The organism is Ruicaihuangia caeni (assembly GCF_040536845.1).
GTDB classification, from domain to species: domain Bacteria; phylum Actinomycetota; class Actinomycetes; order Actinomycetales; family Microbacteriaceae; genus Ruicaihuangia; species Ruicaihuangia caeni.
The window spans coordinates 285324-342465 of sequence record NZ_CP159582.1; the positions used below are offsets into that span (position 1 = coordinate 285324).

Genomic DNA, 57142 nt, shown 5'->3' on the forward strand with positions numbered 1-57142 from the left:
GCCGGCGCTGTTCGTGCTCGTGCTCGCCCCCGAGGTGTTCCTTCCGGTTCGCAACGTCGGTGCGCAATTCCACGCATCGGCCGACGGCATGGCGGCAGCCGAGAGCGCGTTCGCCATCATCGAAGAAGCAGCGGATCACAGAGCGCAGTCGGAGCCGGGCGACACGGATGCTGCGAGAGTCGATTCGCTCTCTGCAGCGGCGCCCGCTGCCGCGGGACTGCACGTGCGCGGTCTCACCGTGCAGCGCGGCGACCAGCGCATCGTCGACGCGTTCGACATGGATGCGGCAAGGGGCCAGGTCTCCTTGATCGCCGGCGAGAGCGGCGCTGGCAAGAGCACGGTGCTGGACGCGCTGCTCGGCTTCGCCCCGGCATCCGGCCTCGTACTGCTCGACGGTGCGCCGTTGACCCTCGATCGCATCGCATGGGCGGGTCAGCGCCCACAACTGGTCGCCGGCCCCATCATCGACAACGTCACGCTCGGTGCGAGGCGCATCGACACCTCGCTCGTTCAGCGCTGCTTGGCGCTCACAGGCCTCGCAGGGCTGCCCCTGGAGCGCACTCTGGGTCCCGGAGGCTCTGGGCTCTCTGGAGGGCAGGCGCAGCGCCTCGCGGTGGCCCGCGCCTGCTATCGCCTGCTCGAACGGGATCTGCCGTTGCTGCTCCTCGACGAGCCGAGCTCGGCGCTCGACGAAGCCGCCGAGACCGCGCTGATCTCCTCTCTCCGTGAGCTCGCGGCAGAGGGTCGCATCGTGGTCGTCGTCGCCCACCGGGAGTCGGTGTTGCGGCGCGCCGACGCGGTCGTGCGGGTAGGAGCGCTCGAACATGTCTGAACCACGCTTGTCGCCGGCAGCTCGCGCGGTGCTCGGACTCGCTCGCCCCCCGCTTCACCGCCTGCTACCGGCGATCGCGGCCGGAGCGCTCTCCGCCGCGAGCACGGTCGCGCTGCTCGCCTGCTCGGCGTGGCTCATCACGCGCGCCGCTGAGCAGCCGCCCATTCTCTTCCTTTCGCTCGCGGTCGTCGGGGTCCGCGCATTCGCGCTCTCTCGTGCGGTGTTCCGCTACCTCGAGCGCCTGCTCGGGCATGATGCCGCGTTCCGTGAACTCGCCGAACTGCGCACCGGCATCCTTTCTCGGCTCATTCCGATCGCGCCTGACGGCACCCGAGCGCTGCGTCGCGGAGAGCTGTTGAGCCGGCTCGTGCACGATGTCGACGACCTGCAGGAGCTTCCGCTGCGTGTGATCCAGCCGCTCGCCAGCACCCTGGTCGTGCTGACCGCTGCGGTCACCGGCATCGCAATGCTCGACGCCTCGGCGGCCGGAGTGCTGCTGCCGTGCCTGATCGTGGGTGTGGTGCTCGCCGTCACGACGCAGTCACTCGCGGCCGCACGCGCCGAGCGCACGATCGGCCCGCTGCGCGGTGCCCTCGCCGATGCGCTGCTCGATCACTTCGGCGCCTTCGAGACCCTCCGGGCGTTCGACGCTGAGGGAGCCAGTCGCGAACGCGTGCTCGCACTCGGGAACGCACTGCAGCGGGCGAGCGCGCGTGCCGCTGCGGGCGCTGGTCTCACCGCAGCCGTCATGGCGCTCGCGAGCGGGGCGGCAGTACTGGGATCGGTGCTCGTGGCTGTGCCGTCCCTTTTCGCGGGTGACATCGGCGCACCAGCGTTCGCGGTCGTCGCCATGGTGCCTCTCGCGGTGTTCGAGGTCGCCGGTGCGGTGCCCCTCGTGATGCAGGCGAGGCGGATCGCACACGCCGGGGCCGAGCGCGTGGCCGGCGCCGTGCCGGCGGAGGCTCCAGCGGGCGTCCCAGTCGCACCCGCTCGACCGGCATCCGTGCCGGCCGGAGCGCCGCACATCGCCCTGCGGTCGCTCAGCGCGCGCTGGCCCGGGTCGGATCGGCCGGCGATCAAGGACGTCGACCTGACCCTTGCACCAGGAGAGCGTGTGCTGCTGCAGGGTCCGAGCGGGTCGGGCAAGACGACGCTCGCGCATGTACTGGTCCGCTTCATCGACTATCAGGGCTCGTACCGGATCGGCGGCATCGAGGCGCGCGAGCTGCATCCCGATTCCGTGCGCCGCATCGTGGGGCTCTGCGAGCAGACCCCGTGGCTGTTCGACATCGATCTCAGGCAGAATCTGGTGTTCGCGAAGCCGGAGGCCGACGACGAGGAGCTTCTGGCAGTGCTCGAACGCGTCGGTCTCGGCGACTGGGTGCGGGCGCGGGGTGGGCTCGACGCTCCTGTCGGAGAGCGTGGCGCACTCGTCTCCGGTGGTCAGGCCCAGCGCATCGCCCTGGCGCGAGCGCTGCTCGCCGACGCCCCGGTGCTGGTGCTCGACGAGCCGACGGCGAATGTCGACGGCGCGCGCGCCGAGACGCTGCTGCGGGACCTGCTGGCGGCATCCGGCGATCGGACGGTGCTCCTCATCTCCCACACCGGCGCTCCCACGGAACTCATTGATCGGATCGTCGACCTCGAGCCCACGAGGGAGACGGACGACACGCCCGCCTCAGCTTGACCCGTTCCGCGAGCGCGCGATCCCGGGCGTTCGCTAGGTTGTCTGCACGGATGCCGGTGAGGCGGGTCGCTCTCAGCACACCCCGGCCGAGCGTCCGCGCCGCGATGGAGCGGAGCGAGGGAGGCGCGCGATGGGGCGACACACGGGATCGTCCGAGCAGCCCGATGCGATCGTGATCGGCTCCGGCCTGTCGGGGCTCGTCGCCGCGTGCGAACTGCTCGAACGAGGCAGACAGGTGCTCCTGCTCGACCAGGAGTCGGAGGCGAACTTCGGCGGTCAGGCCTGGTGGTCGTTCGGCGGGCTGTTCCTCGTCGATTCGCCGGAGCAGCGCCGAATGGGCGTGCGTGACAGCCATGCGCTCGCGCACACGGACTGGCACGACACTGCCGGCTTCGACCGCGCAGAGGACTCGTGGGCGCGCGATTGGGCCGAGGCGTATCTTCGATTCGCGGCGAGCGAGAAGCGCGAGTGGTTGCGAGACCACGGCATCCGTTTCTTCCCAGTGGTCGGCTGGGCCGAGCGCGGAGGCCACGGTGCCGCGGGCCCCGGTAATTCTGTACCGCGATTCCACATCGTCTGGGGCACGGGCCCGGGCCTGCTCGAACCGTTCGCTCGCAAGTTCTGGGCGGCTGTTCGGAAGGGTCGCGCCCAAGTGCGCTTCCGGCACCGCGTCGACGGATTGCTCATCACCGATGGTCGGGTCGGCGGCGTGCACGGCACCGTGCTGCGCGACGACGAAGCCCTGCGCGGTCGGGCAACGAACCGAGACCCGGTGGGCGTCTTCGAAGCCCACGCGAGGGCCGTGGTCATCGCCAGCGGCGGTATCGGCGGCAACCACGGAATGGTGCGGGCGCAATGGCCGCCCCGCCTCGGCCGACCGCCGGAGCGCATGCTCACCGGTGTCCCCGCATTCGTGGACGGGCGGATGCTGGGCGCTGCCGCCACGGCAGGCGCGCGGTTGGTGAACGGCGACCGCATGTGGCACTACGTCGAGGGAATCGAGAACTGGCATCCCGAGTGGCCGGGGCACGGCATCCGCATCCTCCCCGGCCCTTCATCGTTGTGGTTCGACGCGACCGGGAAGCGCTTGCCGGCGCCGCTATTCCCGGGCGCCGATACGCTCGGTACGCTCGCGCACCTGCGCGCCACGGGGCACGACCACAGCTGGTTCGTGCTGACGCAGCGGATCATCGAGAAGGAGTTCGCGCTGTCGGGGAGCGAGCAGAACCCCGACCTCACCGGCAAGAGCGTGCTCAGCCTGCTGCGGCAGCGGCTCGGACGCGGCGCGCCCATCCCGGTCGAGCAGTTCAAGCGGCAGGGCGCAGACTTCGTCGCCGCCGACACCCTCGATGATCTCTTGGCGGGCATGCTGCGGCATTCGCCGGAGGCGCCGCTCGACACCGCCAACATCCGCCGGGAAGTGGAGCTGCGCGACGCCCAACTCGAGAACTCGTTCGGAAAGGACCCTCAACTCGCTGCGATCCGGGCTGCGCGCGCATACCGCGGTGACCGACTGGTGCGTGCTGCCCGCCCGCACCGGTTCTCGGACCCGGCGAACGGCCCTCTGATCGCGGTCAAGCTGCACGTGCTCACTCGGAAGAGCCTCGGCGGCATCCAGACCGACTTGTCGGCTCGGGCGCTCCGAGACGACGGCACGCCACTGCCCGGCCTCTACGCGGTCGGCGAGGCGAGCGGATTCGGCGGTGGCGGCATGCACGGGTACCGCGCGTTGGAGGGCACGTTCCTCGGCGGATGCCTCTTCACCGGGCGCACCGCGGGAAGGGCGATCGCCGACGAGCTCGATCTGGCCGAGCAGACTGGGGCGCCGCTCAGCGCACCGTCGGACCGCGCCCCCGGCGCCGAACCAGAACGTGGCCGCGCGTGGTCGTGAGGCGCGTCCACGGCGCGGCCTCGAGCACGCGCACAGGGTCATCGCCGAGGAAGCCCAGACTGTATGCCGCGAACGCGGCGCCGGCGGGGATCTCCGGAGTTTCGGGCATGGGTTTCCCCCACACCTCACTGCGCACACGGTGCACGAGCGATTCGCCGAGCGATCCGGGAACGGCCGAGGCGACTTCGTCGATTCCCGTCTTGGCGCGCTCTTCGAGGGTCTGCGGTGCGAGCGTCGCAAGGCTGTGCCAGCCGCCGCGCGGCGGTGAGATCGCAGCCCACGTGACGCTGTGGACCTCGTGGGGAACACTCACCTCGACTACGGCCTCGGCATCCGCCGAGTCATCACCACGCAGCCATTCCAGCCGCTGGATCAACGACCGCACCGGCACCACGACGTCGAAGTCGGCGTGCTCAGCGAGCGCGAAGGTGCGGAGGCCGAGCACTGTGGGCGTCTCATCGAGCAGCCCCACCGGGTAGAGCACCGCAGCGTAAACGGCGAGCACACGGCCCGAGGCGATGAGCCGGATCGACCCCTCTTCGACGCGGGCGGCTCGACCCGCGAACACGAGGAGGTCGGCCAGCGACTGGCGGTCGACGAGAGAAAACGTGGGGCTCATTCGGCTCTAAACTACCTGAATGGCGCCTGAGCATCGTTCACGGATCGACGGTCTGCTCCGAACCCTCGAATTGACCGACACCGGCGCGCGCACGAGCGCCGACATCTTCACCGGGCCGAGCCACTGGATGCCAAACGGACGCGTCTTCGGTGGGCAGGTGCTTGCGCAGGCGATTCGCGCAGCCTCGTACACGGTCGCCGAGGGCCGCGAGATCCACTCGCTGCACGGATACTTCGTGCGGCCGGGCGACGCTGCGCTGCCGATCACGTTCAGCGTCGACCGCACGCACGACGGGCGCTCGTTCAGCACCCGCCGGGTGCAGGCCTATCAGCACGGGTTGCCGATCCTGTCGACCCTTTGCTCATTCCAAGACGATGACCCGGGGCTCGAGCACCAGGCCGAGATGCCGGCCGACCTTCCCGAGCCGGAGACGCTCCAGAGCGCCCATGAGTTCCTCGGTGCGAGCGACTTCGAGGCCATGCGCCGTCTCGCCTCGGAGTTCCCCTTCGACCTCCGACACGTGCCGAACAGCATCTACTTCACGGTCGACGATGAACAGGTGGCCCACCAGGCGGTCTGGACGCGCGCACTCGGCGAGATGCCCGACGACCAGGCGATCCATCGGGCCGCCCTGGCCTACGCGAGTGATATCGGCATCCTCGAGCCGATCTTCCGTCGCCATGGCATCGCGCTCACGACGCCGGGCGTGAAGACGGCGAGCCTCGATCACGCGATGTGGTGGCATCGCCCGTTCCGCGTCGACGAGTGGCTGCTCTTCGTCACAGAGTCGCCCAGCGCGAGCGGCGGGCGCGGACTCAGCCTCGGGCACTACTTCACGCGCGACGGCGTGCTCGTCGCCACGGTCGCTCAAGAAGGCATGGTGCGACACCCCCGGTTCGCTCCCCCGCGCTCCTGAGCAGCTGCTCGGGGGCGCTCCTAAGGCGCTTCCCTGCAGCAGGGCTCAGGAAACCGAGTCTTCGCTAGGCGCGGCTGAAGGCGACGGGCTCACCGACGTACGGCTCCCAAGCGGCCCGCTCGTAGTCCCGCAGGCGGCGCGGCCGGCCGGTCGGGCCGTGCACGACGACGAGCGTCGAACTGGCTCGCGTCGTGAGACCCGCTGAGCTGAACACTTCGTACGCGATCTCGAAGCTCGCCCCGCCGATGCGCTGCAGCCACAGTTGCACGTCCAGCGGCTCGCGCTGGTAGTCGATGGGCTTCAGGTACTCGACCCGGTGCGACGCGATGAACGTCTGCGAGTCGTCTCCCGGCTGGAACACGGCTGTCGGCAGACGAGGTTCGTCTGCCGCGGCCGGAGCCCAGAATGCGCGCACGCGAGCCTCTTCCAGGATCCGCATGAGCGCCACGTTGTTGACGTGGTTGTACGGGTCGAGGTCGCCCCAGCGCACCTGCACGGGGATGCGCACACGAGCGGATGCCGCAGCATCCGCCCGCGCAGGCACGCCGGCCGGGTCAGTCACGCGTGAGCTTGCGGTACGTCGAGCGGTGGGGCTTCGCCGCATCCGGGCCCAGTCGCTCGATCTTGTTCTGCTCGTAGGCCTCGAAGTTGCCCTCGAACCAGTGCCAGTTCGCCGGGTTCTCCTCGGTGCCCTCGTAGGCGAGGATGTGCGTGGCGATGCGGTCGAGGAACCACCGGTCGTGAGTGATCACGACGGCGCAGCCCGGGAACTCCAGCAGCGCGTTCTCAAGGCTCGACAGCGTCTCGACGTCGAGGTCGTTGGTGGGCTCGTCGAGCAGCAGGAGGTTGCCACCCTGCTTGAGCGTCAGCGCAAGGTTGAGGCGGTTCCGCTCGCCGCCCGAGAGCACACCGGCGCGCTTCTGCTGGTCCGGTCCCTTGAACCCGAACTTCGAAACGTATGCGCGCGAGGGGATCTCGGTCTTGCCGACGGTGATGATGTCGAGGCCATCGGAGACGACCTCCCACAGCGTCTTGTTCGGGTCGATGCCCGCGCGGCTCTGGTCGACGTACGAGATCTTGACCGTTTCGCCGACCTTGAGATCGCCGCCGTCGAGGGGCTCGAGGCCCACGATCGTCTTGAACAGCGTGGTCTTTCCGACACCGTTCGGGCCGATGATGCCCACGATGCCGTTGCGCGGCAGACTGAAGCTCAATCCGTCGATGAGCACGCGCTCACCGAAGCCCTTGTTGAGGTTCTTGGCCTCGATGACCACGTCACCCAGGCGAGGACCGGGCGGGATCACGATGTCTTCGAAGTCGAGCTTTCTCGTGCGCTCGGCCTCGGCCGCCATCTCCTCGTAGCGAGCGAGACGGGCCTTCGACTTCGCCTGGCGTCCCTTCGCGTTCGAGCGCACCCACTCGAGTTCATCAGCGAGGCGCTTGGCGAGCTTGGCGTCCTTCTTGCCCTGCACCTCGAGGCGCTCGGCCTTCTTCTCGAGGTAGGTGGAGTAGTTGCCCTCGTAGGGGTACAGGCGGCCGCGGTCGACCTCGGCGATCCATTCGGCGACGTGGTCGAGGAAGTACCGGTCGTGCGTGATCGCGATCACGGCGCCGGGGTACTTCTGCAGGTGCTGCTCAAGCCAGAGCACGCTCTCGGCGTCGAGGTGGTTCGTGGGCTCGTCGAGGAGGAGCAGGTCGGGCTTCTCGAGCAGCAGTTTGCAGAGCGCGACGCGGCGCTTCTCACCGCCCGACAAGTGAGTGATCTCGGCGTCGCCGGGCGGGCAGCGCAGCGCGTCCATCGCCTGCTCGAGCTGAGAGTCGAGGTCCCAGGCATCCGCCGCGTCGATCTCTTCCTGGAGAGTGCCCATCTCGGCGAGCAAGGCGTCGAAGTCAGCATCGGGTTCGGCCATGGCCGCGGAGATCTCGTTGAAGCGGTCGAGCTTGCCCTTGATCGCGCCGACGCCCTCCTGCACGTTCTCGAGCACGGTCTTCGACTCGTCGAGCTCGGGCTCCTGCATGAGGATGCCGACACTGAAGCCCGGCGTGAGCTTCGCCTCGCCATTGCTCGGCGTGTCGAGGCCTGCCATGATCTTGAGGATCGTGGACTTACCGGCACCGTTCGGGCCGACCATACCGATCTTCGCCCCCGGCAGGAACGCCATGGTCACGTCGTCGAGGATGAGCTTGTCGCCCACCTTCTTGCGGGCGCGGACCATCGAGTAAATGTATTCGGCCATGGCTTCAAGCCTAGCGTCGGCGAGGCACGCTCTCTGTGGGGCCCGTCGGTGTCCGCCTCGGCACCACGAGCGGTATTGCCGCGCGCCTCACCAGTCGATGGCGCGGGTCACGCCGACGAGGCAATTGCCCCCCGCCAGCACGGGCGCGACCGCGCTCGAATAGCCTTGCTCGCTCACCTGCCCGAGCAGGCAACGGTCACCGAGGCGTGCGGCGAACTGCACCGCGTCTGCGCGATGCCCGTCGGGCGTCGTATCGGGGGTCACTTCGAGCGCCTCGACGCCGAGTCCGTGCGCCCGCAGTCCGTCGATCACAACCTGACCGCCGGGGATGGAGTCGTCTCCGATCGATTGCCGGTTCACGTGGTCGAAGAACCTCAGGTTCTCCTCGACGCTCGCGTCCGGCTCGAAGCTGCCTGGAGACGGTGTTTCGTCGTCGGGCGCGGGCTTCGACGCTGTTGCGCTCGGAGCAGGCTGGCCCGCGCCTTCCGGCGCGCACGCCGTGAGCAAGAGCGTGAGGGCCGCGCCGACCAGCGCTGCCCTCGGCGCGACCAGACGACCTCGGCGTGCGTTCACGACTGCGAGTCTAGGCGGCCGTCGGCGAGCCTGACTTGGCGGGCGCTCGGCGGGCGAGCGGAAACAAGCGTCAGAACGGAGTCGGCACCGGCTCGTGTTCGGAAGCCGGAACTGTCGAAGGCCAATCGGAGATCGCGGCGTCAGCATCACCCACTGCTTCTTCTGCAGCAGACGGAGCGGACTCGGAACGCGAGATCGCTCGCGTGAACGTGCTGGTGCCGAATAGCAGGTCGTGACCGACAGCATCCGCGTCGATCTCGACCGCCATGCCGGTCTTCTGCCCGTTCTCCCATTCGCGGATGCGCAACCGCCCCATGACGATCACACGCTCGCCTTTCCGGATCGACTCTTGCGCGTGCCGAGCGAGCTGGCGGTAGGCGCTCACGGTGTACCAATTGGTGTGACCGTCGATCCACTCGCGCTTCTCGCGATCGAAGCGGCGAGCGGTCGAAGCCAGCCTGAAGCTCGTGATCTCCAAGCCCGCTGTCGTGATCGAATGCCTCGGCTCGGTTGCCACGGTGCCGGTGATGCAGAGAGTGTCGTTCATGGTGATGTCCCCTTCGTGGAATGAAGGGACCCCGGCGAGCGTCTCGTGCCGGGTGATGCGCCACCGGGGTCCGTACGAGCAGCATCGGCCCACGGCATGACCCGCGGTCGGACGCTGCACCGAAAGGGGCAGAAGCGCAGCGACACACGTTTGGGGAGGAGAGGACGCCGATCCGCCCCGAAGCTCAGTGCTCGCGGAACTCGGGCCGTGCTGACCCGGGCGGCAGCGCCGCCATGAGCGCATTCTTGGCGGCCTCGAGCGAGTCGTAACGACCGCGCAGCTCGCCATCGCTGAGCAGTTTGAAGGTGAAGGACCCTTCGACCCGATGCACGGCTCCGACGGCCCCGGCAGGGCCGATGGCGACCCAGGTCTGGTCGAACACGCCTTCGTTCATCGTCGAACTCCCTTCGTCGTGCTTCGGAGCGTACGCCGTGCGTGCCGATCTCGTTCAGCAGCAGCGGCGGGGTCGCGCATCAGAAGGCCGGAGACTCCGACCGAAGGACGCCGGACGTGAAACGCCCGCCCGAAGCTCGCTCAGGCTGCCTTGATGTACTTCGCGAACGCGGCACGCACCTTGTTCACCTTCGGCACCGCCACGGCCAGGCAGTAGCCCTGGTCAGGATTCTTCGCGAAGAAGTCCTGGTGGTGCTCCTCCGCTCGGTAGAACTCGCCGAGGGGCTCGATCGTGGTGACGATGCCGCCCTCCCAGTATTCGTTCGCTCGATCGCGGGCGGCTTCGAAGAGCGCTTTCTGGTCTTCGTCTGCGTAGAACATCGAGGAGCGGTACTGGGTGCCGATGTCATTGCCCTGGCGGTTCATCTGGCGCGGGTCGTGAAGCGTGAAGAACACGTCGAGGATGGTCTCCGCGGGGATCACCTGCTCGTCGAAGGTGACCGCGACGACCTCGGCGTGATTCGTGGTGCCCGTGCACACGAGTTCGTAGCTCGGGTCGGCGACGTGGCCCCCCGAATAGCCGGAAACGACATCGGTGACGCCTTCGAGCGTGCGGTACACCGCATCCAGGCACCAGAAACAACCACCGGCGAGCACGAACGTCTGCATGATCACAGCGTACGCGCGCAGGCGGGGCATGAGACTTGAAGAAGCAATCTGGCGTAGCAATGCCTGTCGCCCGGGCAGCGGCGACGCACCGCTGTAGGGTGCGAACCATGCAGTGGTGGAACGACCTCGTTGACTGGATCACATCAGACGAAGGCTGGCGCGTGCTGACCACCGCCGTCTTCCCCTTCCTTGCGATCGTGATCGCCGGCCTCATCGCGGCGTGGATCGGGCGCGCATCGGCCCGGAGGCTGCTGGCGTTCCAGGATCGCGAACTCAAGGCATCCGCGATCGCCACCTTGATCGGGGTGGGACGCAAGGCTGCCACATGGAGCAGCCTCTCGACCGTGGAGCAGCAGCACTACGACACGCTGATCAGCGAGGCGGATGCGCGCATCCGGCTTCTGCCTGTCTCGGGGTCGACCATCGCGGCTGATTGGGCCGCACACCAGATCGCCGAGATGAAGAAGAACTCGGCGATCTTCAGCTTTCAGGCCGAGCAGACGCTGGAGGAGTTCCGAGACCGGCTCATCGAGTGGCAGCACAAGCCGGCGCGCGCTCGCAAGGTCTTGAAGTACGACCTCGAGCAGTGGAAGTTCCAGGCACCGACGCCTGAGCAGGACCTCTCAGTGAAGCAGCAGGAGTGGGCGAAGGCGCACGAGCCCGGCCCGTTGCACACTTCGGGTGCAGGTGCAGGTGCAGGTGCCGGCGCTGCGCACCCCGAGCGACCCGCGGATGCACGGACGGCGGATGCACGGACGGCGGATGCCGCTGACGCCGTGAGCGCACCGAGCACCGGCCGGACGACCGTCATCGCCGCCTCCCCCGTTGAGGCTGCAAGCCCTGCGTCGCCCGCCGCGAGTACACCAGAGTCCGAGCCTGTGGTGGAGTCTCCGGTCTCGGGGCCCATCGCCACTCCTCCCGCCGGGGCCGGTCACGGCGACGGCTACGCACCGCCCGTTACCGCGAGCACGGTGCGTCAGCGCACGAACCCGCCGATCGACGACTGACACGCCGAGGGCTCCCAGCCGGGCAGCATCTCCGCAGCGCGCAGCGACAGTCGGGCAGACCGTTCAGTCGCGGTGCAACTCGGTGATGCCGAGGTAGTTCTCGGCATTGCTACGCAAACGCTCCACCTCATCGTCGCTGAGCTGGCGGCGCACCTTCGCCGGCACACCGGCGACGAGCGAGCGGGGCGGTACGACGGTGCCCTCGAGCACCACCGAGCCTGCGGCGACGAGACTCTGTTCGCCGACGACCGCTCCGTTCAGCACTGTCGCGCTGATGCCGATGAGCGCTCCGTCGCCGATCGTGCACCCGTGCAGCATCGCCTTGTGGCCCACCGACACGAACGAACCCACGGTGACGGGCTTGCCGGGGTCGCAGTGCACGACCACGCCGTCTTGCAGGTTGCTCGCCTCGCCGATCTCGATGCGATCGCGATCGCCCCGCAACACGGCCCCGTACCAGATGCTCGCCTTGGGCCCGAGGTGCACATCGCCGAGCACCGCCGCAGTCGGCGCGATCCACGCGGTCTCGTGGATCACAGGACTACGACCGTTGATGCTCCGCTGCATGGTTCCCGATGCTAGTCGGCTCTGAGCAGGCGCTGCAGAGCAGCGGCAGTAGGCGTAGTAGCCTCTTGAAGTTGGCCCCCATAGCTCAATGGATAGAGCAACGGCCTTCTAATCCGTAGGTTGCAGGTTCGAGTCCTGCTGGGGGCGCGATCGAATCAGTGCTCGTTGCGCTCGTCGGGGTCTTCGATGGCGTCGCTGTCGGCGGCGTCCCACACATAGGTCACCTGGAGCTGATCGCCGAGTCGCCGTGCGGACTGGAATTGATAGGCGAGCATCGTGTCAGTGCCATCCACGAGCGTCATGACGTTGATCTCGTCATCCCAGCCGTCCTCGGTGGCGATCCGCCGATCGGTCTGGCCGTCGTACGCCCCGCCACGGTAGAACACGACGTACTCTTCACCGCGGGCGATGGTGGGAAGGTTCTCGCTCATGCCCCATTCTTACCAGACCAGGATGCTCGCGGCACCGGCGGCGGCACAGTGTTCCCGCCCCTCCGGCAGGCGAGGACGGAGGCCGTCGATACACTGAGCGGATGGCAAACGGATCTGATCGGCTCGTCTGGATCGACTGCGAGATGACGGGACTCGACGTCGAGATCGACGAGTTGCTCGAGGTCGCGGTCGTCGTCACCGACTCGCAGCTCGAGCCCCTGCACCCCGGATTCTCCGTGGTCATCAAACCCGATCCGTCCGCGCTCGAGCAGATGGGCGACTTCGTCCGCGATATGCACCGCACCAGCGGTCTGCTCGACGAGCTCCCCCGCGGTGTATCGCTTGCAGAGGCTGAATACCAGGTGCTCGAGTACATCCTCAAGTACGTACCGAACGAGCAGCACGCTCCGCTCGCCGGCAACACGATCGGCACCGACCGCACCTTCCTCGCCCGGTACATGCCCCGGGTCGACGGGCACCTGCACTACCGCAGCGTCGACGTCTCGTCGATCAAGGAGCTGTGCCGGCGCTGGTTCCCGCGGATCTACTTCAACGCCCCCATCAAGAGCGGCGGACATCGTGCGCTCGCCGACATCCTCGAATCCATCCGGGAACTCGACTACTACCGTCGTGCGGGCTTCGTGGCTGAACCCGGGCCCACCTCCGAGGAACTGCAGCAGACCTCGGCGGCCATCGTGGACAAGTGGGCCGCGCGGATGTAATAGACTCTTCGTCGGTGCCGATCTTCGAATCGGCCCCATGGTGGGCGTAGCTCAGTTGGTAGAGCGCTGGCTTGTGGTGCCGGATGTCGCGGGTTCGAGTCCCGTCGCTCACCCCACACGAGGCTCGACCTCCGGCCAAGGCTCCACCCTTGGCCGGGGCTCGAGCCTCGTTCTTGTCTGCCTGAGAGTGTTCCCGAGATCGTGGGCGCAGCAGCATCCGCTTAGCGTTCGAAGGCCGAACCTGCAAGGCTGGAGCAATGCTCCACACCCTCGACGATCCTCAGCTTGACGAGCAGCTCCTGCTCGACCAGCCGTGGTCGACCGTGGTCTGGAACGACCCGGTCAACCTCATGTCGTACGTCGCATTCGTCTTCCGCAGCTACTTCGGCTTCGACGCCCCTGAGGCGGAGAAGCTCATGCTGCAGGTGCACAACGAGGGCCGGGCGACCGTCGCGACAGGTCCGCGCGAGGCCATGGAGGTGCACGTGCAGGCGATGCACGGCTACGGACTGTGGGCGACTGTCGAGAAGGTTCCGCAATGATGCTCTGGCATTGGGACGGGCACGCATTCGCGGCGGAGTTCAGTGATATCGAGCGAGCGATCCTGGCAGAGCTCGCCGGCCAGCTCGCCCGGCTCGTCGAAGATCGCGACCGCCGTGATCCCGCGGTGGCGCGGCTGCTGCCGGATGCCTATCGCGACGACGAGGGGTCGGCATCCGAATTCCGTCGACTCACGCAGGGCGAGCTCGCAGAGAACAAGATCGCAGCTGCCCGTGGGCTCGCGGTCCGCATGCAGGACGAACGCGTGCGGCTGGACGAGACCGAGGCCTGGAACTGGCTGCGGGCACTGACCGACCTGCGCCTCGTGCTCGCTTCACGGCTGGGTCTCGATGAGGGCGGAGGCCCTCAGACGACATCGAACGGATCGGCGCCGGCGAGACCCGTCGAGGCGACCATGGGTGCCGCAGAATACGACGCCGGTGCGGACGGCGATGAGGAGCGGCAGTTCTTGCGCAACGCGTTCGAATGGCTGGCCTACGTGCAGGAGTCGCTGATCGCTGCCATGGATCGTCGCGGATGAGCCTGGAGCTCGACGAGGAGTCCTTCGAACGGCTCGTCATCGAGGAGCTGGATGCCCTGCCCGACGACATGGTCGACGGCCTCGAGAACGTCGTGTTCGTTGTGGAGGACCGCCCGGAGGACGGATCGCTCGACTTGCTCGCGGTCTATGAAGGGGTAGCCCTCACTGAACGCGGGCAGTACGGCTTCGGTGAGCTCCCTGACCGCATCGTGCTCTACCGAGAGGCGCTGCTCGAGCTCTGCGACGATCTCGAGACGCTGCGGCAGGAGATCCACGTCACGCTCGTGCACGAGATCGCGCACTACTACGGCATCGACGATGAGGAACTGCACCGGCTCGGCTGGGCCTGAACCTCCAGCCGGACCAGATCGTCCGCGGGCTGGACGCGGGTGCTTTCAGCCCTTGAGGAACGAGAGCCGCTAAGCGAGCGCCGCAGCGAGCGTTGAGCCCATGTGCGCGCCCACTTCGGCCGAGTTCTCGCCGTGGATCACGATGTCGACGAGCGTGTGCGGCTGCTCGCGCGCGATGAACCGCTCTTCCTGCGCTGCCCACATGTCCCAGTGAGGTGCGAACCAGTCGCCGTCGCGATCGATGGCGCGCTTGTGGCGACCAGCATCCGGGTAGGTCACCCACGCAGCGAAGTGCGCCTTCGGACGACTCAGCCGCGAGACGGCGCCTGCGCCCTCGATGACGATCGGGAGGTCAGGGTCGAGCATGCGCCATTCGTCCGCCAGCGCGAGCGTCTCCCAGTCCCAGGGCAGCCAGCGCGGGGTGGAGCTGAGCAGTTCTTCCGCAACCTGCACGCTCCCCTCATCAAGCCCGCCCCAACCCGGGTAGACGTAGTCGAGGGAGACGAGCTGTGCGCCGGGGAGCGACGCGACGAGGGCGCGTGCGAACTCGGTTTTGCCTGAGCCCGCGCGGCCATCGACGAGCATCCGCAACGGTTCGCGGATGCTCAGCAGACGATCGAGCTGCTGCTCGATCTCGCGCTGATAGACGGAGGCCTCGGCCGGTTCAACTAGCAATGAAATTCCATGTCCCTGCGAGCAGTGATGATGCAATGCTCAGGATACCGACCAAGAATCCGAGAAGCATGACCGTGACCTCGCGTGACCCGAGCTTCGAGGGGCGCGCCCAGGAGCGCTCCTTGGAGCTTCCGAACGCTCTCGCCTCCATCGCCGTGGCCAGCCGACTCCCCCGGCGGATCGCGATGACGAGCAGTGAGAAGGCCTGACCGGCCAGCCGTCTCAGGCGTCCCGTATCTCCCACGCCGCGGGCGCGGCGAGCGAGTTCGAGCGAGCGCCAGTCCTCGACGAGCAGACCGACGAGGCGCAGACCCGCGAGCGCGCCGAGCACGAATCTGGCCGGCAGGCGCACGATCTGCGCCAGCCCGTCAGCGAGCCGTGTGGTGTCGACGCCGATGAAGAGCACGACGGAGGGCAGCGCGATCGCGAGCACCCTCAGCATGGTTGCAACGCCGAGGGAGATCGATCCATCGCTCACTCGCGCGAACAAGAACTCGAACCACACGCGACCAGAGGTCTCGCCGTACAGCACGATCGTGAGCCCGGTGAGCGGAGCAGCGAGCCATACGGGCCAGGTACGGCGCCAGAACTGTGCGGGTCGGATGCCGAGAAAGGGCAACAGCGCCAGTTCGAGCGCCAGCGCGGTCGCGGCCGACACCCAGTCGATCGTGAGCACGAGGCACAGCGCGATGGCGAACGCCGCCCCGAGGCGCGCAATGGGATTCACACTCGTCCACCACGAGCTCTGCGCTGACGACTCGGCGTCGTGGCGTGCGATCACGTGAGGGGCGGTCATGGCCGTGCTCGCGATCCGTCGTCGATCGCGGCACCTGCTGTCGCGAGGGACCCCTCGTTCCTGTCGAGGTGCAGCACGTCGTCGGCGAGCGCCGCGACGAAGCGCTCGTCGTGCGTGATGGCGACCACCGCGGTGCCGGCGTCCAGGAGTTCGCGCAAGAGACTGACGAGTTCCCTCCACGTCGCGGCGTCCTGCCCGAACGTCGGCTCGTCGAGCACCAGCACCTGTGGTCGGGTCGCCAGCATGGTGGCGACGCTCAGCCTGCGCTTCTCCCCGCCAGAGAGCGAGAAGGGGTTCGCTTCGGCAAGGTGCTCGAGTCGAAGGCGCTTGAGGAGTTCGGTGACCCTCGCATCGGCCTCTGACTTCGGCATCCGCAACGCCTTCAGACCGACCTCGAGCTCGGCGCGCACGGTCGTCGCGAGGAACTGGTGCTCCGGGTCTTGGAAGACCACACCGACCCGAGTGAGGAGCTCTCGACTGCGCCAACGGTGCGGTTGCGCGCTCGCTCCCTGGCGCAGCCCTTCGCTCGCCTGCACCAGGCCGTCTTCGGGTGGCAGCAGGCCGGCGAGGGTCAACCCGGTCGTCGACTTGCCACTGCCATTCGGCCCTGTGATCGCGAGGCACCGGCCTGCTCGCACCTCGGCATGGATTCCGCCGCGAACCGCTACCCCAGGCGTTCGCGAGACCGTCAGGTCATCCGCCGCGAGCAGTGGTGGGTGATCGCCAAGCGCGCGCGGCGCGTTGCCCGGGCCCATCGGTCGCGCGGCGCCCTGTGAACCGTTCAGGCCACTGGAAGCAGGCGTCCAGATGCCGAGCTCACACAGCTGGTCGGCGTGATCGGTGAACACCGTGGCGGCGGGGGCGTCGATCGCCACGCCGCCGCCCGCGATCACGATCACACGGTCGACCAGATCGTGCCAGAGCTCCACCCGGTGTTCGACTACCACGAGCGTGACAGGGTGCTGCGCCACAACCTCGCCAACGGCCCGTCGCACCTCTTGCACGCCCTCCGGGTCGAGGTTGGCGGTCGGTTCGTCAAGCAGCAGCAGCGCGGGACGCATCGCGAGCACCCCAGCGAGCGCGAGGCGCTGCTGCTGCCCACCGGACAGCGCGGATGTCGGGCGGTCGAGCGGCACGTCGAGGCCCACCTCGTCGAGCGCCGCCCGCACTCGCGGCCAGATCTCCTGCCGTGGAACTGCCAGGTTCTCGAGGCCGAAGGCGACATCGTCGCCCACTCGCGAGAGGATCACCTGACTCTCGGGGTCCTGCAGCACCAGTCCGCGAGTACCGCCTTCGACCTCGAGCGAGCCGCCGGCGTCGCCTTCGTCGTCGCCGAGCAGCCCGGCGAGCGCCTGCAAGAGGGTCGACTTGCCAGAGCCCGAGGCGCCGAGCAGCAGAACACGCTCTCCCGGCTCGATGACCAGGTCGATCGAGCTCAGTGCCGGGGCTCTGCGCGTCGCGTGCCGCCAGCCGAAACCGCGCAGCACGACACGCGCGCCCCGAGGGGTGGCCGTCATGATCAGACCGCCGCCTTCACCTCTCGGCCGGCGGCGAACCGATCCAGCACCCCTGTGCGTGCCAGCGCCTTCGCCAGCAGCCAGGCGAGCAGTCCTGCCAGCAGCACGCCACCCACGATGGAAGCGATGGTGTACACGGTGCTGAAGGTCGCGCCCGCTCCCGCGTACCAGAGCACGAGGTCGGTGATGGCCATGGTCAGACCCGATGCGGCACCGGCGAGCAGTGCCGGGATCAGCCTGAAGTTCGCGTAGGCGAAGATCGCGAAGACCAGTTCGGCGCCGAGCCCCTGGGTGAGCCCCGAGACCAGCGTCAGCCAGCCCCACTGGTTGCCGACGACCGCCGAGACGACCGCCGCGAGCAGTTCGCCATAGAGAGCGGCGCCCGGCTTGCGGATGATGATCGCCGTGAGCACGCCGGCGATCAACCACATGCCATGCGAGAGGCCTTGCAGTCCTGGCAGCAGCGCTTTGAGCGGATCGCCGATGACGTTGTCCGCGACGTTCCAGACGACGAACAGCACGCCGCAGGCGACGCCGATGACGCTGGCCACGACGATGTCGACGACCCGCCAGCGGAGCGAGCGGGTAGGACGGATTGATTGCGTGGTCACGATTCGTGCCCTTTCCTCAGAGGTTTCGGAATGGCACGGGAAGATTGAGAAGTCACTCCCTGCGCTGGCATTACCCAGATCAGGTTCGACGGTCGAAGCTTGGAGAAGCTTCCTCTCAGCCCGGCTCACCGGACTCCCGTGTTCAGCAGCGATTCTACTACTGGATGCCGGCGCTCTTTGAAGCAGTCGCTGCTTGAGGGCCGCTCCGCCGCCGTCGGCTGCTACGGAGTTCCGCGAACCCCGTCGGAGCAATCAAGCGAGGACCGCACCGAAGGCGAGCCCGAGCACGTAGGTGACGGCCGCAGCGCCGAATCCGATCGCGAGCTGGCGCAACGCCCGCGCAAGCGGCGAAGCGCCGGAGAGCACGCCGACGATCGCCCCGGTGATGAGCAAGGCGACACCGACGAGGGCCGCTGCGATGATCACCGCTGAGAAGCCGGAGAGGCCGAACAGATAGGGCAGCACCGGGATGATGGCCCCCGAGGCGAAGAACAAGAAGCTCGACACCGCGGCCGCCATGCCGGATCCGACGGCGTCGTGACCGGCGACGACGAGCGGCACCGGTCCGGTGGCGCCGGTGGTGTGGCTGGCGATCACCTGCCGCGCGCGCAGCTCGGCGTCCTCGGGCGTCATGCCCCGTGCCCGGTACACGAGGGTGAGTTCGTTGGCATCGACGTCGAGCCTCGGCACGACGCCCTCAGCGTCGTCATGCGGTTCGCTGGAGCGGAGAAGCTCTCGCTGAGAGCTGACCGAGACGTACTCCCCCGCACCCATCGACAGGGCGCCGGCGAGAAGACCCGCGATGCCGGTGAAGAGCACCGTCTGCGGCGACACACCCGTGGCACCGATACCCAGCACGAGGGCGAGATTGCTGACGAGGCCGTCGTTCGCGCCGAACACGGCAGCCCGGAAATTGCCGGCGAGCCTTGTGCGCCCCTGGGTCGCGAGCGCCCGGACCACTTCCTCATGGATGCGCTCGTCGGCCGCCATCGCCGGGGTCGCTGCATGCTCGGTCGCGTATGGCGAGCGCGATTCAGCGCGTTGCGCGAGTGCGAGCACGAACACTGAGCCGAAGCGCCGCGCAAACCAACCGAGCAGCCGAGTGCGCAGAGCGCCCTTTCGTGCGGGACCGGCGTGCTCGCCGAGCAGGCTCAGCCAGTGGGCCTCGTGGCGCTGCTCCGCCGCTGCGAGCCCGAGCAGGATCTCGCGCTCCTCCCCTGTCCGGCGTTCGGCGAGGTCGCGATACACCGCACCCTCGGCGCGTTCGTCTGCGAGGTATCGCCGCCAACGGCGGATCTCGGCAGCGGTTGGCGTCGCCGGAGGTTGCTCGACATGGGGCGAGGGGGTGGAGTCCTCGCCCGGGCGCGATTCAGGGCTGTGGCTCACAGCATCCATCCAAGCGCATGCGCAGCGAGGATGCGGTCAGGCCACGGGTCAGGCGTTGACCTTGCTGCGCAGGAAGGTGAGCGGGTCGAGACGGCCGTCAGCGGCGTCCCAGAGCTCGAGGTGCAGGTGCGGCCCGGTGCTCTGGCCGGTGCTGCCCACCCGTCCGAGCTGCTGTCCGGCGGTCACCTGCTGCCCCACGGCGACACTCAGCGACCCGAGCTGCATGTGCCCGTACACCGAGGTGTAGCGAGCACCGTCGATGACGTGCTCGATCATGGCGTACACGCCCAGACCGCCGGAGGGGTTGCCCACCTCGGTCACGACGCCGTCCGCCAGCGCTGCGACGGGGGTGCCGGCGCCTGGAGTGAAGTCGACTCCGTCATGGTTCGTGGAGCAGCCGGCGCACGGTGCCGACCGTCCGCCGAAGCCGGAGCTGATCTTGCTGCCGGCGGGCACGGGCCACTTGACGAGAGCGAACTTCGTGACACCGTAGTCATCGCGCTGAGTCGGCGCCGGAACGGAGGCCGCTTCGACCTCCAACTCCTGGACCGCTTCGATCTGCTGCGCAGGCGCCTGCTCAGGTGCCGCTTCCGCGGGCAACGAGCTGTTGAACATGAACGCGCCGACCATCATGGCGGCGGTCACGGCGAGTCGGGTCTGCGAGTTGCGGGCGCTCAGCGACTTGACGAGGTCGAAGGCATTCGGGGCATGGGGGAACAGGGGCACAGCGTTTCTCCGGTCGTGGCACTCGGAGCAGCCGAGCACGAACTGAATGGCGCATGTCATCGCGCGGAAGCGCCGCCCAGGACGGCGACGCGAGCCAGCGCAACATGTCGGAAACGACTGGGCCGGCCCTGCAGCGAAAATCGCTACCGCAATAGTGTGCGGGTTGTTATCTTGGCGTTACCTGAACGTGATAAATGAAAAGTGCTGATCGGATGCCGGAGCGCGTCGCTTCCGCCGGCTACAGCAGTCCGCCGGGCACATCCAGCGAGCGAGTCAGTTCGCTCAGCAGCGCTTCGATCTGCGGTTCCACGACCTCGTGCACCGCCTGCTGGATGCGGGGGCGGAACGTCATCAGCTCCAGGCACACATCCATCCCGACTCGCGTCGCCTCATCGTCGGCGAGCGCCATCTCGTATCGCAGCGAGGTCTTCGCCTCATCGCTCAGCGGCGCTGGATCAGGCAGTCGGTGCTCGGCAGCCGCGTCATCGGCGAGGTCTGCGAGCGTGAAGAGGAACGGCTGACCGGGTTCGGGCTCGGGGTCGAGTTCGAGACCCTGATACTCCGGAGCGAGGCCATCGGCGGGCCGATATGGCCGCGCGCGCTTTCGTGCTTCGGCCTCACGAAGTTCGCGCCAGAGCAGCGGCAGGTTGCGTTCGGTGTACGCGTCGACGGAGTGCTCGACAATCGCGTTGAGCCGCATGATCAGCGCGTGCTGCACGGCATGCGGCACGTCGGGCCCGAATCCGGCAGCCTCAGTGAGCGGCGAGCCGAAGCAACGTCGGCAGACCCTCGCGCGGGATCGATGGGTCGGCGGCTGCCAGCCCGGAAGCCAGCGGAGCCACGCCTCGACGGCGTTGCGCACGCGCGTCTCGATCGAGTGGCCCATATAAGCAACGCTACTCCAGCATCTCGGGATGCCGGGCGGCGCCGCCCCGCGACTTCGGTGCTCAGCCGGCGCTTGGCGGCTCGCGCAACACCACGCGTCGCGCAGCGAAGACGATCACGAAGGCAAGCGCTACTCCGAGCCCCGTCTCCACGAACCGGTCGACGAAGAGCGGATACCAATCGCGACGCTCAGCCAGGTTCGCCGTGCCGAGCGCCAAGGGAGTGATGAAGAGCAGCGCGATGTCATAGCGCCGCGCCACGAACATCTCTGCACCGAACGAGCACAGCGTGAGGATCGCGACCATGAGCCAGATCGGCGGCCCCCAGACGAAGAGCACGGCCGCCACCACCACGCCCGCCGCCGTTCCAACGAAGCGGTGCCACATGCGCGCATAGCCCGTCAGCGCAGCGAGCGTGGGCATCACGGCGGCCACAGCCACCGACGCCCAGTATGGGTGACCGACGCCGAACGCCAGGGCGATGATCCAAGCCCCGACTATCCCGATCACATTGATGCCCGCGAGGTACCAGTAGGTGCGAGTCCTCACCGGCGAGAGCGCCCGCACCGGGCGCCGCTGCAACGGCCAAAGGAACAGCTCGCCCTGGTGCTGCGGCAGCACACGCCGAAGCAGCCAACCGCTCATGCCGAGAAGTATCGAGAACCCGGCTGTCGCCGCTGCAACCGCGACGGCTTCGGGTGCTCCCGCTGCCTCGAGCGATTGGTTCACCGACTGGTCCGCTCCTGCGGGGCACCGCTCAGCAGACGCCTCTGCTCATGCAGAGCCTGGCTCCGTGACGAAGTCGATGAGCTGTTCCACGCGGCCGAGCAGCGCGGGCTCGAGGTCTGCGAAGCTCCGCACTCGGCCGAGGATGGTCTGCCAGGCCCGCGCGATGTCGGCCTGGTCGTCGGCAGCCCAGCCGAGCGAACGGCAGATCCCCCGTTTCCAGTCGGTGCCGCGGGGTATCACGGGCCAGGCCTCGATACCCAGGCGAGAGGGCTTCACTGCCTGCCAGATGTCGATGAAGGGGTGCCCGACCACGAGCACGGCATCGCCGAACGGGCCCGCAGCGACGGCATCCGCGATGCGCTGCTCCTTCGACCCCGGGACCAGATGATCGACGAGCACACCGAGGCGCTTGGCAGGTGACGGGTCGCGCTCAGCGATGAGATCCGGCAGGTCGTCGATGCCCTCGAGGTACTCGACGACGACGCCCTCCACCCGGAGGTCTGCGCCCCAGACCTTCTCGACCAACTCGGCGTCGTGACGCCCCTCCACGAGGATGCGGCTCGATCGGGCGACCCGCGCGCGAGTCTGCTCGACCGCGAAGGAGCCGGAGGCGGTGCGCGCCCGCGCGGTCGGCGCGGCGGTCGGGAGAACGAGCGCGACCGGACGACCATCGATGAGGAAGCTCGAATCGAGGGGAAAGGCGCGTACCGCACCGAAGTAGTCCTCTAGCTCGACGAGCCGTCCTTCGACGCGTGTGACCGCGCCGCAGAAGCCGCTCGCGGCGTCTTCGACGACCAGGCCTTGCTCTGCCGCCACCTCTGGTGGACGAGCGATCGGTCGGGCGCGCGCTGCAGCCAGCACATCGGTTCCGTATGGGTCGAAGTCCATCGATCGAGGGTACCTCCCAGCCGGCATCCGTCCGCCGGGTCGCTCAGGGCGCGGTGCCGTGTCGTCCGATCAGGGGCACGAACACGACCGGCATCAACCGATCGCGCAAGAGCTCTTCGCCCTGGCGGGTGAGCCGGATCAATCGCTGCCCGAAGCGCGGTTCGCCCACGGGAATCACCAGGCGACCGCCCTCGCCGAGTTGCTCGACGAGCGGCTCCGGCACATCGGGTCCCGCAGCGGTGACGAGCACAGCGTCGAATGGCGCGCACTCGGAAGGCCGAGCGTGCCGTCGCCCTCGTGCACATGCACATTGGGCCACGGCTGAAGGGCTCGCGTCGCAGCTCGAGCGAGTTCACTGTGCCGCTCGACGGTGTGCACCTCGGCCGCGAGCTCGCCGAGAACAGCGGCCGCATAGCCGGATCCTGTGCCGATCTCGAGCACACGGTCACCTGCTCGCACCCGTGCCGCCTGGCACATGAGCGCGACGATGTAGGGCTGCGAGATGGTCTGGCCGTTCCCGATCGGAAGCGGGTGATCCTCATAGGCTGCGGCCGCTTGGCGTGGCGTCACGAAACGGTGGCGCGGAACGGATCGCATGGCCGCAAGCACGCGCGGGTCGTCGATGTCCCGCCCGGCGAGCTGCTCGTCGACCATTCGCGCACGCTCGCGCTCGAACTCGGCCATGGCTTCAGTCTGCGGCGGCTGCCAAATGGCCGCCATGCGCTCGACCGCGACGCTATTGCTGACGGAGAGAGGGCGGTTGCGGCGAGCAGGCAGCGGCTGCGGTCAGCAGCGAACGCGGCTGCGGCCGGCAGGGAAGGCGAACGGCGTTGCGCTCGTGCAAATGGTCAGCGCGCCTGAACCTGCGCCTCGATGCGTCGGCCGCCACGACGGGGGCGGTCTGCGGCGCGTCGGCCGCGAGCTGCAACGGCAAGAGCGATAAGCCGCCAGCCGAGCAGGAACGCGGCGAGCACTAGCCCCGCGACGATCACGAACGACGGCTGCACGCCCTGACCTGCGACACTGCGTAGGACCATCCCGATGCCCACGGTCACTCCCCAGATGAGCAGTCCCGGCAACAGGACCCCGGAAGGACGGCGCCACGCGAGCGACAGTGCCCACCCGAGCAGGAGTGCTGCGAGGAAGGGCCAAAGCGCTGATGCGAAGCCCGCGAGATCCGCGGTCTCGGCATGGCTCCGGCGACCGATGGCGACGAAGGAAGTGACCAGGAGCGCGTCGACGATCAGGGCGATCGCGCAGATCCGCACGATTGACACGGCGAAGACCTTACGCCTGATCAGGGCTGAAAGTCCAAATGGGCTCGGCGCGGCGCCGACCGCCGGCCGGCGCTGCCTCCCCCGCTCACTCCTGGAACAGGCAGAACGGATGACCAGCTGGGTCGAGGTACACGACGAAGTCGGCGCTGAGCGGGTCGACCGAGGGGTCGGTCTGCCGAGCACCGAGCTCGAGCGCTCGGTCGTGCGCTCGCTGCATATCGTCGACTTCGATGTCGAGGTGCAATTGCTGGGGCACGACCTGCCCGGGCCACTCCGGAGGCCGGTAGCCCTCCACACGCTGGAACGAGAGGCGAGCACCGTTTCCAGTGATGCTCACCCACTCGTCATCCGTCGAGTCGACGGCGAGCCCGAGCAGGCCCGCGTAGAACTGCGCGAGCGCGGACGGGTCGGGGCAGTCGAGGACGACGGCTTGCAGTCTGCCCACGCTTGGCTCGTTCATGAGTGCACCGTAGCGGCATCCGGGAGTTCGAGGAACCCTGTGAAGATCGCTTCCCGCAGACGCGGCAGCACCGAGGCGAGCACTGCGTCAGAGTCGACGTCGAGCAACTGGCCGATCGCGGAGCAGATCGCGGCCACGCTCAGGCTGCCATCACAGGCGCCGATGGTTGCGGCGAGCGCGGTGTCGAGCGGGATCGCTCGCCCGAATCCGCTGCCCTGCCGCAGCAGCATCGCGGTGGGGTCGTCATCTCCCGGCCAGTAGTGACGTTCCTCCGTGACGCTCGCCGCTACGCGCAACTGCAGGGCGGCGACGCTGTCGTCGTCGAGCCGGGAGAGGGCGTCGTGCGCGACCAGCGACTGCAGAAGGTGCGCTCCGAGCCCTCCCACCGTCTCGCCCAACTGATGTTGCAGCCGCTCGAAGCGGCGCAATCGCTGCCCCGGGTGCGGCTCCTGCGAGTGGGCGGGCCGGGGCCGGCGCATGGTGATGTAGCCAAGACCGACCTGCGACACCCCCCGCAGCTCGAAGTCCTCCAACCACCGGCGTTCGAGGTCGTCGAACACCGGGCCCGGCCGGGTTCCGCCGTCTCTGATCCACGTCTCGGCGTACTCGGCCGGGTCGAGCGCTTCTCGCTCGACGACCCAAAGGTCGATCGCAGCGTTCGCGACCCATTCCTCGACTCGATCGAACGCGGAAGCGCCCCCGTGATACTCCCAGTTGCCGAGGAACTGGGCCACACCGCCGTCGGCCAGATGCTCAGCCCCATGCACGAGCATGTGCCGCACGATGTCGTCGCCGACCAGTCCGCCGTCGCGGTACTCGTACTCTGGAACGCCTTGCCGCCGCGGTGTGATCACGAAGGGAGGGTTCGAGACGATCTGGTCGAAGCGCTCCCCTTCCACGGGCTCGAAGAGGCTCCCCTGACGGAACTCGATCGATCGGATGCCGTTGAGCATCGCGTTGAACCGCGCGAAGGCCAATGCCCGCGCCGAGATGTCGGTCGCGACCACGTGCTCGGCATGCCGCGAGAGGTGCATCGCCTGAATGCCGCAGCCGGTGCCCAGGTCGAGCGCTGATGCCACGGGGCGCTGCACCATCAAGCCGGTGAGAGTCGTGGAGGCGCCGCCCACACCGAGCACATGGGACTCGTCGAGTTCGTGCTCACGGGCGAGTTCGCCGAGGTCGGATGCGATCCACCATGCGCCGGAGCCGCGCTCGTCGACGAAGGAGTACGGGCGGAGGTCGACGCTTGGAGTGACGAAGCCGGATTCTGCTCGCGCCACCAGCCCCAGTGTGATCGCGCCGCCAACCCCCAGTGCGGGCAGCGCTTCTGCCAATTCGGTCTCTCGCACCGGCAGACCGAGCACGAACACGGTGGCGAGCGTGGCGAGCGGACGCGGCTTCGAGGCGATTGCGCGAAGCGCGGGCGCACGGTGACCTCGAAAGAGCGCCCCGTCAGCAGCCGGGCCCCAGAGCTCCGAGAGTGCGTCGACCGAGAATGTCGCCGCCTCGAGGTCGCGGGCGAGCAGAGCGATCGAGGCCGCGTCGGCGGTCGGTGGATGCGGCTCGCTCATCGTTCGAGCAGCAGCGTCTCGAGCTCGGCTCGACCGAACTGGCGTGCGATCGCCAGGGCGGGCTGATGCCCGGCTTCCGGGTCGGCTCCGGCATCCAGCAGGGCTCGCGCCATCTCGGCGTTGCCTCGGAAGGCCGCGCAGGAGAGCGCCGTCTGCCCCATGGCGTTCTCCGCGTCGATGGCCGCGCCGCGCTCGATCAAGGCGCCGACCGTGCCTGGCTGTTCGGCGTACGCGGCGACGATCAGCAGAGTGTCACCGCGCGCGTTCGCGAGGTCGAGAGGGAAACCCGAGTCGAGCATCTCGAGCAGCTCGGATGTTCTCCCGCCGCGTGCGAGGTCGAACACTCCCTCGATCACAGCGAGCTCATGCTCGCTGTACTGATGAGGCTGAGGCTGATCGCTCACTTCTTCAATGCGCGGATGATGCGGCCGAGCGCCATGCCGAAGGCGCAGACGAGGGGTGCCGCGACCGCCGCGAGTGCGACCACGTTGGGCTCGAAGCGCGGTCCGCCCGCTCCCTCGACGATCATGCCGACCGGCACACTTGCACCGCCGCCTCCGCCGCCGCCCTGCTCGCTCTCGTCGCTGCCTCCGCCGAACCCGAACCACACGAGCGACACGGGCACCACTTCGGCCCCGCCGATCGTCTGCTTCTCGCCGTAGTTGACGCGGGCTCCGACCGAATCGGTCACCGACTGCGCGATCTTCTCGATGAGGTTCGTCATGTTCCGACCCTACCGGCGGAAGCGCGCAGCGTCACCGCCCCGGCGGGCGAGAATCAGCGCACGAAGCTGTGCCTGACGGGCTCACACGAGCGCTTCGCGCACCGCGGGGACCACCTCGCGGGCGTAGAGCGCGATCGAGTTCATCGAGAGCTCATGCGGCACGGTGCCGGCGCTGTACTTGAGGTCGAAGCGGTCGAGTCCGAGGGCACGCACCGTGTCGACGATCTTCGCCGCGACCGTCTCAGGCGAACCGACGAAGAGCGCGCCGTCGCGTGTCTCCTGCTCGAAGTGCGCGCGGGTCATCCTGCCCCAGCCGCGTTCCCGTCCGATGCGTTCGGCCATGGCCGCGTAGTGCGGGAAGTACTCGTCGCGGGCTTGCTCATCAGTGGCGGCGATGTAGCCGGGGATGTGAGCGCCGAGCGGCTGCGGCCCGACCTCGAAGCGCTCGAGCGCTTCACGGTAGAGCTGCGCGAACGGGGCGAAGCGCGCGGGCGCGCCGCCGATGATGGCGAGCATCATCGGAAGCCCGTAGCGCGCTGCGCGCACCACCGACTGCGGACTGCCGCCCACCGCCACCCACGCTTTGAGCGTGCCGTGCTCGACTGGCGGGTACACGGATTGCTCGCGCAAGGGGGCACGAGTGGTGCCGCTCCAGGTGACCGGCTGCTGCTTGAGCAGCTCGGCGAAGAGCTGCAGTCGTTCTTCGAACAGGGTCTCGTAGTCGGCCAAGTCGAAGCCGAAGAGCGGAAACGATTCAGTGAACGACCCGCGGCCCAGCATGACCTCGGCTCGCCCGTTCGAGATCGCGTCGACGGTGGAGAAGCGCTCGAACACCCGAACCGGGTCGTCGGAGCTGAGTACCGTGACCGCTGAGCCGACTCGAATACGTGACGTACGGGCCGCGATCGCCGCGAGCACCACTTCGGGCGCCGACACCGCGAAGTCGGCGCGGTGGTGCTCCCCCACGCCGATGAAGTCGAGGCCGAGCTCGTCGGCCAGCTCGGCCTCGGCGATCAGGTTGCGGATGACTTGGGCATGCGAGAGCGGAGCGCCCGACGGGCCGAGGGTCACGTCGCCGAACGTATCGAGTCCGAACTCCACCTGCTCCGGCATCCCTGCTCCCTGCGAGATGTCTGCGGGGTCTAGCGCTCGGGTCGGTTCAGCAGCTGCGTCGGGATGAGCACGGAGAACGTCACGGCCAGGATGCCGCCGAGGAACATGATCAGCTCGAGGCCCGGCGTGTCGAAGGCGTAGCCCATCAGCAGCAGACCGCCGATGAAGATGATGATCGAGACGATGGCGATGAGGATGTTCATTGTGACCCTTCTTTGATGGAGAGCTTAGTCGCTGGTGTGCTTGGCGAATGGCTGCGCGGCGGCGCCTTGCACCGTCAGGCGCCTGCCCGCTCGAGCACGAGTTCGCGCACCCTGGCTGCGTCGGCTTGGCCGCGCATGGCCTTCATGACGGCGCCGATGACGGCACCGGCGGCCTGCACCTTGCCGGAGCGGATCTTGTCGAGCACATCGGGCTGTGCGGCGAGCGCCTCGTCGATGGCCGCGATCAATGCGCCGTCGTCGGAGACGACCTTGAGCCCACGTGCTTCGACGATCTCTTCCGGCGTGCCCTCGCCGGCGATGACGCCCTCGAGCACCTCGCGTGCGAGGCGGTCGGTGAGGTCGCCGCTCTCGACCAGTGCGATCAGCTCGGAAACCTGGTGCGGTGTGACGAGCGACGAAGGCTCGACGTCGCGCGCGTTGGCGATACGGAGGATCTCGCCCATCCACCACTTGCGCGCCTGGAACGCGGCCGCGCCCTGCTGCGTGGTCTCGAGCACCTCGGTGAGCAGTCCGGCGTTGACGATGTCGCGGAACTCCTGGTCGTTGAATCCCCAATCGGCCTTGAGCCGGCGGCGCATCGCGACGGGCTGTTCAGGCAGCGCGGCCCGCAGTTCCTTGATCAGTTCGGCCGACGGCACGACCGGCAGCAGATCGGGCTCCGGGAAGTACCGGTAGTCGTCGGCATCGCTCTTCGGGCGCCCGGCCGAGGTGGTTCCTGTGTCTTCATGCCAGTGGCGGGTCTCCTGCACGATCGTGCCGCCCTTGGCGAGTATCGCCGCCTGACGTTGGATCTCGTACCGCACCGCGCGCTCGACCGAGCGCAGCGAGTTGACGTTCTTCGTCTCAGTCCGGATGCCGAGCCGCTCCTGACCCCGAGGCCGCAGCGACACATTGGCGTCACAGCGGAGATTCCCCCGCTCCATGCGAGCGTCGGAGATGCCCAGGGCCCGCACGAGGTCGCGGATGGTGGAGACGTACGCCTTCGCCAGCTCCGGCGCCCGGTGCTCCGCGCCGAAGATGGGCCGCGTCACGATCTCGACCAGCGGCACGCCGGCACGGTTGTAGTCGACGAGCGAGTACTCGGCTCCTTGAATGCGGCCAGTGCTGCCACCGACGTGTGTGAGCTTGCCCGCATCCTCTTCCATATGCGCCCGCTCGATCGGCACGGTCACGAGTGTGCCGTCTTCGAGTTCGACCTCGATCGAGCCGTCGAACGCGATGGGCTCGTCATACTGGCTGATCTGGTAGTTCTTGGCGAGGTCGGGGTAGAAGTAGTTCTTCCTCGCGAACCGGCTCGACTCGGCGATCTCGCAGCCGAGCGCGAGCCCCAGCGAGATCGAGTAGCGCACCGCCTGCTCGTTGACCACCGGCAACGAGCCCGGCAGTCCGAGGCACACCGGCGTGATCGCGGTGTTCGGCTCGGCGCCGAAGATGTTCGGCGCGTCGGAGAACATCTTGGTCTTGGTCGAGAGTTCGACGTGCACCTCGAAGCCGAGCACCGGTTCGAAGAGCTCCAGCGCCTTGTCGAAGTCCATCAGATCGGTCTTGGCCATCAGACGGCACCCTCCGTAGCAGCAAGCATCTCTCCAAGCGACAGGTCGGGCGCCTGGCTGATGAGCGTGTGACCCCACGCCTGCTCGAGCAGCGACTCGAGCGCGGCACCGACCTCGTAGAGGCGCGCGTCGGCGCGCTGGGGGGCCATGAACTGGATGCCGACGGGAAGGCCGTCCTCTGGAGCAAGCCCGATCGGCAGAGCGATGCCGGGGACGCCGGCGAGGTTCGCCGGGATGGTGGTGAGGTCGTTCAGGTACATCGCGAGCGGGTCGTCGACGCGCTCGCCAAGCTTGAAGGCGGTGGTCGGCGCGCTCGGAGACACGAGCACATCGGCTTGGCGGAATGCGGCGTCGAAATCGCGCTGAATCAGGGTGCGCACCTTCTGCGCGCTGCCGTAGTACGCGTCGTAGTAGCCGGCGCTCAGCGCATAGGTGCCGAGGATCACCCGGCGCTTGACCTCGTCGCCGAAACCGGCTGCGCGCGTCGCTGACATGACGTCCTCGACGGTGCCGCCGCCCTCAGGCGTCACGCGCAGGCCGAACCGCACCGAGTCGAACTTCGCCAGATTGCTCGACGCCTCGGCCGGGAGGATCAGGTAGTACGCCGCGATCGCGTACTCGAAGTTCGGGGCGTCGACCTCGACGATCTCGGCTCCGGCGTCGCTCATCGCGGTCAATGCCGCCTCGAATCGCTGGGTGACGCCCGCCTGGAATCCCTCGCCGCCCGACAACTGCTTCACAACGCCCACGCGCAGGCCCTTGAACGCCTCGGCGCGTGCGCCGGCACGGGCGGCCTCGGTGAAGCTCGGCCACTGGTCGGTGAGCGAGGTGCTGTCGCGCGGATCGTGTCCGCCGATGATGTCGTGCAACATCGCCGAATCGAGCACAGTGCGCGAGACCGGGCCCACCTGGTCGAGGGATGAGGCGAGCGCGATGGCACCGTATCGTGAGACACCGCCGTAGGTGGGCTTCATGCCGACGGTGCCGGTGACAGCGGCCGGCTGCCGGATGCTTCCACCGGTGTCTGAGCCGAGCGCGATCGCGGCCTCGAAAGCCGCGACTGCGGCGGACGATCCCCCGCCGGAGCCGCCGGGGATGCGCTCGAGGTCCCAGGGGTTGCGAGTGGGCCCGTACGCCGAGTGCTCGGTCGACGATCCCATGGCGAACTCGTCCATGTTGGTCTTGCCCAGCGGCACAAGGCCGGCCTCGCGCAGACGCGAGACGACCGTGGCGTCATAGGGCGGCACCCACCCCTCGAGGATGCGGGACGCGGCCGTGGTCGGCATATCGGAGGTGCAGAGCACGTCCTTGATCGCAACCGGCACGCCCGCCAGTTCTCCAACCGCTTCGCCCGCCGCGCGCCTCGCGTCGATCGACTCAGCGACCTCCAGTGCGCGCTCGTTCACGTGGAGGAACGCGTGCACCTGCTCGTCGACAGCGGCGATGCGGTCGAGATGAGCAGCGGTGAGCTCCCGGGCGCTGACCTCGCGGTCGGCGAGCAGCCGGGCCTGTTCGGATGCGGGCATCCTCGTGAGCTCGTTCATCACTGCTCCTCCCCCAGGATCGCCGAGACCTTGAACCTCGACCCGTCGTGCTCTGGCGCGCCTGCGAGGGCGGCCTCCGTACTGAGCGTGGCGCCGACCACATCCGGCCGGAACACGTTATGGAGGGCGACGGGATGGCTGGTCGCTGGGATGTCGCTCGTGGCGACCTCCGTCACCTTCTCGACCGCGTGCACGATCTGAGCGAGTTCACCGGTGAGGCGCTGCAACTCCTCGGGAGTCAAGTCGATGCGTGCCAGATGAGCCAGGTGCGCGACCTGCTCCGCTGTGATGTCAGCCGTGCTGCTCTCAGACATACTGCTCCCAGGAACGGGGTGAGGGGGACCGCCTCAGTCTACCGATCGGGAGCGCTCACTCGGCCGGCCGGCACTCGCTCTCGCCCTGCAGCGTCATCCCGTTGGGCGAGAGCCGCAGGATGAGGCTCTCGAAGCGGCTCTCGTGGGCTTTGAGCTCGACGGCGCCGCCGACGCTGCTCACCTCGACGCGGTAGCCGAGCTCGCGCCACAGCTCGGTCACCTCCTCGACGATCTCGTCCCGCTCGTCGCTGCCGTCGGGAGCAGGCGCGAGTCGCAGTGCGGGGTACCGCTGCCCTTCGACCCAGAGCGGCACGGTGCAGCTGCGGGGTGTCGGATCGTCCTGGCGCTCCCAGGTGCCGCCGGCGACGGACTGCGTGCGGTCGATGACGTCGAGGAACGCGTCGCGTGCCTCGGTCGGACTCAGTCCGCTGCCCTCGCTGAGCGCACACCCCGCGAGAAGGGCGCAGCACGCGAGGGCCGTGAGCGCTGCGAAGGCCCTGCTCGTCGGTCGGTGCCGGGAGGGAGAGGAATGGGGCGTTCGGATGCTGAGCTCATCTCTTGGGTCGGGTGGTGTGCCTGTGGGTTCAGGCACGGCCTTCGCGAACGAGGGCGAGCGTGCGCATGGCGTCTTGCGGGGTGCCGTCGGTGACGAGGCCTCCGCGCCCGATGCCGATCAGGGCGAGGTTGCGCAACGATTCGGTGCCGGGCTCGAAGTAGGCGTTGTGTCCGCTCGAGGGGTCGAGCTTCTCATTGGTGATCGCGTCAATGCCGCCCGCGACGCTCATCACGCGCGCACCGAACCCGCTCGCGCCCGGGTCCGCGCCGAAGAAGGAGCTGTTGGGGATCGGGTCCCACACCGCTTCCCCGACGAACACGTTGCCGCGCGCTACGGCCAGGTCTTCGACGGACGCGGCCTCGCCTCCTGGCGATCCGACGAGCGCGAGCGCATCGACGGCGCACTCACCGTTCGAGAGCGCCATGAGCGCGGCGGTGGACCCGTACGAATGGGCGAGGACCGAGACATGAGGCTCGCGATCGGCTCGAACCGTCTGCAGGCCCAGGATGCTGCGGCTCAGCGCCGCGCTGCCCTCGCGTGCCAGGTCGAGGGCCCCGACATTGAGCAGGTCAGGGGTTTGGTAGCCGATCCATGCGATCGTCGCCACGTCCTGACGACCGGCGTTCGTATCGGCTTCTGCGAGCACTCGCAACCAGCTTCGCTGCTCGTCGTAGAGGCGCGCGGCGGTGTCTGTCCACTGCACGAGCTGGGTGCGAACCCCGAAGAACATGCCGGGCACCAAGTAGCTGACGAAGTCGGCGCGGTCGAGGTCGCCGAGCGCGATCGCCGCTGTGGGCTCCCCCTCGTCGGGGACTTGCAGGGCGATCAGGCTGCGGCGCGGGTTCGCATTCGGCTCGCCGAGCGCTCGTTCGACGGCGGAGAGCGCGTCCAACCGCTGTTGAATGCCGGCACGAGCGCTCCGGCCGGCCGCGGTGAGCTCGCGCTGCAGGCGCTCGACCGACCGCTCCAGCGCGACGTGGTTGGCGAGGTCACGCGCTGCGTACGGGATGCCGTCGAGGTTGCCGACGACGTGCGGTGCGCCCGCGAGCAGCACTGCCCGCGAACCCGCCGTGAGCCCCTCCCACCACGCTGCCACTGCCACGGCGGGCGGCGGCGCGATGAGCAACCTGTCGACGAGACGAGGGTCGGCGGCGAGCCGCTTGGCGAGATCAGCGGGCGGGGCGCTCGCGGCGGCGTCCAGCATCCATTCGGCATCGAGCGCCTGTTGCTTCCGCTCGGGTGCCTCTCTGCGCAACTCCCGCGCCTGCGTGGAATCCAGCAGCTCGGAAGCCGCCGCAGGCCGCTCGGCGGGCATGGCGGCGACCTCGACGGGCGTGATCGCGGTCGAGGTCAAGAGGAGCGCTGCCAGCAGCACGAGCAACGGGGGTTCCCTCGCCTTCCGGTGGCAACCGAGCATCTGTCACCACCGCGCTGCCAGTTTAGGGCGGGAAACGGCCGCGAAAACAGCGTTAAGCGATATTCATCAGGGGGAAACCGGAGCGTCGCTGTCTGTTGGCGAGCCGCACTCGAGCGCGACGCGCGCCAACCGTTCGGCACCCCGAGCAGTCTGCTGCCGGCCCGAGACTCACCCCTCGAGAGCTGCCGGCCCCTCGCGGACCAGCACCGCGAACTGTGCCGCGTCGATGATCCGAACGCCGAGTTGCTCGGCCTTGGTGAGCTTCGATCCGGCGCCGGGCCCCGCTGCCACGAAGTCGGTCTTCTTGCTGACGCTCGACGCGGCCTTGCCGCCTGCCGCGATGATGGCCTCCTGCGCCCCCTCACGTGTGAAGCCCTCGAGACTGCCTGTGGCAACCACGGTCAAGCCGGCGAGGACGCCCGAGGCCGCTGCCTCAGCGGCCGCTTCGGGGCCGAGGTGCCCGGGTGTGCTGAACCGCACCCCCGCCTTCGACCAGCGCTCGATGATCTCGACGTGCCAATCGAGTTCGAACCACTGCCGCACCGATTCGGCGATGATCCCGCCGACCCCCTCGACCCCCGCCAGCTCCTCGGGCGATGCCGCCCGGATCGCGTCGAGGGAGCCGAAGTGGTCGGCGAGCGCGCGTGCTGCGACGGGACCCACGTTCCGGATGTTCAGGCTGACGAGCAGGCGCCACAGCGGCTTGGTCTTCGCCTTCTCGAGTTCGCTGAGCAGCGTGAGCGCAGCGGATGACGGCTGAGGACCGGTGAGCCCGTCGCGCTTCTCAGCGGCCGTGGGGTTGCGCCGGAACGGCGTGCGGCGTTTGGCGCTGCCATCGGCGTCGAGCTTTGGCAGCCCCGTCTCGGCATCGCGCACCACGACCTCGATGGGCAGGAGGTCGTCGACCGTGAGCTCGAAGAGCGCCGCCTCGGTGACGAGCGGCGGAGGCTGGGGAACATCCGGCTGAGTCAGCGCCGCAGCGGACACCTCGCCGAGTGCCTCGATATCGAGCGCCCCGCGGCTGCCGATGTGCTCGACGCGTCCCCGGACCTGTGCCGGGCAGCTCCGGGCGTTCGGACAGCGGAGGTCGATGTCGCCCTCTCGCATCGGACGGAGCGGGGTGCCGCATTCCGGGCACCGCTCGGGCATGACGAAGGCGCGCTCGCTGCCGTCGCGAAGCTCGACCACAGGCCCCAGCACCTCTGGGATCACGTCGCCGGCCTTGCGGAGCACAACGGTGTCGCCGATGAGCACGCCCTTCGACTTCACCACGTCCTGGTTGTGCAGGGTGGCCTGCCGCACGACGCTCCCTGCCACGCGCACCGGCTTCATGACAGCGAATGGTGTGGCACGTCCGGTGCGACCCACGCTCACCACGATGTCGAGCAGCTTGGTGTTGACCTGTTCCGGCGGGTACTTGAAGGCCGTGGCCCACCGTGGCGCGCGGCTGGTCGCACCGAGTTCGTCATGCAGTGCCAGTTCGTCGACCTTGACGACCACGCCGTCGATCTCGTGCTCGACGCTGTCGCGATGCTCGCCGAAGTACTCGATGAACTCGGCAGCGGCCTCGATCGAGGGCACGACCTTGAAGTGGGAGCTCGTGGGAAGTCCCCACGCGGCGAGCAGGTCGTAGACCTGCGACTGCGCCGCGACCGGCGGGTTCGCCCATGCGCCGACCCCGTGCACCAGCATCCGCAACTCCGAGATCCTTGCCCGCATGAGTTCGAGCTGGGCGGGCGACTTGCCTTCGGCCTTCTGCCGGAGACTGCCGGAAGCCGCGTTCCGCGGGTTCGCGAACACGCGCTCGCCGGCTTCCGCCTGGGCGGCGTTGAGCCGGTGGAACGCCTCCACGGGGAAGAACACCTCGCCCCGAACCTCGACGAGCGGGGGGTGCCCTTCGCCGGCGAGTCGCTTCGGGATGCTGTCGATGAACGCGACGTTCTCGGTGACGTCTTCGCCGGTGACCCCGTCGCCGCGCGTCGCCGCAGTCGCGAGGCGACCGTGCTCGTAGCGGAGGTTGATGGCGAGACCGTCGATCTTCAGCTCGCACAACCACTGCACGTCGCGTGCTGCATCGCGCTGCACCCGCGCCGCCCACGCCTCGAACTCGGTGATGCTGAAGACGTTGTCGAGGCTGAGCATGCGTTCCGCGTGCTCCACCGGATCGAACAGGGTCTGAGCGCGGCCTCCGACGGTCTGAGTCGGGCTGTCCTGCCCCTGCAACTCGGGGAAGGCGCGCTCGATCGCCTCGAGACGCCGCATCATCGCGTCGTACTCCTCGTCGGAGACGAGGCTCTCGTTGCGTCCGTAGTAGGCGTCGCGGAGTTCGAGGATGCGGGTCGTGAGCGCGTCGGCCTCCGCGTGCGCGGCGTCGAGCTCGGCGCTGGTGTTGGTCTCTGCCACGATTGCCAGTCTAGGAACGACCGGCGACGCTCGCCCGGCGACCGTCAGGCGCCCTGCCAGGGAGCGATCGGGCGCTCAGTGCACCGGTATCGCGGATCTGGTGCGGTCGATGGTGCACTGGCCGAGCACCCGCTCGCCCACATACACGACCGCGGTCTGCCCAGGGGCGACGCCGTTGAGCGGTTCTCTCGGAACGATGCGCATCTCGTAGGAGGCGTCGGTCTCGTTCATCCGCGAGGCGGAGATCGCGGCGGAACCGTCGGCATAGTCGGCGGGGTCGATCGGGCGCACGCTTGCCGTGGCCGGTACAGGCTCGGCGTGAGCGCGGATCTGCACGTGGCATTCGAACTCGGCGCAGCCCCCCTCTGAGGCTTCTGCGATCCCCGACTCGATGGGGCCGAGACCCGCCCAGCTGTACTTGCGTCCCGCGATCAGGGCGACGTCGAGCGCCTCTCTGGGGCCGACGACGACCTCGTTGGTCTTCGGCCTCACTTCGAGAACGAAGCGAGGACGCCCATCGGGTGCGGGGAACCCGATGCTGAGTCCCTTGCGCTGACCCACCGTGTAGGCGTGAGCACCGGGATGGGTGCCGATGCGCGCTCCCTCGCGGTCGAGGATCGCCCCGGGCTCCGCACCCACTCGCTCCTCGAGCCAGCCTCGTGTATCGCCATCCGGAATGAAGCAGATGTCGTGACTGTCCGGCTTGCTCGCGACGCTGAAACCGCGCGCCGCAGCCTCAGCCCGCACCTCGTCCTTCGAGGGAGTGTCGCCGAGCGGGAACATCGCGTGAGCAAGCTGCTGCTCGGTCAGCACGCCGAGCACATACGACTGGTCCTTGGCCCAAGCAGCCGCCCGATGCAGCTCTCGGCGCCCGTCGGCACCCGAGACCACCTTCGCGTAGTGCCCGGTGCACACGGCGTCGAAGCCGAGCGCCAGGGCCTTCTCGAGCAGTGCCGCGAACTTGATCTTCTCGTTGCAGCGCATGCACGGGTTGGGGGTTCGGCCTGCACGGTACTCGTCGATGAAGTCGTCGACGACGTCGAGCTTGAACCGCTCGGAGAAGTCCCACACGTAGTACGGGATGCCGATCAGATTCGCGGCGCGCTGCGCGTCCATCGAGTCCTCGATGGTGCAGCATCCGCGACTGCCCGTGCGCAATGTGCCCGGCATCCGGCTGAGCGCCAAGTGCACCCCGACCACGTCGTGCCCGGCGTCCACGGCGCGCGCAGCCGCTACTGCGGAGTCCACTCCCCCGCTCATTGCCGCCAGTACTCGCACGCGACGATTGTACGAGCCGCGACTGAGCACGGAGTGCGAGAGCTGCAGGCGGGCCACGTCTGTGGAACGGGTACGCGCACCCAGTGCGCCGCGAATCGGCGAGGGAGCAGATCAGCGCCCGAGCGACGGCGCACGGTCGGCGAGCCCGGCGGCGCGCGCCTGCTCGACGGCAGCCGGCAGCGCCCGCACGAAGCGAGCGAGCTCGTCCTCCGTCGTCTCCGGCCCGAGCGTGATGCGCAAGGCACCTCGCGCCTCGGATTCCGGAACGCCCATCGCGAGCAGCACGTGGGAAGCCTCCGGTACGCCGGCCTGGCAGGCCGAGCCGGTCGAAACGGAGAAGCCGGCCATGTCGAGGAGGAAGAGCAGGGAGTCGCCCTCGCAGCCGGGGAACGTGAAGTGCGCATTGCCCGGGAGCCGGAGCTCCGGGTGTCCGCGCAGCACGGCATCGGGTACCGCCGCCTGCACGTCGGCGATGAGGCGGTCGCGGAGCGCTCGCATGCGCGCCGGGTCGTGGAGGTCGCTGCGCTCAAGACGCGCGGCAGCGGCTGCGAAGGCGGCCGCGCCGGCGGCATCCTGCGTCCCTGACCGGGCTCGCTGCTGGTTGCCGCCGTGCAAGAGCGCCTCGAGCGACGCCGTCCGCGAGAGCAGCAGGGCGCCCACACCGACGGGCCCGCCGATCTTGTGGGCCGAGACGCTGAGCGCGGCGAGGCCGCTCGAGTCGAAGTCGATCGGCACGTAGCCATAGGCGGCCACGGCGTCGCAGTGAACCGGCACGCCGTACTGTGCCGCAAGCGCGACGACCTCATCGATGGGCTGCAGCGTGCCGACCTCGTTGTTGGCCCAGAGCAGCGTCACGAGGGCGATGTCGTTCGCGTGCGCTCGCAATGACTCGGCGAGCGCGTCCAGTCTGATCCGCCCGTGCTCGTCGATGGCCACCCACTCGACCTCGGCTCCTTCGACGCGCTCGAGCCACTCGGCGCTGTCGACCGTGGCGTGATGCTCGCCGCGCGCCACCAGCACCCGCCGCCGCGGCGAGCGCGCCCAGAAGAGCCCCTTGATCGCCAGATTGACCGACTCGGTACCGCCGGAGGTGAACACGACCTCGACCGGTTCCGCGCCGAGCGACGAGGCGACCTGCTCGCGCGCCGACTCGAGCGTGTGCTTCGCTCGCTGTCCCTGTCCGTGGATCGAGGCGGGGTTCCCCACGAGACGAAGGGCATCGGCGTACGTCGCGAGCACGTCGTCGGGCATCGGCGACGTGGCAGCGTGGTCGAGATAGACGGTCATGGTGGTGGCGCGCTCGGAGCGCTGACTTAGTCTAGATCGCATGCCTGGGGCCGATCCGCTACGCGCGCTCGGCGTGCGCAGCGGCCCCGACGGCGGCAGCATCCGTGTGTGGAGCGGCAGCGCCTCGGCGGTCGAGTTGCGGCTGTTCGATTCGACCTCGAGCGACGCGGCGTCGAAGGTCATCCCGCTCGAGCGCGACGCCGAGTCGGTCTGGACAGCGGATGCCGAAGAGCTCAAGCCCGGCGCGCTGTACGCGCTCGGCGTGCGCGGCGACGACGGCACCGGAGATCGCTTCGATGCGGCCGCGAACCTGCTCGACCCCTGGGCCCGCGGCATCGTGGGCACTCCAGCCGGGTTCATCGCCCAGGTGCCGGATGAAGCGTTCGATTGGCAGGGGGTGGCGAAGCCCAAGCGGCGCCTGCGGCACACCGTGGTCTACGAGGTGCATGTGAAGGGGTTCTCGCAACTGAACCCTGCGGTGCCGGAGCAGCTGCGCGGCACGTACGCCGGCCTGTCGCATCCGGCGAGCATCGACCACCTGCTGGCCCTCGGCGTCACCGCGGTCGAACTGCTGCCGGTGCATCAGTCGACGACCGAGGCACGCCTGAGGCGCATGGGGTTCAGCAACTACTGGGGCTACAACACCGTGGGGTTCTTCGCGCCGCATGCGGCCTATGCGACCCGCGCGGCGCAGGAGGCCGGAGCCACGGGCGTGGTCGCGGAGTTCAAGGGGATGGTGCGGGAGCTCCACCGCGCGGGCATCGAAGTCGTACTCGACGTCGTCTACAACCACACCGCGGAGGAAGGCCCCGAGGGGCCGACGTTCAGTTGGCGGGGCATCGACGATGCGACCTATTACCGGCAGGGCGATGACGGCGAGTACATCGATACGACCGGGTGCGGCAACACTCTCAACACGGCGCATCCGGTTCCGCGGCGCATGGTCCTCGACTCGCTGCGCTATTGGACGGAAGAGATGCAGGTGGACGGGTTCCGCTTCGATCTGGCCGTCGCACTGGCACGGGATGCCGACCACGGGTTCGACCCCCGGCATCCGCTGCTGACCGAGGTGCTCGCCGACCCGGTGCTGGCGCGCTCGAAGCGCATCGTGGAGCCCTGGGACCTCGGCATCGACGGCTGGCAGGTGGGATCGTTCCCGGCCGGCTTCGTCGAGTGGAACGACGGCTTCCGGGATCGGATGCGCACCTTCTGGCTGCGCGACGCTGCGGATGCCGCACGCGGTGGTGCGGCGAATCATGGCATCGGGTCGTTCACCCGCAGGCTTGCCGGTTCGGCGCATGTGTTCTCGTCTGCGCGCGGACCAGTGGCGAGCGTCAACTTCGTCACAGCCCATGACGGATTCACCCTCGCTGATCTGGTGTCATACGACCGCAAGCACAACCTTGGGAACGGCGAGGCGGGGCGCGACGGAGCCGATGAGAACCGGTCTTGGAACCATGGAGCGGAAGGACCCACGCACGACCGCGAGGTGCTGGATGCCCGCCGCCGGTCGATGCGGAACCTGCTCGGCTCGCTGCTGCTCAGCGCGGGCGTACCCATGATCACCGCGGGCGACGAGGTCGGCCGAAGCCAACGCGGGAACAACAACGCGTACTGTCACGACGACGAGACGAGTTGGCTGTCATGGGACTGGGAGCCCTGGCAGCGAGAACTGCTCGAAGTGACGAGGACCTTGCTGCGACTGCGTCGTGACAATGCGGCGGTCCGCCCCGTGCGGTACGGCCGCTTCGGAGAGACGGTCCGCGGCGCCACTCAGATGGATTGGTACAACAAGCAGGGGCTCTCGATGACGTGGGAGGAGTGGGATTCTCCCGCCGAACGGACGGTGCAATACCTCGCTGCGACCGCTCACGAGTCTGAGCGGCTGAACCGGATCCTGCTGGTGGTGCACGGCCTCGATTCGCCCGTCACGGTGACCCTTCCCGAGCATGAGGGAGTTCACTCGTACACCTTGCTGTGGGATTCCGCGCGCGACTCGCTCGACCAGGCGCCCATCGATCACGGCTCCGGTTCAGAACTCGAGGTCGCGGGGATGTCGATGCAACTGCTGCTCGCGCACTGAGCGTTTCCTCGACTGACTCCATGGTGACGGGCGATTCTCGGACGCCCAGCGAATAGCTCCTGCTGAGCTACCGGCCTTGGAGGACTACCGGCCCACAGGCACCAAAAGGGGCCGCAGGCAGATCACGCCGCGGCCCCCGCATGGTCGTGCACGGCGATCCCGATTCGCTGATGCCCAGGGTGTGGGTAAGCGACATCCTGAGCCGGGTGATCAGTGAATCGGTTTCGGGTTTCACCGTATGCCCTCATCATATGGGTCCACCGCGATGAGGACACGGCGTGTACCCCGATTGACGCACCCCCAGTGCGGGGTACAGGTCCAGGTCCACCGAAATGTGGACAAGCGCGCAGCAGTGGGTCAACTGGAAAAGCCGAGAGACAGGGGCTGGTCACGCATGCCCGCACGCGCAGATCGCCGCCCGCCTTCGGGTAGGCGATGCGGCGATCGTGCAGCGTAGCAGGGGCGCAGGCGGCGGGTTCAGGGACCGCCCGCGCTGGGGTTGTTACCTGAGGCGACGACGCGCATTGGGGGGCCGCCGTGACCTCGCTGACGACAGTAGCGGTCCCCCATTCGGCGGACAAGCGCCGACGCGGATTTCGCTTTCACCCAAAACGAGGCACATTCACTCTTGGGAGCGCGCAGCTACCGTGCGGGAAGCCCTCGCGCTACCTTCGAGGCGTGGCCAGACGCGATGCTCCGACGACCGCCACGAGCGCTGGCGCCGACACCATCGGACGCATCCCGATCAGGTTCGTGCGCCCCGCCCAACCGGAACAGCGATGGGCTCCGAAGGCGTTCTCGGGCGAGGTCGTGCCGTTCAGCGCGACGGTCTTCAAAGAGGGCCACGACGTGCTCGGCGCCGAGGTCGAGCTGACGGATCCCTCCGGAGGCACGGCAGTGCACAGGATGCATGCGCCCGTGGCCGGCACTGACCGCTGGGTCGCGCAGGCGAGGCTCGACGCCGTCGGCGACTGGCGCTTCCGCATCCGGGCCTGGTCCGATCCCTGGCGCACCTGGCTCAGGGCCGCGGACGCGAAGCTCCGCGCCGGGCAGGATGTCGAACTCGTGCTCGCGGAAGGCGCCGCGCTGATGCGGCGCGCGGGCCGCGCGACCGTCCTCGACGACGCGGCCTCCGCGATGCTCGACGATGCGCTGACGGCCGCCGAGCGCTGGGGAATCGCGCAGAATCCCGCGGTATCGACGGCAGTGGCTTCGAACGCTCCCCGCGAACTGGTCACCGAGTCGAGCGAGCATCTTCTCCGGGTGGAGCGCGCACGGGCGGGCACCGGGGCCTGGTACGAGTTCTTCCCTCGCAGCGAGGGCGCCGTACGCCTCCCGGGCGGCGGCTGGCGAAGCGGCACCTTCGCCACCGCGGCGGGGCGGCTGCCGGCCATCGCCGCCATGGGTTTCGACGTGGTCTACCTGCCGCCCATCCACCCGATCGGCACGACGCATCGCAAAGGACCGAACAACTCGCTGCACGCCGGCCCGCACGACCCCGGCTCCCCATGGGCGATCGGAGCGCCGGAAGGCGGCCACGACGCCATCCACCCCGACCTTGGCACAGTGGGTGATCTCACCGCCTTCCTCGGCACCGCCCAGGAACACGGGCTCGAGGTGGCGCTCGACCTGGCTCTGCAGTGCTCGCCCGACCACCCCTGGGTGAAGGAGCATCCGGAGTGGTTCTCACGGCGAGCTGACGGCTCAATCGCATACGCGGAGAACCCGCCGAAGCAGTATCAGGACATCTATCCGCTCAACTTCGACAACGACCCTGACGGCCTTCGCCGTGAGGTCCTGCGTGTCGTGGAGCACTGGGTCTCGCTCGGCGTGCGCATCTTCCGCGTGGACAACCCTCACACCAAACCGCTGGACTTCTGGGAATGGCTGCTGGGGACCATGCGCGAGCGGCACCCCGACGTCGTCTTCCTGGCCGAAGCCTTCACGCGACCCGCGATGCTGCGCTCGTTGGCAGGCGCGGGGTTTCAGCAGTCGTACACGTACTTCACCTGGCGGAACACGAAGCGCGAACTCGAGGACTACCTCAGCGAACTCGCCCATGAGACGGCCGACTACCTGCGGCCGAACCTGTTCGTGAACACGCCCGACATCCTCACTGAGTACCTGCAATCGGGCGGCGAGCCGGCGTATCGGGTGCGGGCCGCGATCGCGGCAACAGGGGCTCCCGTCTGGGGCGTGTACTCGGGGTTCGAGCTCATCGAGAACGTGGCGCGCCCCGGGTCTGAAGAGAACATCGACAACGAGAAGTACGAGTACAAGCCCCGCGACTGGGCGGCAGCGGAGGCTCGGGGAGAGTCGCTCGCGCCGTACTTGACCGCGCTCAACGGCATCCGGCGAGCGCACCCCGCCCTGGGTCAACTGCGCAATCTCACCGTGCAGTGGAGCGACGACGATGCCGTGCTGGTGTACAGCAAGCATCTGGATGCCGAGCACTCCCCCACCGGCGAAGACGACACCATCATCGTGGTCGCCAACCTCGATCCTCACGCGGTGCGGGAGACGACGGTGCACCTCGATGTCACGCGGCTCGGGCTCGCCCTCGACAGCCGCTTCATCGCGCACGATCTGCTGAGCGATGAGCGCTACGACTGGGGAGCGGACAACTACGTGCGGCTGGACCCCCGCCGAAACCCTGTGCACATCCTGCACGTCACCCCTCGGAGCGACGCGAGCGCCACATCGGCTGACGCATCTGCTCAGAGCAGGCAGCCGACAGACCTGCCGGAGCCGATCGGCGGCCGCAGTGGCTCCTGAGCGAACGGCTCCCGTCGCACGGGACGGCGGCGACCGGCTGCTGCTCGGCCCGCTCGACGTGCACCTCTGGTCGGAGGGGCGTCACGAGCGCGCCTGGACAGTCCTGGGCGCGCACCCGCTGCGTCATCGCGGCGTCGACGGCGTGGCGTTCGCGGTGTGGGCTCCGAGCGCCCTCGAAGTACAGGTCGCCGGCGACTTCAACGACTGGGACGGTTCACGCACCCCGCTCCGACGGGTGGACGCGAGCGGTCTCTGGGAGGGGTTCTCCGATACCGCCTGTGCCGGAGCGCGATACAAGTTCCGGCTGCGCACCGCGGACGACCGATGGGTCGACCGCGCCGACCCCATGGCACGGTACGCGGAGACGCCGCCTGCGACGGCATCCATCGTGTTCGCGAGCCGCCACCAATGGCGCGATGCCGACTGGATGGGACGTCGTGCCGCGTCCGACCCGCTCTCCTCCCCCATGAGCGTCTACGAGGTGCACCTCGGCTCGTGGCGGCCGGGGCTCGGCTACCTCGAGCTCGCAGACGAGCTCATCGAGCACGTCACCCGCCTCGGCTTCACGCATGTGGAGTTCCTCCCGGTCATGGAGCATCCGTATGGCGGCTCCTGGGGGTATCAGGTGAGCGGCTACTACGCCCCCACCAGTCGCTTCGGCGACCCCGACGAACTGCGCGAGCTCATCGACCGCCTGCACGGGGCCGGCGTCGGCGTCATCCTCGACTGGGTGCCCGCGCACTTCCCGCGAGACGAGTGGGCGCTCGCACGATTCGACGGCGAACCCCTGTACGAGCATCCCGATCCCCTGCGCGGCGAGCACCCCGACTGGGGAACCCTGATCTTCGACTTCGGACGCCCCGAGGTGCGCGGGTTCCTCGTGGCGAACGCCCTGTACTGGTTCGAGGAGTTCCACGTCGACGGACTGCGTGTGGATGCCGTCGCATCGATGCTCTACCTCGACTACTCGCGGGAGGTCTGGCACCCGAACGTGCACGGCGGGCGCGAGAACCTCGAGGCGATCGCGTTCTTGCAGGAGTTGAACGCCACTGTCTCCAGGCAGCACCCGGGCGTCGTGATGACCGCCGAAGAGTCGACGGCGTTCCCCGGCGTGACGAGACCCACCAGCGAGGGAGGCCTCGGATTCGGGCTCAAGTGGAACATGGGGTGGATGCACGACTCGCTGCACTACATCGAGCGCGATCCGGTGCACCGTGCGCACCACCACCGCGAACTGACGTTCAGCTTCGACTACGCGCACAGCGAGCACTATCTGCTGCCGATCAGTCACGACGAGGTCGTGCACGGCAAGGGCACGCTTCTGGAGCGGATGCCGGGTGACGAGGCCGCGCGATTCGCGAACTTGCGCGCCTACCTCGCGCTGATGTGGGCGCACCCCGGCAAGCAGTTGCTCTTCATGGGCCAGGAGTTCGCTCAACCAACCGAATGGAGCGAGCAATACGGCCTCGACTGGGATACATCGGCGGACCCCCGCAATCGGGGCGTGCAACTCCTGGTGGGCGAACTCAACCGGATCTACCGCTCCCATGCCGCCCTGTGGCGATCAGATGATGATCCGCAGGGAGTTCGGCTGCTCGTCGGCGACGACTCAGCAGGCAATTCGCTCGCCTTCCTCCGATTCGGAACGGGCGGCGCGCCGGTGCTCGCGCTGTTCAACTTCAGCGGGGTGGCGATCGACGGGTACCGGGTCGGCGTGCCCTCCGCGGGCCGGTGGGACGAGCTGCTCAACACGGATGCCGAACCGTTCGGCGGTGAGGGGCGCGGCAATCTGGGCGGAGTCGACGCTCGCGCGAACCACTTGCACGGGCTGCCCGCCTCGCTCGAAGCGTACTTGCCTCCGCTTTCGGCGCTCTACCTTTCGCCGGCCCAGTAGACGTGCCCCTAGTTGACCCGCGCTCTAATAGAGCAGAGCCGTGAGGCGGCGCCGCGCTGCCATGACGCGGGGATCGTCATTGCCCACGATCTCGAAGTACTCCACCATGCGCTCGCGTGCCCGGTTCTTGTCGGGCTGACGAAGCGTCGGGAAGATCTCGAGGATGCGGTCGAAGGCATCGTCCACGTGCCCGCCGCTGATATCGAGGTCGGCGACTTCGAACTGCGCGTGCACGTCGCCGGGGTGTTGCGCCGCAGCGACGCGGATCGCGTTCGGCGACTTGCCATCGAGCCGTTGCAGGAGCGCGACCTGGGCCCGCCCCGCCACCGCGGCCTGGTCACGGGGGTCTTGTGCAATGGCGGTGTCGTACGCGCGCAGCGCCGCCTGGTAGTCGCCGCGCTGGATGGCGTCGAACGCCTCCTGGTGCGCGGGCGAGAGCGGTTCCTCGACCGGCTGCTCGGCGGCATCCGCGTCTGAGGTGGTCAACTGTCCGGTCACACCGTTCTGCGCGGCCAGCTGCAGCACCTGGTCGAACACCTGACGGACCTGCTCATCTTCCGGGGTGCCGACGAACAGCGGCAGGGGCCGGCCTGCGACGACGGCGGATGCGGCCGGCACCTGGCCGACCTGGAACGCCTGCGCGAGCTGGGGGTTCGCGTTGCCATCGACCGTCGCGAGCGCGAGTCGGCCGCCATAGCTCTCGACGATCGGGCCGAGCGCCGGCTGGAGCCCGGCTCCGTAGAACTCGACGATCACGGGGACCCGGTTCGAGAGTTCGAGCACCCGCCCGAAGTCGCGGTCGTCGCTCTCGAAGACGACGCTGTCAGTCGCCGCGGCCGATCCATCGGCCGGCCTCGCGGCGAGCGATGAGAGATCGACTGCGCCCCTCAGGTTCGGCCCTGTTGTCGCTGGATTACTCAATTGACCTCCGCTGCCCCGATCAGGCCCTGGCTGTAGCCGAGCAATACGATCTGCTCTCCATCATCACCGAGTCCGGGCACATAGAACAACAATTGCATGCCGTAGATCGCGGTGAATCCCTTAGTGCTCTGATCGCGCCCGGAGAGCGCCTTGATCGCGCCGACGGAGTTCACCGCCGCACCAGCAGTGCTGGGTTTGACGGTCTCGGTCTCATTGAGATTGACCGCGACGATGGCGCCGAGGTCGTTGGTGGCGAGCACATAGGGATCGCCCGAACCGGCGGCCGAGGTGTACGTGATCGCCGCGTTGGCCTCAGCAAGCGTCGCAGCACGCTCCGCCTTCTTCTCGGCACCGTAGGCGGCGATCACGGGGTCGCCCTCGATCTTGACCATGTCGGCGTATTCGCTCTCAGCGCCCTTCTGCAGGATGTCCGCGTACATCGGCACGACCTGAGCCGGGTCGATCGCGAGCAGTTTGCTGTCGAGCGGCAGTCGAGCGGTGCCGAGCGACGCGGGAGCGAGCTCTGGCAGATCCGAGGTGAGCGTCATCGCGTAGTGCACCTTGTACTGACTCCGCGGGCTCTCCTGCACGAGCATGAGCGCAACCGATGGGGCAGCCGGGGTCTCCTCGCTCGGCTCCGTGGGCTGGGTCTCGCCTGCGTCGGTGCCGTCCCCGGGGGCCTGGGTGGGCTCCGGCTCGGGCGGCGCTTCACGCGTCACAGCGAACACGACGCGGGGCCAGGTATCGGTCTGCTGAGGAAGCAGCAACTGAATCGGATTGTCTGCGATCGCAGGCACCACGGGCGCGATGGCCGAGTCGATCGCGCGGGCGGAGTAGTTGGCCTTGCGAAGTTCGAGCGCGGGCCCTGCGAGGCGCGTCGCCGCGAGATCGGCGTTGAGCTCGGCATCCGCCTGAGTGACCGCCGTGCCGACCTGCGTGATGATGCGATCGGCCTGACGCTCGGTGAGCGCGACAGCGGGCGGGGCCTCTTGCTGCTCCGCGTCGCCGGTTCCAGCGGCATCCTTCGGGCTGGAGGTCTGCAGCGGCACATCGCCCGTGATGAAGTCGGGCAGTTCCGAGGGCGCACACCCGCTGAGCAGAAGTGCGGAGATCACGAGCGGAACACCGGCGACCATGGGCCGGATCGCGCGGCGGCCGCTCTGGCGAAGGGGCGGAACCGCGGCATCGGCCTTCGGCTTGAACCGGCCGATGCGCGGGGGCGTCGGGTCGTCAGGGTCCTTGGGCTGCGAACGGCGAGGACCGCGCGACCTGCGGAGGTGCACGATCGCCCAGAGCAGCAGCAACAGCCCGACGAGCAGCAGTGCCGCACCGCCGATGATGAGCGGGCCCGACCACGGTTTGCTCACGGTCATCGGCCAGACCACGCGCACGTCGGTTGGGGCCGGATTCGTGCCGTCTGTCGCGACCAGCAACGACACATCGTCGGGCAGGCTCACTGCCAGCGAGATCTCGTTCTCCTGCTTGAACTCGGCCAGCCAGAGGTCGGAGCCGAACGGGTTGGGCACGGCGGCCTCGTCGCCGGCGTGGAACACCGTGCGGAACTCCTGCGCGTCGGCATCCCATTCGATGCTGTTATGGGCGGCATCGCCGATCCAGGCCATGACGTCTGAGGTGCGGCCGTATGCCGCGAACAGCGTGCCCTCGCCGCCGACCTTGATCGTCTGGCGACCGTCGAAGGTGTTCAGGGCGGCTCCGTCGACCAACAGCAGTGGCGCGGGCTCGGTCACTTCTGCGACGGCCGCGACCGTGTCGGGACCGGCGAAGATGGTGCGCTGGGCGACGCCCACGGCGATCATCAGCGCGGCTACCACGAAGGCGACGATCGCGAACACGAATCGCACTGGCGGGTACTCCTTCCGTGCTGCCCGGCAGCGACGGAACGGATCGATCGTCGTGCACTCGACCGCATTCGGTCGGCAAGGTCTGCACGCGGCAGCGGACAAGACGTTCAAGGGTACCGAACGCGCGGCGGATCAACCAGGGAGCGTCCTGAGAGGCCGATCAGTGTCGCCTGAACGGTCGCTCGTCGGCTCACGAGGCGGCAGCCCGACCGTCGCTGACTACACTCTGAATGTTCGCCAGTTCGAAAAGGGAGCAACCGTTGGCAGCTGACGATACCGGGTTCGCCACAGAGCTTCGCGGCTACAAGAAAGACGAAGTCGATCGCGCCGTGCAGGAGCTTCGCCGCGAGCTCATCAAGGCGAACACCGACAAGGCCGAGCTCAGCAAGGACGTGCACCGTCTGCAGGCGGCGTTGGAGGATCTTCAGTCCGAGCTCGATGAGATCGGAAGCCCCACCTATGCCGGTCTCGGCACGAGACTGGAGAGCACCCTCCGTCTCGCGGAAGAGCAGTCGACGAGGCTGATCAGCCAAGCCGACATCGACGCAGAGAAGCTGCGAGCGCAGTCGCGCGCTGAGAGCCAGAAGATGCTCGCCGATGCCAAGGCCGAGTCCGAGCGGATGCTGCAGGACGCCCGCGAGACGGCAACCCGCGCGCTCGACGCCGCGCGCGCCGAGGCCCACGACGTCATCGCCGACGCCCAGGACACCGCTGAGGCGACCACGCAGGACGCGATCCGGGAGGCCGCCGCGGTGAGGGCAGCCGCCGCTGCAGAGGCGAGCGAGGCCCGGGCCACCGCGAAGCGCGAGGCCGCCGCATTCCGCGCGGATGCCGAGCGCGAGGCTGCCGAGCTGAAGGCACTCGCTGTGAGAGAGGCTGCTGAGGCGAGAGAGGCAGCCGCGGCGCTGGCGCGCGACACGGAGAAGGGCCGCGCTGACCTCGAGAACGAGAGCAGCACGCGCCGCGCAGAGCTCGAGCGCGACCTCGAGCAGCAGCGCAGCGACGTGGAGCGCGAGGTGAACCTCCAGCGCGAACTGCTCGAACGCGAACGCGAGACCGTGACTGAGTCGCTCGCCCAGGAGACAGAGACCACGCGCGCGGCACTCGAGAACGAGGCACGAACCACCCGGGAAGCGCTGGCTGCCGAGATCGACGGCGCCCGCGCGGCGCTCAACGCGGAGATCGAGCGCGAGACCGCGCGGCTCGCCGAAGAGCGCGAGCGCACCATCGCAGACCTCGAACGCGAGACCACTGAGCGCCGAGCAGCGCTCATGGCAGAGGAAGACGCGCTTCGAGAGCGCCTCGACCGCGACCAGCGCTCGATGCGCGAGATGCTCGAAGCCGAGCTCACCGAGGCTCGCACGGCGCTCGCGCTCGAGCGCGAGACCATCGACAACGACCTGCGCCAGCGGGTTGAGCGCACGCAAGCCGATCTCGACGCAGAGGTGCAGCGCCGCAGGGACGCGCTCGAACGCGAGGTGGCCGAGACCCGTGAAGCGCTCGCGAGCGAGACCGCACAGGCGCGCTCGGCTCTGGACGCCGAACTCGCCCGCAAGAGACTCGAACTCGACGAGCACGTCGAGCGGACCACCACCGAACTCGCCGCCGAGGTGGCCAGGACTCGCGCCGAGCTCGCTGCCGATGTCGATCGCACCACCGCAGCGCTCGCCCGAGAGAGCGAGGAGACGCGGGCGCAACTGGCTGCTGAGGTCGAGCAGACTCGCGAGTCGCTGCAGCGCGAGATCGAAGCAGCGCGGGCTCAACTCGAGGCCGAGATCGCGCAAGCGCGCACGGCGCTCGAGACGGAGACGCGCAGCATCCGCGCCGAATTGGAGACCCACGACCACGCCACCAGGGCTGCCCTCGCGGCCGAGGTCGAGAAGCAACGCGCCGACCTCGCCCGTGACATCGAGGCTCAGCGAGCGGAGCTCGCCTCCGAGGTGCAGGCGGTACGTGCACAGCTCGCGCACGAGACGGATGCCGCCCGCTCGGCGCTTGATCAGGAGGTGGAACGCTCGCGTGCCGAACTGCACGAGGAGCTCGCCGCCGAACGCGACGCTGCCGAGCGCGAACTGCTCGAGCGCCACCGCTCGGCGGTGGCCGAGGCGCAGACCCATCTCGACGAGGCGAACGCTCAGCTCGCCGATGTCACCAACCGTGCCGCGGAGCGCCGCGAGGAGCTCGAGCGACTCGAAGCACAGGCGAAGATCGACGCCACGGCGGTGCGCGAACGCGCGGAGAGCGACGCCAAGCAGCTCATGCAGCAGGCAGAGGCCAAGGCGAAAGCCCTCGTGACCGAGGCCGAAGAGCGCACCTCACAGCTCGTGCAGGAGGCCGATGACCGTCTCGCCGAACTGCGCATCGAACGAGACGCCGTGGCGAGCTACTTCGCGAACCTCCGCGGAGTACTCTCACAGGCAGAGCAGTTGACGGCCGGGCAGTGGGCCCAGCAGTCGTCGGCTGCGAGCGATCAGTCGACGAGCGACGAGTGAGCGGGGGCCGCGCTTGAGGATCCACAACGCGTTCACGCTGGGGCTCTTCGGCGGGCTCGGCGTGCTCGTGGCGATCGCGATCGGCGCGGCGATCAATCAGCTCGCGGTCATCCTCACCTATGTCGGCGCTGCGCTCTTCATCGCGCTGGGGCTCGACCCGGTGGTCAGCTGGCTGGAACGCCGCGACGTGCCGCGATGGCTCGCGATCCTGCTCACACTGGTGGCAGTGATCGGGGCCTTCGCCGGGCTCGTCTTCGCGCTGGTCCCCGTGCTCGTCACGCAGACGTCGAAGCTCATCACGCAGGTGAGCGACTGGGCCAACAGTCTCACCTTCTCCGATTTCATCGCGAATGTGCAGTCGCTCATTCCGAAGGAGATCCTCGATGTCGACGCGACCATCGGCGCCGCCGTCAACGCGCTGCTCGATCCCAAGAACATCGCCGGCATCGGCGGCGGGGTGCTCACTGCGGGCGTGAACATCGCCAGCGGGGCGTTCGGCGGGCTGATCGTGCTGATCCTCACGCTGTACTTCGTCTCGTCGATGCGGCAGCTGAAGCGCGGCATGTACTCGCTCGTGCCCGTTTCCAGACGCGAGCGCTTCATCGAGATCTCCGAGCAGGTGACCGAATCGGTCGGTCGCTACGTTGTCGGTCAGGTGTCGCTGGCGCTCTGCAACGGCGTGCTGAGCTTCGTCTATCTCTCGATCATCGGCGCTGCGTACCCAGTGCTCTTCGCGTTCGTGGCGTTCCTGTTCTCGCTCGTGCCGCTCGTGGGCACGATCTCAGGTTCCGTCGTGATCGTCGTGCTGCAACTCATGTTCAACCCCGAGTCGATCAGCACCGTCATCGCGGCCGCGATCTGGTACCTCATCTACATGCAGGTCGAGGCCTACGTGCTCAGCCCCAACATCATGAATCGGGCGGTCAAGGTTCCCGGAGTGCTCGTGGTGATCGGGGCGCTCGCCGGCGGCACGCTGCTCGGGATCCTCGGTGCGCTGGTCGCGATTCCGGTGACCGCTTCCATCCTGATCATCGTCAAGCAGGTGTTCATTCCGCGCCAAGAGGCGCACTGAAGCGCACTGAAGCGCACTCGGCCGTCAAGAAGCGCACTCGACCGAAGGGCACCGGGCCACGCCCTCACCGACTGAGGTCGATGAACGGCATTCCCGCAAGGCCGAGACGGTGCGGGAGTCAGCCTCTGATGCTCCAGCAGTGGCGGTGCCAATGCCGACGGTCGGCGAGATCGTGGGCGTCGCCCATCAACCCATCCGCGCGCCACGCAACAAGGTGCGCGACCCCGGGATCTATCGATCCCCCGCACCCCGGGCACGTGTAGCTCTTCAGAGCGGATGCCGCTCCCACCGGCTGCACATTCCACTCACCGTCGCGCTTGTGCTCGGTCCGCCGCATACCGGCGACGAAATGCTCGAAGCGCAACTGACGTTCGTCATCCGGCGGGTGAGACTGCCGACGGTGCCGCCGAGCACGATTCGAACGCGGCAACGCTGTGGCCCATCAGTACCAGCCGCTCGCCTGAGACTTCGCCCAGGCGCCGCACGGCGTTCCGTAGCGGCCCGAGATGTAGCCGAGGCCCCAGGTGATCTGCGTCGCGGGGTTGGTCGCCCAGTCGGCGCCGGCCGTGGCCATCTTGCTGCCGGGCAGCGACTGCGGGATGCCGTAGGCGCCGCTCGACTTGTTGTGCGCGTAGACGTTCCAGCCGGACTCCTTGTTCCAGAGCGCGACCAGGCAGTCGTACTGGCTCTGGTCCCAGCCGCGGGCCATGACCATGTCGTAGGCGATCGCCTTCGCAGTGCCGGGATCGGGAGTGCCGGCCGCGGGGGCACCGCGGTAGACCGAGGAGACGCCGGCCGACGCCGCCGGCTTCGGCGGCGGCGGCGGAAGCTTCACGACCTTGTAGTCATCCCGTGCGACCGCTTCGACGATCTCGCCGTCGAGCACATGCGTCTGCGCGCGCAACGTCTGGTTCCCAGCCGTCTGCTCCCCACCGTCCGCGGCATACGTCATCGTCGTCGGCATGGCCGACAGCGCGATGAAGCCGAATGCGGCGGTCGATGCGAGCACCGGGACCACGGAGCGGAGCCGGTTGCGGAGGGTCTGGCGACGCCCGCGAGGGGTCTTCCCTGCGATATCTGCGTCCGAGTGCTTACCCACGATCACAGAAGCATAACGGAGAGGTCGCGCGATACGGGCATCCGCACGGCATCGTGGAGAAAACTGCCAGGTCGCATCACCGCATCGGCATGGATGAGCCCGCTGGCAGCGGCACCGATGCGTCGTCCTGCATGCACCGGAGCGGTCGCTGGCGGTGGATGAACTCGATCAGCGCACGGCGAGCATGGTGCGCACGACCTCGTCGAGCAGAAGGTCGACCTGCCCCTCGTCATACCCTCGCTTCGCCGCACGGAACACGACGGTGCGCACCTCGGTGACGGTCAACGGCGTGCCCAGCTGCAGGAAATCAGTGATTCGCTTCGCGAACGCGTCGACATCGCCGACCCGATACCCGGTGGTCAGCAGCCCGACCCGACGGAAGCGCTTTCCTGCGGGACGCGAGAGCCTGTCGAGCACTTCCTGCGCCGCGCCGCGCGCCTGCTGGTCCCAAGCGGACCGGCCCTCGCGCTCGAGCGCTCGCTCCCGCTCGCGCGTGGCGAACGCATCCTCGAGGCGCTCGAGCGCAGCGTCGACCATCGCGGGGTCGTAGCCATCGCGCACCAGGCCGAAGGCCGTGTGCCGGATGCTGTCGGAGGTGACGTCGTGCGTCGCGTCGCCGTCGGCGAGATACGCCTCGCGCGCTGCGGCGAGGAATCGCTCGACCTCGTCGACGTCGTATCCACGCGCGGATCGGCCGGTGCGTGGAAAGGTGCTCACGCTCCCATTGTGCCTTACGAGTTCACGGTGCCGTACGCGTTCACGCCCTCACGCGTGCGGCGCGTCTGCGTCGCCGCCGCGGCTGGTCCGCGCGTCAGGCGAAGATGAGGTAGAAGACCGTGGCGGCGACAGCGGAGGGCAGCACCGAGTCGAGCCGGTCGAGGAACCCTCCATGCCCTGGCAGCCATGAACTGATGTCCTTGATGCCGAGGTCGCGCTTCAGCATGGACTCCGCGAGGTCGCCGAGCGTGCCGGTGGCGGTCAGCACGATGCCGAAGAGCACCCCGACCCACCACGGCTGATCGATCATGAACAGCGCGAGGAGCACGCCGGCGATGATGGCAGCAGCCACGGAGCCGGCGAACCCTTCCCACGTCTTCTTCGGGCTGATGCGCGGAGCCATCGGATGCCGGCCGAAGGTCAGTCCCGTGGCATAGGCGCCCGTGTCGCAACTGACCACCACGATGAGGAAGGCGAGCGTCCACCACTGCCCGTCGGGCTGGGCGGCGAGCAGCACCGCGAAGCTGCCCAGGAACGGCACATACGTGAGCACCATGAGCCCTGCGCCGAGGTCGTGGAGCACGTCGCGGGCCGGTGCGCGCCGGAATCCCCACTCGACGAGCCGCCACACGGTGACGAGCACCATGCCGGCGAGCGCGGCGAGCCACTGCCCCGCGGCGCCGAGGTAGAACGTCGCGGGCACGATGGCGATCGCCGAGATCACGACAGGCGCTCGCGGCACGTCGCGCCCTGAGAAGCGCAGGGCGCTCGCGAGCTCGAAGGCGGTCAGGCACAGCAGCGCCGCCGCGAAGAGCATGAAGAGCTCTTTGAAGACGAGCAGGCTGAACAGCAGCAGCGCGCCCAGCGCCAGGCCTATGAGGATGGCCATGATGAGGTTGCGGCCGGTGCGCTTCTCGATGCGCTCCTCGATGGCCTCGTAATGCGCGCGGGCCTCGGCGAGATGCGACTCGAGCTCTGCGCGAGCGTCGTTGGCGAGCGCTTCGAGGTCGGTGCGTTTCCGTGCGCGTCTGCGCGTGGGCGGATCCCCGTCAGGGCGCCGCATCAGACCTCGAGCAGTTCCGCTTCCTTGCGCTTCAGCGCCTCGTCGATCGCATCGACGAACGACTTCGTCAGCGTCTCCAGCTCCTTCTCGCCTCGGGCCACCGCGTCGTCGCCCAATTCGTCCTTCAACGCGTCGAGGTCGTCCTTCGCCTTGCGCCGGATGTTCCGGACCGAGACGCGTGCTTCTTCGGCCTTGTTCTTGACGATCTTCACGTATTCCTTGCGACGCTCCTGGGTGAGCTCAGGGAGGATCGCCCGCACGATGGTCCCGTCGTTCCCCACGCTCGCACCGATGTGCTGTGCGTTGGCCACAGCCTTCTCGATCTCTCGCAGCGCCGACTTGTCGAACGGCGTGATGATCAGCATCCGCGCTTCGGGGTTCTGCATGGTCGCGAGCTGACCGAGCGGGGTCGGCGTGCCGTAGTAGTCGACCAGGATCTTCTGGAACAGGGCGGGGTTGGCACGGCCGGTGCGGACATTGGCGAAGTCGTCCTTGGCGACTTCGACGGCCTTGTTCATCTTGTCTTTGGCGTCGGCCAGCACGTCGGCGATCACAGCGGCTCCTTGGCGTTGCGTTGTGGTGTGAGCACCAGCTTAGTGTCGGGCCGCCTCGGCTCCTGGCGCCGAATACGGCCGAGGCGCGCCGCTTCAGCGCTCAGGCGATTTTCAGCGACTCGGCAGACAGGTGACGGGCGAGCTGCAGCGCCGTGGTGCGCAGCGCCGCCGTATAGCGGGCCGGGTCGGCGTCAGCGGGGATGCCGGTGACCGCGACAGCTGCGAGCGGTCGCCGCTCGTCATCGAGCACCGGTGTTGCGATGCACGCGGTGCCGGCGGCCGTCTCACCGCACTCATAGGCGACGCCGGTGCGGCGCACCTGAGCGAGCTGCTCGAGGAACCGCCCAGGCTGGGTGACCGTTTGCGCCGACAGCCGCGGCAATCCCCTCGCCAGCACGCGCTTGGTCAGGTGCTCGGGCGCGAATGCGAGCAGTGCCCTGCCGAGCGCCGTGGCGTGGGCCGGCAGCCGTGAACCCGGTCGGGTCAACGGCGCGGCGCCGGCGCGACCTCGGGCGATCGCGACGCACACGACGTCAGCGCCCTCGAGCGTCGCGAGTTGCACCGTGTAGCCGGTGGCCGCCTGCAGGTCGGCGATCGCCTGCTGCGCTCCCTCCTGGAACGGCTGCGGGCGCGCCGCGCGTTCTCCGAGCTGCACCAGCCGCTCGCCCAGCCGGAACCCCTCCGGGCGGCGATCGAGGAACCCGTGGCGGGCGAGCCCCGCTGCGATGCGCGCTGCCGTCGACTTCGGCAGCGCCGTGCGTCGTGCGAGCTCACTCACTCCGAGCACATCGCCTGGTTCTCCGAACGCGTGCAACACCGAGATGATTCGGTCGATGACGGAGACGCCGACGTTGTTCTCGTTGGTGCGCATGCTGGGATTATCGGCATTCGGTGCACAGACCGCAAGCGTTTTCGGAATCGTGTTCCAAAAATCACGGCTCGTGCTCGCCCCGTGGCCGGGGCCTCACGCTCCCGAGAACCGACCCCCGGTGAGATCGAAGACCTGCCCCGTGGTGTAACTGCACTCGTCCGAGAGCAGCCAGGCGGCGAGCGCGGCGAACTCCGAGGGGTGGCCGACTCGCCCCATCGGCACCCTCGACAGGAGCATCGCGTTGCGTTCAGGACTCAGGTCGTCGAGCAGCCGCGTCTGGAACATCGAGGGCGCGACCGCGTTGACGACGATGCCCGAGTCGGCGACCTCCTTCGCCACCGATTTCGCGAGCGAGATGACGCCCGCTTTCGATGCCGAATAGGCGCTCATCGAGGCATTGCCCTCGCGGCCCGAGATGGAGGCCAGCAACACGACCCGGCCTGCGCGCTGCTGCTTCATCACGCCCATCACCGTGTGCAGCGCGAGGAACACTGAATCGAGGTTGACGCCCAGCGTGCGCCGCCATCCGTCGTAGGGCACCTCCTCGACGGGTGCTTCAGGGCCTTGCGCGCCGTGGGCGACCAATAGACCGTCGAGGCGGCCGTAGCGCTCGAGGACGCGGTCACGGAGCTCGACCCACTGGTCCTGATCGGTGACGTCGAGGCGCACGCGCGCTCCTTCGTCACCCCAGTGCTCCTCTTCGATCGAGAGGTCGGCGACGAGCACGACCGCGCCTTCCGCCGCGAGCCGCTCGGCAGCGGCTCCTCCGAGGCCACCAGCGCCACCGGTCACCAGCACAACGCGGCCCCGGTGTCGCTGCGGCCAGACGGCTGAGCCCTCGACCGAGGCTTCGCTCATCGCTCGACCCGCGTCACCTGACGGGACTCGTGCGCCTCGTCGATCGCCGTCGCGACCGCGAGCGTGTTGTACCCGTCGCGCGCCGAGATCACCGGTGCCTCCCCGTGCTTCACCACTCGCACGAGGTGCTCGAGCTGCGTGATGTACGGGTTCACTTCCACACGATCGATGGTCTGCTTGGTGAATGGCAGCTGCCAGTGGTTGCCGCCCTCGTGGCGGAACACCGTGAGCGACGGCAGGGCGATCGACGCCTCGGTTCCCGAGATGAAGTAGGCGTCCCCCGGAGTGGTGGGGAAGTACGCGCCGTAGCCCATGAGGTCCCAGTTCCACGGCGAGGCCGCCGCGTCGCTGAGCATCGCGGTGCCGATCGCCCCATTGGCGAACTCCAGCACGGCCCCTACTGTCTCCGGAACCTCGAAACCGCGT

55 protein-coding genes, 2 tRNA genes, 2 pseudogenes and 1 riboswitch (2 of these 60 only partly in view) are annotated in these 57142 nt (G+C 68.4%); of the genes and pseudogenes, 16 read left to right on the forward strand and 43 right to left on the reverse strand.

Translation table 11 applies throughout. The annotated features are described in order from the left end of the window. The 3 genes from cydD to ABV606_RS01340 form a co-directional block, all read left to right on the forward strand. Positions 1–832: the 3' portion of a thiol reductant ABC exporter subunit CydD gene (gene cydD / locus ABV606_RS01330; RefSeq protein ID WP_353988060.1), read on the forward strand. 821 nt of this gene lie to the left of the window's left edge; only the last 832 of its 1653 coding nucleotides appear in the window; its start codon lies beyond the left edge, outside the window; its stop codon occupies positions 830–832. Next, entirely contained in the window at positions 825–2519 is a 1695-nt protein-coding gene (cydC, locus tag ABV606_RS01335; protein WP_353988061.1) for a thiol reductant ABC exporter subunit CydC, read from the forward strand. Before cydD ends, cydC begins: the two co-directional genes overlap by 8 nt. A 130-nt stretch (positions 2520–2649) precedes the next feature. Then, positions 2650–4410 (forward strand): FAD-binding dehydrogenase, encoded by a 1761-nt coding sequence (locus ABV606_RS01340; RefSeq protein WP_353988062.1) that lies wholly within the window; start codon positions 2650–2652, stop codon positions 4408–4410. On the opposite strand, the gene ABV606_RS01345 is transcribed toward ABV606_RS01340, so the two are convergent. Further along, entirely contained in the window at positions 4349–5029 is a 681-nt protein-coding gene (locus ABV606_RS01345) for a hypothetical protein (RefSeq protein ID WP_281487557.1), read from the reverse strand. The genes ABV606_RS01340 and ABV606_RS01345 overlap by 62 nt on opposite strands. A gap of 19 nt (positions 5030–5048) precedes the next feature. On the opposite strand from ABV606_RS01345, the gene ABV606_RS01350 reads away from it, so the two are divergent. Beyond that, positions 5049–5945 (forward strand): acyl-CoA thioesterase, encoded by an 897-nt coding sequence (locus ABV606_RS01350; RefSeq protein ID WP_281487556.1) that lies wholly within the window; start codon positions 5049–5051, stop codon positions 5943–5945. A 64-nt stretch (positions 5946–6009) separates the two neighbouring features. Here ABV606_RS01350 and ABV606_RS01355 read toward each other — a convergent pair whose 3' ends face one another. The 6 genes from ABV606_RS01355 to msrA form a co-directional block, all read right to left on the reverse strand. Then, positions 6010–6507, reverse strand: a complete 498-nt coding sequence (locus ABV606_RS01355) for an acyl-CoA thioesterase (RefSeq protein ID WP_353988063.1) — start codon at positions 6505–6507, stop codon at positions 6010–6012. Beyond that, positions 6500–8182, reverse strand: coding sequence for an energy-dependent translational throttle protein EttA (ettA, locus tag ABV606_RS01360; RefSeq protein ID WP_281487554.1), 1683 nt, complete (start codon positions 8180–8182; stop codon positions 6500–6502). Before ettA ends, ABV606_RS01355 begins: the two co-directional genes overlap by 8 nt. An 87-nt stretch (positions 8183–8269) precedes the next feature. Continuing rightward, positions 8270–8755, reverse strand: coding sequence for a DUF6993 domain-containing protein (locus tag ABV606_RS01365; protein ID WP_353988064.1), 486 nt, complete (start codon positions 8753–8755; stop codon positions 8270–8272). Between the two features lie 70 nt (positions 8756–8825). Then, positions 8826–9302, reverse strand: coding sequence for a single-stranded DNA-binding protein (locus tag ABV606_RS01370; protein WP_353988065.1), 477 nt, complete (start codon positions 9300–9302; stop codon positions 8826–8828). A 184-nt stretch (positions 9303–9486) separates the two neighbouring features. Next, positions 9487–9696 (reverse strand): methyltransferase, encoded by a 210-nt coding sequence (locus tag ABV606_RS01375; RefSeq protein ID WP_281487551.1) that lies wholly within the window; start codon positions 9694–9696, stop codon positions 9487–9489. Between the two features lie 140 nt (positions 9697–9836). Continuing rightward, a complete protein-coding gene (gene msrA, locus ABV606_RS01380) occupies positions 9837–10364 on the reverse strand; it encodes a peptide-methionine (S)-S-oxide reductase MsrA (protein WP_281487550.1) in 528 nt (175 codons plus the stop codon). A 107-nt stretch (positions 10365–10471) separates the two neighbouring features. Here msrA and ABV606_RS01385 point away from each other — a divergent pair, with 107 nt between their 5' ends. After that, positions 10472–11371: a hypothetical protein gene (locus tag ABV606_RS01385; RefSeq protein WP_353988066.1), complete on the forward strand. Its 900-nt coding sequence runs from the start codon at positions 10472–10474 to the stop codon at positions 11369–11371. Positions 11372–11434: 63 nt separating this feature from the next. Here the strand turns inward: ABV606_RS01385 and ABV606_RS01390 are convergent, their stop codons facing one another. Beyond that, a complete protein-coding gene (locus tag ABV606_RS01390) occupies positions 11435–11938 on the reverse strand; it encodes a gamma carbonic anhydrase family protein (RefSeq protein ID WP_353988067.1) in 504 nt (167 codons plus the stop codon). 74 nt (positions 11939–12012) lie between these two features. On the opposite strand from ABV606_RS01390, the gene ABV606_RS01395 reads away from it, so the two are divergent. Beyond that, a tRNA-Arg gene (locus tag ABV606_RS01395) sits at positions 12013–12085 on the forward strand. 8 nt (positions 12086–12093) lie between these two features. Here the strand turns inward: ABV606_RS01395 and ABV606_RS01400 are convergent. Then, positions 12094–12369: an oligoribonuclease gene (locus ABV606_RS01400; protein ID WP_281487547.1), complete on the reverse strand. Its 276-nt coding sequence runs from the start codon at positions 12367–12369 to the stop codon at positions 12094–12096. A gap of 101 nt (positions 12370–12470) precedes the next feature. Here ABV606_RS01400 and orn point away from each other — a divergent pair, with 101 nt between their 5' ends. The 5 genes from orn (at position 12471) to ABV606_RS01425 (ending at position 14522) form a co-directional block, all read left to right on the forward strand. Next, positions 12471–13091: an oligoribonuclease gene (orn, locus tag ABV606_RS01405; RefSeq protein WP_281487546.1), complete on the forward strand. Its 621-nt coding sequence runs from the start codon at positions 12471–12473 to the stop codon at positions 13089–13091. 40 nt (positions 13092–13131) lie between these two features. Then, positions 13132–13207: transfer RNA gene (locus ABV606_RS01410), tRNA-His, on the forward strand. Between the two features lie 141 nt (positions 13208–13348). Continuing rightward, positions 13349–13633, forward strand: coding sequence for an ATP-dependent Clp protease adapter ClpS (gene clpS / locus ABV606_RS01415; protein ID WP_281487545.1), 285 nt, complete (start codon positions 13349–13351; stop codon positions 13631–13633). Then, on the forward strand, positions 13630–14172 hold the full coding sequence (locus ABV606_RS01420; protein ID WP_353988068.1) for a DUF2017 family protein: 543 nt from the start codon (positions 13630–13632) through the stop codon (positions 14170–14172). The genes clpS and ABV606_RS01420 overlap by 4 nt, the downstream gene beginning before the upstream one ends. After that, positions 14169–14522 (forward strand): metallopeptidase family protein, encoded by a 354-nt coding sequence (locus ABV606_RS01425; RefSeq protein WP_281487543.1) that lies wholly within the window; start codon positions 14169–14171, stop codon positions 14520–14522. Before ABV606_RS01420 ends, ABV606_RS01425 begins: the two co-directional genes overlap by 4 nt. Before the next feature lie 69 nt (positions 14523–14591). Here ABV606_RS01425 and ABV606_RS01430 read toward each other — a convergent pair whose 3' ends face one another. From ABV606_RS01430 to ABV606_RS01550, 25 genes and pseudogenes are all read right to left on the reverse strand, one after another. Beyond that, positions 14592–15197, reverse strand: coding sequence for an ATP-binding protein (locus ABV606_RS01430; RefSeq protein ID WP_353988069.1), 606 nt, complete (start codon positions 15195–15197; stop codon positions 14592–14594). After that, complete coding sequence (locus ABV606_RS01435; protein ID WP_353988070.1) at positions 15187–15993, reverse strand: energy-coupling factor transporter transmembrane component T family protein; 807 nt, start codon at positions 15991–15993, stop codon at positions 15187–15189. Before ABV606_RS01435 ends, ABV606_RS01430 begins: the two co-directional genes overlap by 11 nt. Beyond that, positions 15990–17510, reverse strand: coding sequence for an ABC transporter ATP-binding protein (locus ABV606_RS01440; RefSeq protein ID WP_353988071.1), 1521 nt, complete (start codon positions 17508–17510; stop codon positions 15990–15992). The genes ABV606_RS01435 and ABV606_RS01440 overlap by 4 nt, the downstream gene beginning before the upstream one ends. Positions 17511–17512: 2 nt before the next feature. Then, on the reverse strand, positions 17513–18121 hold the full coding sequence (locus tag ABV606_RS01445) for an ECF transporter S component (RefSeq protein ID WP_281487539.1): 609 nt from the start codon (positions 18119–18121) through the stop codon (positions 17513–17515). Between the two features lie 39 nt (positions 18122–18160). Further along, positions 18161–18271, reverse strand: a riboswitch (TPP riboswitch). A 102-nt stretch (positions 18272–18373) separates the two neighbouring features. Further along, positions 18374–19516: a VIT1/CCC1 transporter family protein gene (locus ABV606_RS01450; protein ID WP_435415224.1), complete on the reverse strand. Its 1143-nt coding sequence runs from the start codon at positions 19514–19516 to the stop codon at positions 18374–18376. A 39-nt stretch (positions 19517–19555) separates the two neighbouring features. Further along, positions 19556–20233, reverse strand: coding sequence for a M23 family metallopeptidase (locus ABV606_RS01455; protein ID WP_353988072.1), 678 nt, complete (start codon positions 20231–20233; stop codon positions 19556–19558). A gap of 238 nt (positions 20234–20471) precedes the next feature. Further along, positions 20472–21119 (reverse strand): spermidine/putrescine ABC transporter substrate-binding protein, encoded by a 648-nt coding sequence (locus ABV606_RS01460; RefSeq protein WP_353988073.1) that lies wholly within the window; start codon positions 21117–21119, stop codon positions 20472–20474. A 61-nt stretch (positions 21120–21180) separates the two neighbouring features. Continuing rightward, entirely contained in the window at positions 21181–21846 is a 666-nt protein-coding gene (locus ABV606_RS01465; protein WP_353988074.1) for an FUSC family protein, read from the reverse strand. Between the two features lie 45 nt (positions 21847–21891). Next, positions 21892–22734, reverse strand: coding sequence for a DUF3097 domain-containing protein (locus ABV606_RS01470; protein ID WP_353988075.1), 843 nt, complete (start codon positions 22732–22734; stop codon positions 21892–21894). A gap of 43 nt (positions 22735–22777) precedes the next feature. After that, positions 22778–23454 (reverse strand): annotated as a pseudogene (locus tag ABV606_RS01475) (protein-L-isoaspartate(D-aspartate) O-methyltransferase). Between the two features lie 128 nt (positions 23455–23582). Next, the gene (locus tag ABV606_RS01480) at positions 23583–24011 is read right to left on the reverse strand and encodes a DUF3054 domain-containing protein (protein ID WP_353988076.1); all 429 of its coding nucleotides are present in this window, start codon (positions 24009–24011) and stop codon (positions 23583–23585) included. 85 nt (positions 24012–24096) lie between these two features. Next, positions 24097–24471, reverse strand: a complete 375-nt coding sequence (locus tag ABV606_RS01485; protein ID WP_353988077.1) for a VOC family protein — start codon at positions 24469–24471, stop codon at positions 24097–24099. After that, positions 24468–26042, reverse strand: a complete 1575-nt coding sequence (locus ABV606_RS01490; protein ID WP_353988078.1) for a class I SAM-dependent methyltransferase — start codon at positions 26040–26042, stop codon at positions 24468–24470. The genes ABV606_RS01485 and ABV606_RS01490 overlap by 4 nt, the downstream gene beginning before the upstream one ends. Then, positions 26039–26446: an ankyrin repeat domain-containing protein gene (locus ABV606_RS01495; protein ID WP_353988079.1), complete on the reverse strand. Its 408-nt coding sequence runs from the start codon at positions 26444–26446 to the stop codon at positions 26039–26041. The genes ABV606_RS01490 and ABV606_RS01495 overlap by 4 nt, the downstream gene beginning before the upstream one ends. Continuing rightward, positions 26443–26766, reverse strand: coding sequence for a hypothetical protein (locus ABV606_RS01500; protein ID WP_353988080.1), 324 nt, complete (start codon positions 26764–26766; stop codon positions 26443–26445). The genes ABV606_RS01495 and ABV606_RS01500 overlap by 4 nt, the downstream gene beginning before the upstream one ends. 81 nt (positions 26767–26847) lie before the next feature. Beyond that, entirely contained in the window at positions 26848–27879 is a 1032-nt protein-coding gene (locus ABV606_RS01505) for an LLM class flavin-dependent oxidoreductase (protein ID WP_353988081.1), read from the reverse strand. A 29-nt stretch (positions 27880–27908) separates the two neighbouring features. After that, positions 27909–28082 (reverse strand): hypothetical protein, encoded by a 174-nt coding sequence (locus tag ABV606_RS01510; protein ID WP_281487526.1) that lies wholly within the window; start codon positions 28080–28082, stop codon positions 27909–27911. A 74-nt stretch (positions 28083–28156) separates the two neighbouring features. Further along, complete coding sequence (gatB, locus tag ABV606_RS01515; protein WP_281487525.1) at positions 28157–29656, reverse strand: Asp-tRNA(Asn)/Glu-tRNA(Gln) amidotransferase subunit GatB; 1500 nt, start codon at positions 29654–29656, stop codon at positions 28157–28159. Further along, complete coding sequence (gene gatA, locus ABV606_RS01520; protein ID WP_281487524.1) at positions 29656–31200, reverse strand: Asp-tRNA(Asn)/Glu-tRNA(Gln) amidotransferase subunit GatA; 1545 nt, start codon at positions 31198–31200, stop codon at positions 29656–29658. The genes gatB and gatA overlap by 1 nt, the downstream gene beginning before the upstream one ends. After that, on the reverse strand, positions 31200–31514 hold the full coding sequence (gene gatC, locus ABV606_RS01525) for an Asp-tRNA(Asn)/Glu-tRNA(Gln) amidotransferase subunit GatC (protein WP_281487523.1): 315 nt from the start codon (positions 31512–31514) through the stop codon (positions 31200–31202). Before gatC ends, gatA begins: the two co-directional genes overlap by 1 nt. 55 nt (positions 31515–31569) lie before the next feature. Then, a complete protein-coding gene (locus ABV606_RS01530; RefSeq protein ID WP_353988082.1) occupies positions 31570–32106 on the reverse strand; it encodes a hypothetical protein in 537 nt (178 codons plus the stop codon). After that, positions 32099–33445 carry an alpha/beta hydrolase gene (locus ABV606_RS01535; protein WP_353988754.1) on the reverse strand — a complete coding sequence of 449 codons (1347 nt, stop codon included), beginning with the start codon at positions 33443–33445 and terminating at the stop codon, positions 32099–32101. The genes ABV606_RS01530 and ABV606_RS01535 overlap by 8 nt, the downstream gene beginning before the upstream one ends. Positions 33446–33655: 210 nt before the next feature. Next, positions 33656–35890: an NAD-dependent DNA ligase LigA gene (gene ligA / locus ABV606_RS01540; protein ID WP_435415230.1), complete on the reverse strand. Its 2235-nt coding sequence runs from the start codon at positions 35888–35890 to the stop codon at positions 33656–33658. A gap of 75 nt (positions 35891–35965) precedes the next feature. Then, positions 35966–37168 (reverse strand): tRNA 2-thiouridine(34) synthase MnmA, encoded by a 1203-nt coding sequence (gene mnmA, locus ABV606_RS01545; protein ID WP_281487521.1) that lies wholly within the window; start codon positions 37166–37168, stop codon positions 35966–35968. Positions 37169–37279: 111 nt separating this feature from the next. Then, positions 37280–38455, reverse strand: a complete 1176-nt coding sequence (locus ABV606_RS01550) for a cysteine desulfurase family protein (protein WP_353988756.1) — start codon at positions 38453–38455, stop codon at positions 37280–37282. Positions 38456–38495: 40 nt separating this feature from the next. Here ABV606_RS01550 and glgX point away from each other — a divergent pair, with 40 nt between their 5' ends. From glgX to glgB, 3 genes and pseudogenes are all read left to right on the forward strand, one after another. Further along, on the forward strand, positions 38496–40538 hold the full coding sequence (gene glgX / locus ABV606_RS01555) for a glycogen debranching protein GlgX (protein WP_353988083.1): 2043 nt from the start codon (positions 38496–38498) through the stop codon (positions 40536–40538). Between the two features lie 678 nt (positions 40539–41216). Beyond that, the gene (locus tag ABV606_RS01560) at positions 41217–43313 is read left to right on the forward strand and encodes an alpha-1,4-glucan--maltose-1-phosphate maltosyltransferase (protein ID WP_353988084.1); all 2097 of its coding nucleotides are present in this window, start codon (positions 41217–41219) and stop codon (positions 43311–43313) included. A 43-nt stretch (positions 43314–43356) separates the two neighbouring features. Further along, positions 43357–45207, forward strand: a pseudogene (gene glgB / locus ABV606_RS01565) (1,4-alpha-glucan branching protein GlgB); the annotation flags it as partial. A gap of 24 nt (positions 45208–45231) precedes the next feature. Here glgB and ABV606_RS01570 read toward each other — a convergent pair. Both ABV606_RS01570 and ABV606_RS01575 read right to left on the reverse strand, forming a co-directional pair. Further along, positions 45232–46128, reverse strand: coding sequence for a co-chaperone YbbN (locus tag ABV606_RS01570; protein ID WP_281487519.1), 897 nt, complete (start codon positions 46126–46128; stop codon positions 45232–45234). Further along, positions 46125–47990 (reverse strand): hypothetical protein, encoded by a 1866-nt coding sequence (locus tag ABV606_RS01575; RefSeq protein ID WP_353988085.1) that lies wholly within the window; start codon positions 47988–47990, stop codon positions 46125–46127. Before ABV606_RS01575 ends, ABV606_RS01570 begins: the two co-directional genes overlap by 4 nt. 260 nt (positions 47991–48250) lie before the next feature. Between ABV606_RS01575 and ABV606_RS01580 the strand changes: the two genes are divergently transcribed. Next, complete coding sequence (locus ABV606_RS01580) at positions 48251–50482, forward strand: hypothetical protein (protein WP_353988086.1); 2232 nt, start codon at positions 48251–48253, stop codon at positions 50480–50482. Positions 50483–50495: 13 nt separating this feature from the next. Beyond that, the gene (locus tag ABV606_RS01585) at positions 50496–51554 is read left to right on the forward strand and encodes an AI-2E family transporter (RefSeq protein ID WP_281487516.1); all 1059 of its coding nucleotides are present in this window, start codon (positions 50496–50498) and stop codon (positions 51552–51554) included. 442 nt (positions 51555–51996) lie between these two features. Here the strand turns inward: ABV606_RS01585 and ABV606_RS01595 are convergent, their stop codons facing one another. From ABV606_RS01595 to ABV606_RS01625, 7 genes are all read right to left on the reverse strand, one after another. Further along, positions 51997–52653, reverse strand: coding sequence for a transglycosylase SLT domain-containing protein (locus ABV606_RS01595; RefSeq protein WP_281487514.1), 657 nt, complete (start codon positions 52651–52653; stop codon positions 51997–51999). A gap of 168 nt (positions 52654–52821) precedes the next feature. After that, positions 52822–53370, reverse strand: coding sequence for a DivIVA domain-containing protein (locus ABV606_RS01600; protein ID WP_281487513.1), 549 nt, complete (start codon positions 53368–53370; stop codon positions 52822–52824). Between the two features lie 94 nt (positions 53371–53464). Next, positions 53465–54433 (reverse strand): phosphatidate cytidylyltransferase, encoded by a 969-nt coding sequence (locus ABV606_RS01605; RefSeq protein WP_281487512.1) that lies wholly within the window; start codon positions 54431–54433, stop codon positions 53465–53467. Then, complete coding sequence (frr, locus tag ABV606_RS01610) at positions 54433–54987, reverse strand: ribosome recycling factor (RefSeq protein WP_281487511.1); 555 nt, start codon at positions 54985–54987, stop codon at positions 54433–54435. The genes ABV606_RS01605 and frr overlap by 1 nt, the downstream gene beginning before the upstream one ends. Before the next feature lie 100 nt (positions 54988–55087). Then, the gene (locus ABV606_RS01615; protein WP_281487510.1) at positions 55088–55858 is read right to left on the reverse strand and encodes an IclR family transcriptional regulator; all 771 of its coding nucleotides are present in this window, start codon (positions 55856–55858) and stop codon (positions 55088–55090) included. Positions 55859–55951: 93 nt separating this feature from the next. Continuing rightward, positions 55952–56716 carry an SDR family NAD(P)-dependent oxidoreductase gene (locus ABV606_RS01620; protein WP_353988087.1) on the reverse strand — a complete coding sequence of 255 codons (765 nt, stop codon included), beginning with the start codon at positions 56714–56716 and terminating at the stop codon, positions 55952–55954. After that, positions 56713–57142, reverse strand: partial view of a Gfo/Idh/MocA family protein gene (locus ABV606_RS01625; RefSeq protein ID WP_353988088.1) — the final stretch only. It continues 605 nt past the right edge of the window; the window shows 430 of its 1035 coding nt (coding positions 606–1035); the start codon falls outside the window, past its right edge; its stop codon occupies positions 56713–56715. The genes ABV606_RS01620 and ABV606_RS01625 overlap by 4 nt, the downstream gene beginning before the upstream one ends.

Excerpts from the sequence above, each read along its gene's own strand:
- cydC (WP_353988061.1), top strand. The coding sequence starts at position 825 with ATGTCTGAACCACGCTTGTCGCCGGCAGCTCGCGCGGTGCTCGGACTC.
- ABV606_RS01340 (WP_353988062.1), top strand. The coding sequence starts at position 2,650 with ATGGGGCGACACACGGGATCGTCCGAGCAGCCCGATGCGATCGTGATC.
- ABV606_RS01345 (WP_281487557.1), bottom strand. The coding sequence starts at position 5,029 with ATGAGCCCCACGTTTTCTCTCGTCGACCGCCAGTCGCTGGCCGACCTC.
- ABV606_RS01350 (WP_281487556.1), top strand. The coding sequence starts at position 5,049 with ATGGCGCCTGAGCATCGTTCACGGATCGACGGTCTGCTCCGAACCCTC.
- ettA (WP_281487554.1), bottom strand. The coding sequence starts at position 8,182 with ATGGCCGAATACATTTACTCGATGGTCCGCGCCCGCAAGAAGGTGGGC.
- ABV606_RS01370 (WP_353988065.1), bottom strand. The coding sequence starts at position 9,302 with ATGAACGACACTCTCTGCATCACCGGCACCGTGGCAACCGAGCCGAGG.
- ABV606_RS01375 (WP_281487551.1), bottom strand. The coding sequence starts at position 9,696 with ATGAACGAAGGCGTGTTCGACCAGACCTGGGTCGCCATCGGCCCTGCC.
- msrA (WP_281487550.1), bottom strand. The coding sequence starts at position 10,364 with ATGCAGACGTTCGTGCTCGCCGGTGGTTGTTTCTGGTGCCTGGATGCG.
- ABV606_RS01385 (WP_353988066.1), top strand. The coding sequence starts at position 10,472 with ATGCAGTGGTGGAACGACCTCGTTGACTGGATCACATCAGACGAAGGC.
- ABV606_RS01390 (WP_353988067.1), bottom strand. The coding sequence starts at position 11,938 with ATGCAGCGGAGCATCAACGGTCGTAGTCCTGTGATCCACGAGACCGCG.
- ABV606_RS01400 (WP_281487547.1), bottom strand. The coding sequence starts at position 12,369 with ATGAGCGAGAACCTTCCCACCATCGCCCGCGGTGAAGAGTACGTCGTG.
- orn (WP_281487546.1), top strand. The coding sequence starts at position 12,471 with ATGGCAAACGGATCTGATCGGCTCGTCTGGATCGACTGCGAGATGACG.
- clpS (WP_281487545.1), top strand. The coding sequence starts at position 13,349 with ATGCTCCACACCCTCGACGATCCTCAGCTTGACGAGCAGCTCCTGCTC.
- ABV606_RS01420 (WP_353988068.1), top strand. The coding sequence starts at position 13,630 with ATGATGCTCTGGCATTGGGACGGGCACGCATTCGCGGCGGAGTTCAGT.
- ABV606_RS01425 (WP_281487543.1), top strand. The coding sequence starts at position 14,169 with ATGAGCCTGGAGCTCGACGAGGAGTCCTTCGAACGGCTCGTCATCGAG.
- ABV606_RS01435 (WP_353988070.1), bottom strand. The coding sequence starts at position 15,993 with ATGACCGCCCCTCACGTGATCGCACGCCACGACGCCGAGTCGTCAGCG.
- ABV606_RS01440 (WP_353988071.1), bottom strand. The coding sequence starts at position 17,510 with ATGACGGCCACCCCTCGGGGCGCGCGTGTCGTGCTGCGCGGTTTCGGC.
- ABV606_RS01450 (WP_435415224.1), bottom strand. The coding sequence starts at position 19,516 with ATGGATGCTGTGAGCCACAGCCCTGAATCGCGCCCGGGCGAGGACTCC.
- ABV606_RS01460 (WP_353988073.1), bottom strand. The coding sequence starts at position 21,119 with ATGGGCCACTCGATCGAGACGCGCGTGCGCAACGCCGTCGAGGCGTGG.
- ABV606_RS01470 (WP_353988075.1), bottom strand. The coding sequence starts at position 22,734 with ATGGACTTCGACCCATACGGAACCGATGTGCTGGCTGCAGCGCGCGCC.
- ABV606_RS01485 (WP_353988077.1), bottom strand. The coding sequence starts at position 24,471 with ATGAACGAGCCAAGCGTGGGCAGACTGCAAGCCGTCGTCCTCGACTGC.
- ABV606_RS01490 (WP_353988078.1), bottom strand. The coding sequence starts at position 26,042 with ATGAGCGAGCCGCATCCACCGACCGCCGACGCGGCCTCGATCGCTCTG.
- ABV606_RS01500 (WP_353988080.1), bottom strand. The coding sequence starts at position 26,766 with ATGACGAACCTCATCGAGAAGATCGCGCAGTCGGTGACCGATTCGGTC.
- ABV606_RS01505 (WP_353988081.1), bottom strand. The coding sequence starts at position 27,879 with ATGCCGGAGCAGGTGGAGTTCGGACTCGATACGTTCGGCGACGTGACC.
- ABV606_RS01510 (WP_281487526.1), bottom strand. The coding sequence starts at position 28,082 with ATGAACATCCTCATCGCCATCGTCTCGATCATCATCTTCATCGGCGGT.
- gatB (WP_281487525.1), bottom strand. The coding sequence starts at position 29,656 with ATGGCCAAGACCGATCTGATGGACTTCGACAAGGCGCTGGAGCTCTTC.
- gatA (WP_281487524.1), bottom strand. The coding sequence starts at position 31,200 with ATGAACGAGCTCACGAGGATGCCCGCATCCGAACAGGCCCGGCTGCTC.
- gatC (WP_281487523.1), bottom strand. The coding sequence starts at position 31,514 with ATGTCTGAGAGCAGCACGGCTGACATCACAGCGGAGCAGGTCGCGCAC.
- ABV606_RS01550 (WP_353988756.1), bottom strand. The coding sequence starts at position 38,455 with ATGACCGTCTATCTCGACCACGCTGCCACGTCGCCGATGCCCGACGAC.
- glgX (WP_353988083.1), top strand. The coding sequence starts at position 38,496 with ATGCCTGGGGCCGATCCGCTACGCGCGCTCGGCGTGCGCAGCGGCCCC.
- ABV606_RS01605 (WP_281487512.1), bottom strand. The coding sequence starts at position 54,433 with ATGCGGCGCCCTGACGGGGATCCGCCCACGCGCAGACGCGCACGGAAA.
- ABV606_RS01615 (WP_281487510.1), bottom strand. The coding sequence starts at position 55,858 with ATGCGCACCAACGAGAACAACGTCGGCGTCTCCGTCATCGACCGAATC.
- ABV606_RS01620 (WP_353988087.1), bottom strand. The coding sequence starts at position 56,716 with ATGAGCGAAGCCTCGGTCGAGGGCTCAGCCGTCTGGCCGCAGCGACAC.